Here is a 49,522-nt window from a genome sequence, read left to right as displayed (position 1 = left end):
TTGGCATACACCAATCGAGATCTTCCTGCTTAATCTACGTCATTAAATTCGTTCAAGTTATTTCTTGCAATCTGCCTTAATAAAATTACCCTAGTGGCGCCCTATTGACAAGCGTTTATCAGTAATTATTTATTTAAAAAAATCACGACCCCGTTTTTTGAACTGAGTCGTGATTTTAATATTAATAATTTAAGTTGCGGACTTTACCTATTTACGTCTGCTTTGGTAGGCCCGCCGCTTGGCCTTAGCCAACTTCCGCTTCCGTGCCTTTTCAGCCCGTTGCTTTTCCTCCCGTTCCTTACGAATCTTGAATGGGTTTTGGATCAACAGGGTTTGGACAACTTGGAAGGCGTTAGAAACTACCCAGTAAAGGGTAATGGCGGACGAGAAACCGAGGGCCATGAAGAATACCATGATTGGCATGAACCAGGTCATCATTGTTGTCATGCTGTTCTTCTCCGGCATGGAGGCCATCGACAACCAGGAACTAATGAAGGTGAAGATGGCCGCCAAAATTGGCATGATGAAGTAAGGGTCGGTGTGCCCTAACTGCAGCCAGAGGAAGGTCCCGTGCTTCAATTCAGGGGTCCGCCAGATTGCCTGGTACAGGGCCCACATGATTGGCAGCTGGATGATGAGTGGCAGCATTGAGGCCATCGGGTGGACACCCGCTTCCTTGTACAGTTTTTGGGTCTCTTCCTGCATCTTCATCATTGAGTCCCGGTCACGTGATGAATACTTCTTCTGGATGGCCTTTAACTTGGGCGTTAACTCCTGGGTCTTCATCATCGACTTGGTCTGGTAGAACATCAGTGGCAAGAGAAGGACCCGGATGATAATCGTGAAGATGATGATCCCCATCCCATAGCCACCGGTGTGGTTGGAAAGCCAGATGATAAACTGCGAGAAGTTATAAACGATGTAGTGGTCCCAGAACCCGGTGCTGTGACTCGTCACCGGCTTGTTAGAACACGCGGCCAGCAGCATTGTTAAGCCGGCAATGGCCGCTAAGCTCAGGGCTTTTTTCTTCTTTTTCACGCTATTGTTCCTCACTTTTCATTAATTAACTTGGCCAACTTCAACGCGTGGACCAGGTTTTTCTTTGTTTCTGCCATCTCCAAGCCATCAGCAGCCGGGCGGGCAATCACTAAGAAGTCAACGTCTGACCGCAATTGGGGTTTTACCTCTAAGAGGGTCTGACGAATGCGTCGCTTGACCCAGTTACGGTGAACCGCGTTACCGATCTTTTTCCCAACTGAAATTCCAACCCGGAAATGCTTTTGGCCTGGCTTAGCCATCTGATAGATGATGAATTTATGGTTCGCAACGGAATTGTGAGTCTCGAAAACCCGCTGAAACTCACTTTCCTTTTTTACTCGGTATGACTTTCTCATGATGTCTAATCTCCAGCCTCACTTGTTTCGGTACTAAAAAAGGGCCCGGCAAACAACAACGCCAACGATCGTTGTTCGCTGAATTGCTTGCCCGCCCCTATACAATAAAAAAAGCCACTATAAAAGTGGCCGTGGTTATGCAGATAATACTTTTCTGCCCTTTTGACGCCGACGTGCTAATACCTTACGGCCATTGCTGGTGCTCATGCGCTTACGGAAGCCATGGACACGTGCACGGTGACGCTTCTTTGGTTGAAACGTGCGCTTCATGCGATTGCACCTCCTATTTTATAAATGGGATTGTTTCTAATCTTTCTTCAAACATACTTTGGAAGTATAACATACTTTTCGCGATTAATAAACGGCCAAAATTTATTTAAATTTTTTAGTTATCCACAGAGAGTTAAAAAATATCCACAGCACTGTGTAAAAGCTCCCCCTGTGGATAATTTTTGCACAGGGAAATACACCGGTCATCCCCAAATTCACACCCTGTTATTAAGTTATCCACAGGCCTGTTGATTTCTGTTGAAAAGTCGTTGAATCGCTGCCATAACAGCAATAAGTTTTCCACAGCTCACTGTTAATAGTCATCATTTATTCGTCTCTTTCCACCATTTCCACATCCCTAAAAGGCGAATTACACACAGAGTTGTGTAAATTTTTTGCTCGTTCGATTACCCTGTGGAAAACTTTTTTAGAGAATGATAAAATACCGGTTGGAATTAAATATCTAGGAGGAATTATTTTGACTGAGCTCGATTCTCTGTGGGAAGCGATCCAAAATTCTTTTCGTCAATACACCGGTCAGGTGACATTTGACAATTTTATTGCTCCGGCAAAACCGATTTCTCTCTCGCAAAATCGTCTAGAAATTGAACTACCGACGCCAATGCACCGGGATTTCTGGAATAAGAACCTAACGGAAAAGCTCAAGGAGTACGTCCAGCGTGAACTGGGCCGCCCCGTTGAGCCTGTTTACGTTTTAACGGGAGAAAAAGCTAAATCACCAACCCCACAAAATGTTGCGGGATCAACATCAAATATCCCATTAAACCCGTACTATAACTTTGAGACCTTCGTTGTCGGTGACGGCAACAAAATTGCCCACGCTGCCGCCCTCAACGCCGCGGAACGTCCCGGCTACATGAACCCCCTTTTCATCTACGGGGGCGTTGGTCTCGGTAAAACCCACTTGATGGAAGCCATCGGTAACTACATGCTTAAGATCAATAAGAACGCCCGCGTTAAGTACGTTACCAGCGAAGAATTCACGAATGACTTCATTAATTCAATTCAAAAGCGGACCACCGAGCAGTTCCGGGAAGAGTACCGGAACCTCGACCTCCTACTAATCGACGATATCCAATTCCTCGCCGACAAGGAAGGGACCCAGATTGAATTCTTCAACACCTTCAATACCCTTTACGACCAGCAAAAGCAAATCGTCTTGACCAGTGACCGGATGCCACGGGAGATCCCCGAACTACAAGACCGGCTGGTTTCTCGCTTCATGTGGGGGATGCCCGTTGAAATTACGCCGCCCGACTTGGAAACCCGGATTGCCATCCTGCGGAGTAAGGTTGAAGAGGACCACATCGACATTGGCAATGACACCTTGAACTACATCGCCGGTCAGATTGATACGAACGTCCGGGAACTTGAAGGCGCCTTGACTAAGGTCCAGGTCTACGCGGACCTCAGCAATGAGATCATCACGCCCCACCTGGCATCCCGGGCCCTCAAGGACTTCCGCCACTCGACCAAGCACCAGATTACGGTCGACGAGATTCAAAAACAGGTGGCCTCCTTCTATAACATTACCCAGGCCGATATTATGGGTAAGAAGCGGGTCAAGCAAATCGTGATGCCCCGCCAGATTGCAATGTATCTGACGCGTGAGCTGACGGACTATTCCCTGCCTAAGATTGGGAAGGAATTCGGCGGTAAGGACCACACGACCGTTCTGCACGCCATTGATAAAATTGAGGCCACCGCTAAGGACGACTCCCAACTCCAAAAGGATATTCACAAGCTCAAAGACCAGCTCCAAGCTTAGCTGTGGATAAGTGCAGAAGTTATCCCAAGACTTATCCACAAGTTATCAACAAGTAGAAATGCTTGTTATAATAGTCTTAGCGGACTTTTCCACAGGATTAACAGGCCCTACTACGACTACTATTTTTAAACTATAAAATATATTTATATATAACAGCACAAAAGGAGTGTCATTCTATGAATTTCACAATCAACCGTCCCGCATTCATTAGCCAACTAAATAATGTTCTTCGGGCAATCTCATCTAAAACCACCATTCCGATTTTAACGGGCTTAAAGATGGTCGTTGATAATGACCGGATTGTCCTTACTGGTAGTAATTCAGACATCACCATTGAAAGTGTTATTGGCGCTAGCAATGAGGACTACGGTCTAACAGTTAAGGAACCAGGAGCCATTGTGTTACCTGCCCGCTTCTTCAGTGAAATCGTTAAAAAGTTGCCAGACAAACAAGTAACAATTGAAGTTACAAATGGCTTCCAGGCGGAAATCACTTCCGGGACGGCTAAGTTTCAAATTAATGGTCAGGACGCCGAAAACTTCCCTCACCTACCAGAAATCGAATCTGATAACACCATCACTGTCCCTAACGATGTTCTCCGTGAAGTGATTCGGCAAACGGTCATTGCCGTTTCTAAGCAGGAAAGTCGGCCGATCCTTGCTGGGGTCCACTTTACCTTAAAGGATGGGCTCCTCACGGCGGTCGCCACCGATAGTCACCGGCTAGCACAACGGAAAGTGGCCTTGGAAAACGTTGACAGCAGCATGAACTTTGACATCATTATTCCCGGGAAGAGCTTGGACGAGCTTTCGGGGATGGTCAGTGACGTTAAGGAAGACATCAAGCTGCAAGTCAGTGAAAACCAAGTTCTCTTTATTTTCGGCAATACCCACTTCTTCTCCCGCCTGCTTGAAGGTAACTACCCAGAAACTAGTCAGCTGATCCCAACCACCGCCGACACGACGATGGAAGTTGAAGCCGGTACCTTCCAGGCCTCGATTGAACGTGCTTCCCTGTTGTCTCACGAAAGCCGGAACGATGTTGTTAAGTTGACCATCCAACCGGGATCAAACCGTGTCCAGATCAGCAGTGACTCCCCTGATATCGGGACGGTTGAAGAAGAGGTCGCCACTACCGCCTTGGACGGTCAAGACCTGGAGATTTCCTTTAACCCGAACTACATGAAGGACGCTTTACGGTCATTTGGCCAGGCCACCATTAAGATTTCCTTCACTTCCCCACTGCGGCCATTTACCCTGGTGCCAACGGAAGATACGGAAAACTTTGTCCACCTGATTACCCCAGTACGGACGTTCTAACATACGATTAGTGAAATAATTTAAAATGCCCTTAGCCACATTTCGTGGTCAAGGGCATTTTACGTTAATGAATTTGGCCTCAAATGATTTTATTTGCAAATTGAGCCATTTTGACCCCATTTTGATAAAAAAGCCTCGAAAAAGTTCAATTGGCTGAGATGGGCTATGACGCCATTTTCGCTTGTGATTGTGGTATAATAGAGAGCGTAAAGTAGGTGAAATGTTTTGGAAGCTAAAAAAGTTGTAATCGACCGCCCCTACATCACCTTGGGCCAGGTCCTCAAAGAAGAGGGCGTCATTCCAACTGGTGGTGCTGCTAAGTGGTACTTAAAAAAAAACACGGTTTTAGTTAATAACGAAGCTGATGACCGGCGGGGCCGGAAGTTGTATCCTGACGACCTGGTTACCCTTCCTGACGGCCACCAGCTCCAGATTGAAAGTAAGTAGGAATCAGTAGATGATCCTGACAGAATTGCACCTGCGCCATTTCCGCAACTATGAGGACGAAACAGTCCACTTTGCGCCGGGGGTGAACGTCCTGATTGGGCGGAATGCACAGGGGAAGACGAATATGCTAGAGGCAATTTATGCGCTGTCATTGACCCGGAGCCACCGGACCAACAATGACCGGGAACTCATCAACTGGCAGGCTCAGGCCGCGACAATCAGCGGGGTCGTGCAGAAGGCAACCGGGAAGGTGCCCTTGGAACTGCAGTTTACCAAGGAGGGCAAGCGGGCCAAGGTGAACCACCTCGAGCAGGCGCGTTTATCCCAATATATTGGCAACCTGAACGCCATCCTGTTTGCACCGGAGGACTTATCACTGGTCAAGGGGGCCCCGTCCTTACGCCGCCGGTTTATGGACATGGAATTCAGTCAGATGAGCAGCAAGTACCTATACGATGCCAGCCAGTTTCGGACCCTCCTGCGGCAGCGCAATAAGTACCTCAAACAATTGAAGTATGGTCAACAGCATGACCAGGTCCTGTTGGACGTTTTATCAGACCAGTTGGCCGCGTATGGTGCCGAGGTGATCGTTGCCCGGCATCATTTTTTGCAGCAATTGGAGAAGTGGGCCGCTGACCTCCACCACCAGATTTCGCTGCACAAGGAGGAACTGCGGCTGGTCTACGCCACCCAGCTCAAGATCGGTGACGAGACGACGGTTGACCAGGCCTACCAGCAGCTGTTGACGATTTACAAGGAAAATAAGGCCAAGGAAATTGACCAGGGGAGCACGATGTATGGCCCCCAGCGTGACGACATCCGCTTCATGGTCAACGGGAAAAACGTTCATTCGTTTGGTTCCCAGGGCCAGCAGCGGACAACCGCGCTATCTGTCAAGCTGGCCGAGATTGACCTGATGAAGGCCCAGACGGGGGAATACCCGTTACTACTGTTGGACGATGTCTTGTCCGAACTGGACACGGTCCGACAGACCCACCTGTTAAAGGCAATTCAGAATAAAGTTCAGACATTTCTGACGACCACCAGCCTGAGTGATGTTGCCCGTCAGCTAATCAACGAACCGACGATTTTCAAAATAAAGGACGGTACATTAGTTAAGGAGGAAGCATAGTGAGCGACGAACAAAAAGAAACGAAAGCGCAACTAGCGAGTGAATACGATGCCAGCCAGATCCAGGTCTTAAAGGGACTGGATGCAGTCCGGAAGCGTCCCGGGATGTACATCGGGTCGACCTCAGCCCAGGGTCTCCACCACCTGGTATGGGAAATCGTTGATAACGGGATTGACGAAGCCTTGGCTGGTTTCTGTGACGAGATCAACGTTGAGGTTAACCCCGACAACAGTATCACGGTCAGAGATAACGGGCGTGGTATCCCAGTTGACATTCAGGAACAAACTGGTAAGCCCGCTTTGGAAACGGTCTTCACGGTCCTGCACGCCGGTGGTAAGTTCGGCGGTGGCGGATACAAGGTTTCCGGGGGGCTGCACGGGGTTGGGGCCTCAGTCGTTAACGCCCTGTCGACCGAACTGGACGTTAAGGTTGCCCGGCAAGGCAAGCGCTACTACATGGACTTTGACCACGGTCACGTTAAGACCGCGATGAAGGTGATTGACGACAACCTTCCGGAAAACGAACACGGGACCATCGTTCACTTCAAGCCGGACCCGGCAATCTTCCGGGAAACCACGACTTACAATATCAAGACCTTGACTACCCGGCTGCGGGAACTGGCCTTCTTGAACAAGGGCCTCAAGATCACCATTGAAGATAAGCGGGAAGAAAATCCTGAGCGGCAAGAATTCCACTACGAAGGTGGGATCCGTCACTATGTTGACTTCCTGAACGAAAATAAGACAACCCTCTTTGAGCCGCCAATCTACGTTGAAGGGAAGGAAAACGGGATTACGGTTGAAGTGTCTCTGCAATACACCGACTCTTACCGGAGCGAACTTTTGACCTTCACCAACAACATCCACACCTACGAAGGTGGGACCCACGAGACCGGCTTTAAGATGGCCCTGACGCGGGTAATCAACGACTACGGTCACAAGGCGGGGATCTTAAAGAGCAACGAGACCCTGTCTGGTGACGACGTCAGAGAAGGAATGACGGCGGTTGTCTCCATCAAGCACCCGGACCCGCAGTTTGAAGGTCAGACGAAGACTAAGCTGGGGAACTCCGATGCCCGGACCGCCACCGACCACGTCTTTGCGGCCACCTTTAACCGCTTCTTGCTCGAACACCCGGACGAGGCCCGGCAGATCATCGAAAAGGGGCAGCTGGCTTCTAAGGCCCGGGTTGCCGCTAAGCGGGCCCGGGAAGTTACCCGGAAGAAGAGTGGGCTGGAGATTTCCAACCTGCCTGGTAAGTTAGCCGATAACACCAGTAAGGACCCGAACATTTCGGAATTGTTTATCGTCGAAGGGGATTCCGCCGGTGGTTCTGCTAAGCAGGGACGGTCGCGGTTAACCCAGGCGATCCTGCCAATTCGGGGGAAAATTTTAAACGTTGAAAAGGCCACATTGGACCGGGTCCTGGCCAACGACGAAATTCGTTCCCTCTTCACGGCCCTGGGAACCGGTTTTGGGGATGACTTTGACATTACCAAGGCCAACTACCACAAGCTGATCATCATGACCGATGCCGATGTCGACGGGGCCCACATTCGGACCCTGCTCTTGACCTTGATCTACCGTTTCATGCGGCCAATGATCACCCACGGCTACGTTTACATTGCCCAGCCGCCGCTATACCAAGTCCGGCAGGGTAAGTTTGTTAAGTACATCGAAAGTGACGAGGAACTGCAGCAAGTCGTTAGCTCCCTGCAGCCGAGCCCGAAGCCGGTTATCCAACGGTACAAGGGGCTTGGTGAAATGGACGCCGAGCAACTGTGGGAAACCACGATGGACCCTGCTAACCGGCACCTGCTCCGGGTCCAACTAGACGACGCCGAACAAGCTAACCAGATTTTCCCAATGCTGATGGGAACCAAGGTTGGTCCACGGCGGGACTTTATCGAGCAGAACGCTAAGTTTGTTGAAAACCTTGACCTCTAGTCGGGGATAATACGGAAAAGGAGGAACGACATTGGCTGAAGACATGTCAAATAATCGAATTACGGACGTTAAACTGACGAGCCAGATGAAGAACTCATTCCTGGACTATGCCATGAGTGTTATCGTCTCCCGGGCCCTGCCAGACGTTCGTGATGGGCTGAAGCCGGTTCAGCGGCGGATCCTGTACGGGATGAACGAGCTGGGAGTTACCCCGGATAAGCCTTATAAGAAGTCTGCCCGGATTGTCGGGGATGTCATGGGGAAGTTCCACCCCCACGGTGACTCCTCGATTTATGAAGGGTTAGTCCGGATGGCCCAGGACTTTAGCTACCGTTACATGCTGGTTGACGGTCACGGTAACTTCGGTTCGGTCGACGGTGATAGTGCGGCCGCCATGCGGTACACCGAGGCACGGATGAGCAAGATCGCGGTGGAAATGCTGCGGGACATCAACAAGGATACCGTGGACTTCCAACCAAACTACGATGGGACCGAAAAGGAACCCGTTGTCCTGCCGGCCCGCTTCCCGAACCTCTTGGTCAACGGGGCTTCTGGGATTGCCGTCGGGATGGCGACGAACATCCCAACCCACAACCTCGGTGAAGTCATCAGTGCCATCCACATGCTGATGAAGAACCCGGACGTAACGATTCCTGAACTGATGAAGGCCCTCCCTGGTCCGGACTTCCCGACCGGTGGGGTAGTCATGGGCAAGGCTGGTATCCGGAAAGCCTATGAGACTGGCCGAGGCAGCATTATCGTGCGGGCCAAGGTTGATATTGAAGAGCAAAAGAACGGCAAGCAGCGGATCATTGTCCACGAAATTCCGTACATGGTCAACAAGGCCAACCTGATCAGCCGGATCGCTGAACTGGCTCGGAACAAGGAAATTGACGGGATCACCGACGTTAACGATGAAACCGACCGGGACGGGATGCGGATCGTGATCGATGTCCGGCGTGACGCCAGTGCGGAGGTCATCTTAAACAACCTTTACAAGATGACCTTGATGCAGACAACCTTCAACTTCAACATGCTGGCAATCGTCAACGGGGCGCCAAAGATCCTCAGTCTGAAGCAGATTCTGGAATACTACCTGGAACACCAGGAAAGCGTCGTTCGCCGGCGAACCCAGTTTGAGCTGAAGAAGGCCCAGAGTCGGGTGCACATTGTCGAAGGTTTGCGGATTGCCCTGGACCACATCGACGAAATCATCAACATTATCCGCCAGTCCCAGACCAGTGAAGTTGCCAAGAGCCAGTTGATGAACAACTATGGTCTGTCAGACCGGCAAGCCCAGGCCATCCTGGACATGCGGCTGGTCCGGCTGACTGGTTTGGAACGGGAAAAGATCGAGGCCGAGTACAAGAAGCTGATGGCTGCCATTGCCGACTACAAGGACATCCTGGCCCACAAGGAACGGATCAACCAGATCATTTATGATGAACTGATGGAAATCCAAAAGAAGTTTGGCGACAAGCGGCGGACCGAGTTGCAGGTTGGTGACATTACCAACATCGAAGACGAGGACCTGATTGAGGAACAAGACATCATTGTGACCCTGACCCACAACGGCTACATCAAGCGCCTGCCGGTGGACGAATTCAAGTCCCAGCACCGTGGTGGCCGGGGCGTCAAGGGGATGGGCGTTCATAACGACGACTTCATTGAGCAGCTGATTTCCAGCTCGACCCATGACCTTCTCCTCTTCTTCACCAACTCCGGGAAGGTTTACTCCATGAAGGGGTACGAGGTTCCCGAATACGGGCGTTCTGCCCAGGGGATTCCAATCATCAACCTCCTGAATATCGACAGCAAGGAAAAGATCAGTGCGGTTATCAACGTGTCCCACAAGACCAACGATGATGACAAGTACCTCTTCTTTACGACCAAGTACGGGACCGTCAAGCGGACAGCGGTACCAGAGTTCAAGAACATCCGGAGTAACGGTCTGAAGGCCATTAACCTCCACGATGGGGATGAGCTGATGGACGTTGCCGTGATTGAAGATGGTCAGCCGATGATTATCGGGACCCACCACGGTTATGCCCTGAGCTTCAACTCCGACGTTGTTCGGTCAATGGGCCGGAGCGCAGCCGGTGTCCGGGGAATTCGCCTTCGTGATGATGACTACGTAATTGGCGCGGCCCCACTAAACGCCGACTCCAACGTCCTGGTAATTAGTGAAAACGGCTTTGGAAAACAAACGCCGGCTAAGGATTACCCAATCAAGGGCCGGGGCGGTCTTGGTGTGAAGACCGTCAACGTGACGAAGAAGAATGGTCCACTGGTCGGGATGACGACCGTGGATGGGGACGAAGACATCATGCTGGTCACTGACCAGGGTGTCATCATCCGCTTCGGCATCGAAAGCGTATCGCAAACCGGGCGGGCAGCCGTTGGTGTCCACCTGATGAAGATGGACAACGGCGCCAAGGTTGCTACCATGGCCAAGGTAGAAAAGGAAACTGATGACGACAGTGACCAAGCTACCGCTGACCAGGAAGAAGCCGCCGACCAAGTAAGCGAAGAAAATCCTGAATAAAAAGATGTAAATCCTGAAAAATGCGTATTTAATAAGTGACCGCATTTTTCAGGATTTATCGTTATCGTCGCTTGTTTTATAGTTGTATTTATGCTATATTTTATATCTGTGAGTATACGTACAGACGTCTACTCTCCTTGTTCTTCTTTACTTTAAGGAGAACCAGAGTCCATAAGGAGGTGTAACATTCATGGAAACACGTAAATATGAAATTACTTACATCATTCGTCCTGACATCGAAGAATCAGCTAAGAGCGAACTGGTTGACCGGTTCGACAAGGTTCTGACGGACAATGGTGCAACCATCGCTGAATCAAAGGACTGGGACACTCGTCGCTTTGCTTACCCAATCAACAAGTACACTGAAGGTACTTACCACGTAGTTACTTTGACTACTGATTCTGACGAAGCATTGAACGAATTTGACCGTCTTTCTAAGTTCAGTGACGATATCCTACGTCACATGATCGTTAAGCTTGATGCTTAATTAGATTGTCATTTTAATAGAGAGGAGAACGATCTATGATTAATCGTGCAGTCTTAACTGGGCGTTTAACGCGAGATCCTGAGTTGCGGTACACTACAAGCGGGACGGCAGTGGTATCCTTTACCCTGGCCGTTGATCGTCAGTTCCGGAACCAAAATGGGGAACGGGATGCTGACTTTATCAATTGCGTCATCTGGCGTAAGTCCGCGGAAAACTTTAGCAACTTCACACACAAGGGTTCACTTGTTGGGATCGAAGGCCGGATTCAAACCCGGAACTACGAAAACCAGCAGGGTAACCGTGTCTACGTTACTGAAGTAGTGGTTGATAACTTCGCATTGCTTGAGCCTCGTCAAAATAACGGGATGAATCAGCAGGGTGGCCAGCAACCATTTAGTAATGGCAACAATCAACCGTTTGGTGGTCAATCCCAGCAATTCGGTGGTAATCAACCGCAAACTAATAATGCTCCTCAAGGAAACCCATCACCAAATAATGGTGGTTTTGGTGGCAACAACAATGCCCCAACCAGCAACGCGCCATTCTCACCCGACAGCAACAATGACGGGGAACAGAAGATTGACGTTTCCGATGATGAGTTACCATTCTAAATAAATTTTTTACCAGATAGGAGGGTAATTTCATGGCACAACAACGTCGGGGCGGTCGTCGTCGTCGCAAGGTCGACTTCATCGCCGCTAACCACATCGAATACATCGATTACAAAGATACTGACTTATTACGGCGGTTCATCTCCGAACGGGGTAAGATTTTACCACGTCGGGTTACTGGTACCAGTGCTAAGAACCAACGTAAGTTAACTATCGCTATCAAGCGTGCACGGATTATGGGTCTTTTGCCATTTGTTGCTGAAGATTAATTCGTGAATAAAAAGAGTGAAGCAAGAACCAACGATGGTTCCTGCTTCACTCTTTTTTGTGGGGTCCAAAAATGAAGAAGTGTCCAAAATGTAACACCATAAACAGTGACGACGCTCACTTTTGTCGCTATTGCGGGGCCAAGTTACCGGGGATGTTTGCCCTGGTCTGTCCTAAGTGCGGGAAGGTCTCCCCACTCGGTACCAGGATTTGTCCCGTTTGCCATACCTCCCTAAAACAGGCTGCCCACCAGCCCGTTGCCACTACGCCTTACGTGCGGCGGCGTTACCGGTGGACAACCAAGCTAGTGGTGGCGGCCATCACCGTATTATTGGCCCTGGGGACCATCTATTATGTCGTTAACACCCAGCAGCTGAGTTTGGACCAGCGGTCAGCGGGCTATGATGAGGTAGAGATGACCTATTACGACCAGCATAAGCACCGCCTGGGGGCCGACTACTATATTATTCGTGGGACGGCCAAGGAGCCGGATAATTCGCGCCTGCCAGTAGCGTATATTGGTCACAACCAGGCCGGCAAAGAGCAGGTTGATGGGGTTAGCGTTGACGCCATGCGCCGGGCCTACCGCCGTAGCAAGCAGCACGGTGAGCTGGTTATTAACGCCCACAACACCATCCTGACCGTTCCCCGGCGGGTAGAGATCACCATTTCGCGTAAGGAGGTGCGTGGCAGCAATGGCTACTTCGCACCAAGCTTGGATACCTACTACCCAGTTAAGGTCAGTGGTAATCCGGCGGCACGCTCTCTTAAGATATGGATAATCATTTCGACTGCGGGATAAATTATGAAAAACGGGCTCCGGCGTCCAGAAATTACTTTGGACGCCGGAGCCCGTTGCTGTTTACTTTCCTTGTGGGTGGATAATCAGTGCCTGTTCAACCCAGTGGTGATTGGACGAGGAATTGTGCTGGATGAAGGGGTACTTGGCGAGTAGGATCCGGAGGTTACGCAGCCCCAGTGAATGTCGGCTACTGGTGAGGCCGTTAAAGTTGCCGGCAAGCTTTTGCAGGTCGATCTGTGCCTGCTTGGTTGAGTTGCCGACGACGATGTATTGGGCGCCATCCTTGGTGAAGAAGCTGAAATTGACCTTCTTTTCTGCGGATAATAGGGCGGCATTGACGGCGTTGTCGAGGAGGATGGAGATCATCCGGAGGACGTCCACGGTGTCCACCTCGGCGGACAGTTTAATGGGGTCGACCACCTCCACGGTGACATCAATTTGCTTGTTGATGGCCGCCATTACCTTGCTGTAGACGAGGCTTTTAATTTCCAAGTCCTCGATATTGGCGATGTGCCCCAGGACCGCGGTTCGGATTTCGACGTTGTCATTGGTGGGCAGGACGATTTGGTCAAACATCTTCCGGACCTGGTCAATGGTGCCGTTCTTGATCGTATCCTGGAGACTCAACAGGATATTTTTGTAGTCATGGCGGAAGCGCCGGAGGTCATCACACATCGCCTCAATATGGCTAGTGTAAGTTTGGAGGTTCCTAAGCTCGACCGCCTGGTTAACCGTCAAGTCGTAGTAACTAAAGTAATTGGCACTGACCTTTACCGTCGCTAGTACCAGCAGGAAGTATCCCAGTGCAACAAGGACGTAAACGGGCGTCGGCAGTTTGATGACCTGGATGTGGTAGCCGAAGCGGATAAAGTGAAAGCTAGCGTAGACCACGTTTACCAGCCAAGCAAAGAGGGGGCGCTGGTGAATAACCACCTGGATGTACCGCCGGTAAGTGGGCACAAACCGCTTTAACAGGGCGTAGGCGACCAGGCCTTCAACGATAACGATAAAGTCACCACCCCAGTTACTGAAGATTACCGCTGTTTGGGGAGAAAAGTGGCCGTAAATGCCGATCACGGTTGGGCCAATAATTGCCATGGCGATAAAGAGGGTCATGGTTACAAAGATGTAGTTACTGGCGACAAACGTGTAGGACTGTTGCCGGTGGGTAACGAAGAAGTAGATGATTAAGGGGACGACTAGCAAAAGAAGGAAGATGAGGAGGAGCGACCGGAAGGTGATAAAGAGGAGGACGGCGTTAACCAGGTAGCTGCGGTGTACCCGGAAGAAGCGCTTGTCGGCCTTGCCGATTTCGTGGAGGTTCTGGTGGATTTCAATTGTTCGGTGGTCGATAGTGTAAATGGTCGCGGAATGCGTATTACCGTTGTTGGACTTGAAGTAGCAGATATCGTCAAGCAGGATTGTCTGCGTTTGGTTGTAGATGCGGTAACTAAAGACGTCTGTTTTGGCTTCCTGCTTCCGCTGGGCGATGAGGTGAAAATCCGTCAATAGTTCATGGGCGACGTTGTCATGATCCTTGGAGATAAAATCAAGGGCCTGTACACGGTACTTATAGGTGGTTGGCAGGAGTTCGTCGTGGACGGTGATGAAGATAATCGTTGCCAAGTGGTCGACCTGACGAATCAGCTGGCTGAGCTGGAGACCGGCCTGTTTGTTGTCGTTGATGCTCAGGTCCAGGATAAAGACGTTGTCCAAGCTGGGTTCCGGTAGGGCCTTGGTCAGGCGTGAAGTTGAACTAAAGGGAAACACCAGTGAATCCGTTATGTTTAGCTTGGCTAGCACCTGCTTGGTTATGGTTTGGAGCTCAGCCAATTGCTGTAAATTGTCCTCCAGAATGAATACTTTTAACATTAGATAATCCCCCTATGACTCTATTATTTACTATAAATTAGTAATATTAGGGGGTCCAGCACCATGTTGGCATCCCAAGCAAAAAATTAAAAAATACTGAAAAATAGGTGTCTGTTTTTCAGTTCTAGGTTACTCTTTTTCATTCAAGCACGGGGAAAATGCTTTTTCGGACCTAAAGGCGATCATCTTTGGCCCTTTAGAAGTATGCTAATAATTGTAAATCCTACTTTTCTATAATTTGGCAACCGGGAAATGGGAGTCTTGGTTGGCGAGTTATGGAAAAGATTGGGAAATCCATAAGCTATCTATCGTTTAGGAAGTAATTCTAGGGGGAGTATATATAATGGCGAAGTTAAATAAGTCTAAGGTTTTAAAATCCGTTGCATTAGTCGGGGGAGTGGCCGCAGTCGGTGCGGTTTCAACAAATGTTGCCCATGCGGATGCTGATGCACCACAAGTAGCAACCACCCAAAGTGCTAGTAATCAACAAAGCGCTGATGCCCAAATTGATCAACTGAATAATCAGTTACAAAATCAAAAGGCATCTCAAGCAAGTAGTGATCAAGCTGCAATTGCAACTGAGACTACTAAAGTTAATAAAACTGCCTCTGACGCGACTGCCAAGGAAAACGCAAGCTATTCTGATGCTGTAACTAAGCAAAAAGCTGCAAATGCGAAGACCTTAGCTGATGCTCAAGCACACATCACAACGCCAGCGCAACAACAGGAGCAACGTCAAGCTGCACAAAAACAGTTCGCCAAGGACCAGCAAAAGCTTAATGATTCTCACCAAGCAAATTTGAAGCAATTAAAGAGCAAGTATGATACTCAAACTGCTAAGATTAATGACCAAATCAAGAGTCATCAAACTGCAGCACAAAAAGAGCAGAGTCAAAAAGTAGCTAACGCGACGGCGAAAATTGATGGTGAAATTAACGATACTCAAACTAACGTTAATAACTTACAAGAAAAGGTTAACCAGGACCAAGTTGATGTTACTAATGCCCAAAGTGACGTTAAGAAGGAGCAAGGAAAATTAACCGCCGCCCAAGATGCACTTAAAGATGCACAGAAATTAGCTGATTTAAAGCAGCAGCAGGCAACTGCTCAGGACGCATTGAAAAAGGCACAAACAGAATTAGCAGCAGCCCAAGCGGCGCACAAGGACTCTATTAAGCAACTATCGGCCTTACAAGATAAGGTCAAAGAAGCTCAGCAACAAGCCGATTTGGCTGACCAAGCTTACAGTACTGCTCAACAAAACTTACAAAAAGCTCAAGCTACACTGCAAAGTCAACAAGCCCAGTTAAAAGCTTTACAAGAACGTAACGTTATTACCGTACCAGCGGGCTATATCGATACCTGGAAGGAATACTTGAGCCAAAAGAAGAGTACTGACTATGTATTGTCTAAAAACGATTACCCAGAACTGTGGAATAAGATGAGCAAGCTTGACAAGGAAGCTCAAGAACTAAACGTTTACCATGACAATGAAGCCGCTAAGCAAGTTAAGGTTGTTCTGAATGCCAACGGTACTTTATCCCGGGACGACATTATTAAGGCTACTCAATTTGCCGCTCAATTAATCAATCCACTACGTAAACAACTTGGCATTGTGCCATTCTCCATTACTAATGCATCTATTGATATTGCTCAAGATGTTGAAAATGGCTATCGTAACGACAAATGGAATATGTGGACTAGCGCTGGCCATGACACCGCTCTGTTAGGCAAAATTGCTAATAACTGGGGCGTTGATAACGTCAGTGAATCATGGGCAGGAGACATTTCCTTCTCCAAACCAGAATGGCAACAAGATGATGGATTATTTGTTCACTATTATGACAACTTAACACTCAACGATCTTTATCGAGGAGTATATGATGCTCTCGTTAGCTTATTGTTCGAGGATGCTGAACAAGATTATGGCCACACTACTGACATCCTTGGTCTACGGACTCCTAACACAGAACGACTTGGGGTCGGTTTTGATTATGGTAAAGGTGACAAAGGCTGGGGCCAAGTTAATGTTGGTGGTTTCCACTTCGACTCGATTGCTGATAAGACTTCCCAACAATTGCAAAATATGGCTAATCAAGGATATATTTGGAAGGGAATAGATCCTAACTCTAAAGCTAACTTACCAGAAAACATTAAGGAAATTGCTATTCCAACCGATAACATCGCCCAACAAATCAGTGCCCTGCAAAGCCAGATTGCTAAGAGTCAAACAGCTGTTCAAAACGCCCAAGCAAAGGACAATCAAGCTAAGAGCGATAATGATCAAGCAAAAGCTTCATTAAAGACTGCTCAAAACAACTTGAATAAAGCCAAAGCTGATGCTCAAAACAGTACCTTAGTTAAGGACCAAAAAGCTGTTGACGCTGCTCAACAGAAGGTCGATCAATTAACAAAACAAGTTGAAGACTTACAATCAAAAGTCGATACTAAGACTGACACCAAGCAGGTACTTTCTGATGCCCAAAAGGCACTGAAGCAAGCACAGAATAAGTTAGATAGTGCAAAGCAAACCTATCAAAAAGATACTGATGCCTTGAAAGCAGCGCAAAACAAGTTAACTTCCTTAAAGGCAACCCGTGATAATGACATTAAGAACTTGGCTGGAGTTTCAACCGGCGTTGACTCACCAGAAGTTACCAAGCTCAAGAATCAATTAAAGAATGTTAATGATGGCTATACCGCAGAGGTAAATAAAGAAAACGCTGATTATCAAGCTAAATTCAAGGCCGCTAAGGAAGCCTACGACAGTCAAATCCATGATATTGATGCTAAGCCAACCTCAGTTGCTGAATTACGTAAGCAACTGGATGCTAAGTTAGATCAGCTAAAGGCATATCACGAAGCAAAATTAGCTAAAATTAAGTCTGATGCCCAAGCACAAATCAATGCTTACAAGCGGCAACTCCAAGCTCAACACGCTAAGGAAAATCAACCAATTTTAGATAAAATTGCTCAAATTAAGGCCGAAGAAGCTGCTACGACTGCACAAAACAGTCATAGTAACGCCACAACAAGTGTAATTACTGGTAACAGTAATAGCTATTCGTCAAAGAACGGAATTACAGTTCTTTTGCCAAGTGAAAGCGGTACTATGGACAATCATGTTAAGGTTGCCCCTGCTTCAGAAGAAAACGCTCAGCAAGGTAAATTGCCACAAACCGGCAGTCAAAGCGCCTTGGCTGCAATTATCCTTGGTGCAGCTTCTGCGATGTTTGGCTTTGGCCTTGCTGCTAAGAAGCAGTACTAAAGACAAGCTGTGTTGGTAAATTATTAAATAAGTTAACCGCATTATTTCTCATGTGACGGTATGAAAAAGTAACCCTCGAGTTTTTCTTGAGGGTTGCTTTTTTCACTATTATTAATAGAAATCTCGGGAGACAATAGGAGTGACTGCGTTGCAATTTTCATCACCGCCGCTTAACCCGCGCCAATGCGAAGGTCAGGATGGTGGCGACCAGGCAGTAGGCCAGCGAGTTCCAGCCCAGGGCGGTCAGTCCCCAGTGGCGGTAAACCTGACCGGCACTCATAGCCGCCAGGGCGATCCCAACATTGTAAAAAATTGCACTGAGGGTCGAGGCTAACATCACGGCTGACGGGTACCGCGTGGTGGCGAGGTCTAAGAAGAACACTTGAATTGGGGACCCAAAGATGGCAACGGTGAAGCCCAGCAAGATTAAGAGCAGGACCCCGGTCCACTGGTTTCCCATCAGCGTGCTGAAGAGGGTCAGTAAGACCAGGTTGATAATGTAGACCGGGCGGAGGGTCCGAAAGCCACCCCGTGAGGCAATCCTTCCCGATGCCTGGTTAGCAAAGATATCAACGACCCCGAGGATGAGAAGGATCAGGCTGAGCTGGTTGGCGCTGAAGTGGAGGGTTTGCCGAATCAGGGGCCGGATATAGGTGTAGTAGCCGTAGAGAGTCGCCGCCGCGCAAATGACGAAGCAGATGCCCCACCATATCTGGTAGTCTTTCAGTAGGACTAGCTGGTCACGGAAATTCCCCTTCTCCCCGGGCAGGTTGCGCGGGAGGACCATAAAGGCCAGCAGGGTGGCAACCGCCGTGACCACCGCTACCATCACAAAGGCGTCCTGCCAGCGCCAGTGGTTGGCAATGATGGTCCCCAGCGGAACCCCGACCACGGAGGCCAGGCTAAAGCCGGTGTAAATATAGGCGACCGCCATCGACCGCTGTTTGGGGTCCTTAGCCAGCTGGTAAACGATGACGGAAAGGACCGACTCAATCATCCCCGCGACCGACGCGGTAATGACCCGGGAAAGCAGGAAAATATTTAGGGTGGGTGAGCAGGCACTCAGGATCGTCCCCACCAAAAAGACCAGCAGCATCCCGACCAACAGGTAGTACTTATTACAGTGGTTGGTGCCCAGGGCAACCAGCGGGGTCACGATGGCGTAGGTCCACGCAAAGACCGCCACCAGCCAGGAAATTTGGCTTAGTGATTCGTGATAAGTGCCCGCAATTAGGGACAGGTTACCGACAACCATAAATTCGTTACAGCCCAGCATGAATGAGATCAAAACGAACATGACGATGAGAATATTAAATTGGTGATGACTAAGCTTCTGGGTCATTTTTCCTCCATACTATGTGTCTGAGCGTCTCCTTAATAATTTTACTCTAGTTAGTAATATACTAATAGTAGAGGGACTAGTCGACCAGTCGATTTTTAAGCCAAGACGAGTCCCCGGTTGATGTGATATGATAGGATTATCCAAGAAAAAAATGGGCTAACTGGGCCCTTTTTGGGAGGATTACTATGCAAAAGTTTTTCAGTCGTGAAACCTGGCTGTTTTATTTTAAACACCCAGCGGTCCGCTGGAATGTCTGCTATTTGCTATTATTAACCATTATTAGTTTATGTTTTGCCTTTATCTTTAACTGGCTAGTTGGGGTAGTTGTGCTGGTAATCGCCCTCGTCGGCGGCCTGACCAGTGTGAAGCAGCTGCGCCGGCTCGTCATTGACGCTAATGAGTACCTGAATCACTTGCTATACCAGATTAAGCAGGGCCAGCAAGAGGCCCTCTTAGAGATGCCGATGGGGATGATCATTCTTAACCGCCAGCACGCGGTGGAATGGATCAACCCTTACATGGCGCGGTATTTCAGCCTGAAGCGGGTAGTTGGCAAGCCACTCGCCGAGGTCGATCAGGAGCTCGCGCAGTTGGTTCAGCAGCATGCGGATGACCAGAAAGCGCAGGTCGTATCGTGGCAGGGACGACAATTTGAGTTTCTCGTCCAGAACAAGAACCACGTGGTCTACCTGATGGACGTCACGAAGTATGAACAGATCAGTAAGCAGTTTAAACGGGAACAGATTTTCCTCGGGAATATCTACCTCGATAACTACGATGAGTTGATCCAGGGGATGAGTGATTCCGCGGTCTCCAACCTCCATAATTACGTTACCTCGGAGATTAACAAGTGGGCGACCGCCAACCACCTTTTGATGAAAATCATTGATGATGATAACTACCTGATTATCGGGCACGAGGCTTCACTACAGGCCCTGGAAAAGAAAAAGTTTAAGATCCTGGACGTGATTCGGGAAAACACGTCCCAACGCAACTCGCCGGTGACCCTGAGTGTCGGGATTGCCTACGGGGAAAGCGACCTGGTCAAGCTGGCCGACACGGCTCAGAATAATCTGGACCTTGCCCTCGGCCGGGGTGGCGACCAGGTAGTTGTCCGTTCTAAGGATAAGCCGGCCCGCTTCTACGGTGGGAAGACCAACCCGATGGAGAAACGGACCCGGGTGCGGGCACGGATGATTAGTCAGGCCCTCAAGGAATTAATCAGCCAGGCTGACCAGCTCTTTGTCATGGGGCATAAGAACCCCGACATGGACTCACTGGGTGCCTGCCTGGGGATCCGCCGGATTGCTGAGATGAACGGCAAGGAATGCTGGATCGTAGTCGATGATGAGCACCAGCACTCCGACATTCGCCGGCTGATGCGGGAAATCGACAACTACCAGGGAATCAAGGACCACGTGATTTCCCCCGAGGCGGCCATCAACAAGTCGACCAGCAACAGTCTGCTGGTAATGGTGGACCACGCCAAGGAAAGTATCACGATCTCGCCGGCCCTCTTTGAGAAGCTGCAAAACCGCCTCGTGATCATTGACCACCACCGGCGGGGCGAGGAGTTCCCCGAGAACCCACTGCTGGTCTACATCGAGCCGTACGCTTCCTCAACCTGTGAGCTGATCACCGAGATGTTCGAGTACCAGCCACGTGAAGGGAAGGGGCTGAACAAGCTCGAGGCCACCACGATGCTGACGGGGATCCAGATCGATACGAAGTCGTTTACCAAGAGCGCCGGGACGCGGACGTTTGATGCCGCCTCCTACCTGCGTTCGGCGGGGGCCGACGGGATGATGATCCAGGCCTTTATGAAGGAGGACTCGCACAGCTTCATGGAGCGTAACCACCTCCTGGCGCGGGCGGAGATCAGCAACTCGGTGGCCATCTGTGCCGGCGAAGAGGACCGTTACTACGACTCGGTAACGGCGGCCCAGGCGGCTGACATGCTCCTGCAGATTGCGGGGGTGGACGCTTCGTTTGTAATTACCCTCCGGTCGGGCAATATGATTGGCGTTTCGGCCCGGTCAATGGGCGACTTTAACGTCCAGGTAATTATGGAGAAGATGGGCGGCGGTGGCCACCTCGCCAACGCGGCGACCCAGATTAGTGGCCAGACGATTGCCCAAGTTAAGGAAACACTGCTGGGCCTGTTGAAGCAGGACCCGGTTAATGAAACAGAAGAAACAGAGGAGTGACAGACATGAAGGTTATTTTTACACAAGATGTTCGTGGACGCGGTAAGCGGGGCCAAGTCAAGGAAGTTCCAGACGGCTACGCCCAAAACTACCTGATCAAGCGGGGCCTGGCTAAGCAGGCTACCAAGGCTGCAATGAGCCAGTTAGCCGGCCAAAAGCGGGCCGAAGAAAAGCACGCGGCCGAAGAACTTGCCGAGGCCAAGAAGGTTAAGAAGGTCCTGGAAAATGACAAGACGGTTGTTGAACTGAGCGGGAAGGCCGGGACCGATGGCCGGATGTTTGGCTCGATTTCCACTAAGCAGATTGCCACGGCCCTCGAAAAGCAGTACAAGGTTAAGATTGACAAGCGGAAGATTGAACTGGCCGCCCCAATCAAGGCCCTTGGTTACGTTAACGTGCCAATCAAGCTGCACCCAGAAGTAACTGCTGAAATTCGGGTTCACATTGCCGAAAAGTAGTTGGTAAATTGTTAAGACAAAAGAGGTATCGCCATGGATAATGCACCAATGCAAGAAGAACCGCGCGATATTGAAGCAGAAAAAGCAGTTCTTGGAGCTGCTTTTTTAAGTAAAAACGCGCTGGCGGATGCAATGGAATACTTGGAGCCGCATGACTTCTACAAGCGTGCCCACCAGTTGATTTTTGAAAAAATGGTTGACCTCTATGAGGATGACCAGCCGATCGACCCGATCATGATGAACAGTGCCCTGGCTAAGGACAACCAGACGGAAAACGTTGGCGGCCCGGCCTACATTGCGGAACTGGCCTCCTCCGTCCCCTCCGCTAGAGACGTCAGCTACTATGCCAAGATTGTCCATGATAAGGCGACCCGGCGGCGGTTGATCAACACCGCCACGAAGATCATCAACAAGGGTTACGCCGACGATGAACGAATTGAAGACCTGCTCGACTCCGCCGAACAGGACATCATGCGGGTCTCGGAGGGCAATAACCAGTCGGACTTTAAGAAGATCAACACGGTCCTTGATGAGTCCTTAAACCACATCGATGAGCTTTCCCAGCAAAAGACCGACGTGACGGGGCTCAAGACCGGCTATAAGCAGTTAGATGAGATGACCACGGGGCTTCATAAGGACGAACTAGTCATCATCGCGGCCCGGCCCGCGGTGGGGAAGACGGCCTTTGCCCTAAACATCGCCCAGAACGTCGCCACCCGGACGGACGACGAGGGTAAACGGACCTCGGTGGCCATCTTCAGCCTGGAAATGGGGGCCGAGTCCCTGGTCAACCGGATGCTGTGTGCGGAAGGCAACATCAATGCGAACCACCTACGGACCGGGCAGCTGACGCCCGAGGAGTGGGAAAGCATGTACATGGCCATGGGGACCCTGTCGAATGCCCAAATCTTCATCGATGACACGCCGGGGATCAAGGTGGCCGAAATCCGGGCCCGCTGCCGGCGACTGGCTAAGGAACAGGGTAACCTGGGCCTGATCGTGATTGACTACCTCCAGCTGATTGAAGGGAGCAACCCCGACAACCGGCAACAGGAAGTTTCGGAAATTTCGCGGCAACTCAAGAAGCTGGCCAAGGAACTAGAGGTCCCAGTGATCGCCCTTTCCCAGCTGTCACGGGGAGTGGAACAGCGACAAGATAAGCGGCCGGTCCTGTCCGATATCCGGGAATCCGGATCGATCGAACAGGATGCCGATATCGTTAGTTTCCTCTACCGGGACGACTACTACGAGCACGATGAAGACGATGATGAGGACCAGGGTGGTGGCCCTGGTCAACAGGATGACGATGATGCTGCTAACGTCAGTGAAGTCGAAGTCATTATTGAAAAGAACCGGTCCGGTCCGCGGGGCACGGTCAAGCTGCTGTTTGCCAAGTCGTACAACAAGTTTGCGTCGGTGGCCTACGTTCCGGAAGACCACCAATGATAACTATTTGTCCAGCATGAATATACGGAGAAAGTAGGGCTAGAGAAAAGGTGTTTTTTCCAGCCTTTTCTTTGCAATCGGGAGGAGATGTCACGGATGCAAAAAGAGAACGGGGTTCAACTGAAGTGGCTGCTGGTTGGAATCTTCATCAGTAGCATTGGCAACAGCTTTGTCTGGCCCCTCACCACTATCTATATGCATGAGCAGTTGCACGAGTCGCTGACCGTTTCCGGGATTATCCTGCTCTTCTACTCGGGGGCAAACGTGGTTGGGAGTTACATCAGTGGGCTCTTATTTGACCGCTATAACCCCCGCCACCTGTTGCTCAACGGTTCCATCGTGGCAACCATCGTGATCGCGTTGATGATCTTCTTTAACGGTTGGCCAATCTACGCCTTCCTGTTGACTGCCATTGGTTTTTTCAACGGCTGGATTATGACGATGATCAACTCCTACGCCACCCGGACGGGCCAGGATGGGCGCTACGTCTTCAACATGCTTTACTTTGCCAATAACCTGGGGATGGTGATTGGGACCACGATTGTCGGGCCCCTCTACCAGTACGCGCACGGTAACATTGCGCCCCTCTTTACGATTACTACCGTCCTCTACCTCATCTTCATCCTGATCGTCTTTGTCCACTTTAAGGATGGGGACGACAAGACTAGTGGGGAGACGCCGACGGTCGACATTACGGGGGACCAGCGGGCAGCCAAGATGCCCAAGGCCAACCTGTGGGTCTGCTGGACCTTCTTCATTAGTCTCTGCGTAATCTGGATGATGTACGAGCAGTGGTCCAGTAACCTCTCCGTCTTCATGACCGAACGGGGGATTTCGATGACCAAGTACAGCCTCCTGTGGACCATCAACGGGATCTTGATTGTCCTGGCCCAGCTGGCCCTTTCCTGGATCAACCGCTGGTACAACAACCCCTACATGCTGGTCTACATCGGGACGTTCACCATTGCCCTGTCCTTTGTCCTCCTCTTGGTTGCCAAGACCTACGCCTGGTTTATCCTGGCGATGGTGGTCCTGACGATTGGGGAGGCCACGGCCATCCCGACGATGCCGGCAATTGTAAACAGCCTTTCGCCCGTCGCGGTGAAGGGGAAGTACCAGGGAATTTTGAATGCCTACTCCTCGCTCGGTAAGGCGTTCGGGCCCCTCTTTGGTGGCTTGGTGATCGGCGCGGCTTCTTACCACGTCCTCTTTGTGATCTGTGCGGCGTCAATTCTTGTTGTTGAACTTATTATCCTCCTGGTTGCCAAGCTGAAACGGCAGGCGACTAAAGAATTCTAGGAAGTGATCGTGGTGTTTTATAACAACTTCGATAATGTTCACGGTGAGGACCGCTTCGGCCTGGTCGGGAAAACCGGGGACGGCTTTCGTGAGGACCGGCAGTTGGCCCTGCCCTGTTATAAGTGTCAGCAGGGGCCACTAGTGATTGCGGAGCGGAACTGGGTCGCCACCAACAATGATGACTCCCAGCGCTACCAAATCGTGGTTCGCTGCGTCCACTGTGGGGCGGTTGACGAGTTCATCGTCAACAACGGTCGTGAATACCAGATTGGTAAGCTCAAACATGCTTACCAAACGCCCAGTGAACAAGATTTAAAATAAAATAAAGCAGGTAAGGAAATAATATTCTTTACCTGCTTTTTTTGTCTTATATTTATAACTTTTCCGACAATCGTATGAAAACCTTTTCATTCGACAAGTAAAAAGTTTCACAAGTTTAGGTTGCCCTAACCCATACTATGAGTAGGCGTGTAACAATAAATAATAAAACTCTCATTTTTGAAAAACTAAAAATTATCAAACTTTGTGATAGTGTAAACATTGTAAAGCGATTGGATATATCTAAGGAGATGTATTGTTATGAAAATCAAAGCTGCTGTTGTAGATAAGAAAGGTGCAAAGTTTGATATTCGTGACGACGTTGAATTGGCTGATATGCAAGCTGACGACCTGCAAATTCACATGGTCGCAACTGGTATTTGCCACTCCGATGAAGCCCTTCGTAAGGGTGATGCCGAAATTGGTTACCCAATTATCTTAGGACACGAAGGTTCTGGGATTGTTGAAAAGGTTGGTCCTGAAGTTAAGGACTTCAAGCCTGGCGATCACGTTATCCTGTCATTCTATGGCTGTGGTAACTGTATCAACTGTTTGAAGGGTAAGCCAACGAAGTGCTTGAACTACGCTGCTAACAACCTGTCAGGTGTTCGTCCTGACGGCAGTGCCCACTTTACTGAAGATGGCCACCAAGTTGATGACATGTTTGACCAATCATCATTCACTACCACCACTGTTGTTCGTGAGCGGAACGCTGTTAAGGTACCTAAGGACCTTGACCTGCGGAAGCTTGGACCTCTGGGCTGTGGTTACGTAACTGGTTCTGGGACCGTCTTCAACACATTGAAGCCTGAACCAGGTTCCACCATTGCCGTAACTGGTACTGGTGCCGTTGGTTTGGCTGCTATGATGGCTGGTAAGATTTCTGGCTGCACGAAGGTTATCGCAATTGACCGTGTTCCAGAACGGCTGAACCTCGCCAAGGAATTGGGTGCTACTGACGCTATCAACACTAACGACGAAGACATGGTTAAGGCTATCCAAAAGCTGACCGATGGCAAGGGTGTTGACTACATCGTTGATACCACTGGTGTTACTAAGGTTATGCAAGACGCTATCCAAGCCTTAGCACAAGGTGGTGTTCTGGCTGCCATTGCCGTTACTGCTCAACACATCGACGTTAACACTTGGAACGACCTTTGCCCAGCTGACCGGACAATCGTTGGTGTTAACATGGGTGACTCAATTCCACAAGTTGACATTCCACGTCTGATTGAATTCTACAAGCTCGGCATGTTCGACTTCGACAAGACCGAAAAGTTCTACGACTTCGACCAAATCAACGAAGCCAACGCTGACTCTGTATCTGGCAAGACCATCAAGCCAGTTCTGATCATCGACAAGGACTACAAGCCAGGCGAATAATTTGCCCAGTAAAGTTGGTTTAAGGCATTAGATAGTACGCTTGAAAGGAAGCAATAAAATGGCTACACCACACTACAAGATGTACATTAATGGTAAATTTGTTGACACAGATTCAGGCAAGAAGATTACTGTAATCAGCCCAAACGATGAATCTGTTTTAGGGACCGTTCCTAGTGCCACGGTTGAAGAAACCCGTGAAGCAATTGACGCCGCTACGGAAGCTGAAAAGACTTGGCACCGGGTACCTGCACCAACCCGTGGAACCTACCTCCACAAGCTGGCCGAAGAAATTCGGAAGGACCCAGAACCATGGATCAAGAATCTGCAAGTTGAACAAGGTAAGATTCGTTCACTTGCTGAAACTGAAGTAAACTTCACTGCCGACTACTTTGACTACATGGCAGCAGCTGGCCGGACTTACAAGGGTGAAGTTATCCAATCCGACAACAAGGATGAGACAATTCTGCTGAAGCGGATGCCAATTGGTGTCATCGCCGGAATCCTGCCTTGGAACTTCCCATTCTTCCTGATTGCCCGGAAGATGGCTCCAGCTTTGGTAACTGGTAACACCATCGTATTGAAGCCAAGTTCTGACACCCCAATTGGTGCCCTTGAATTTGCTAAGCTCTGTGACAAGGTTGGTATCCCAGCCGGGGTTGTAAACTTTGTTACTGGACCAGGCTCGGTTGTTGGGAACGAACTTTCCAAGAACCCTAAGATCGGCATGGCCAGCTTGACTGGTTCTGTTGGCGCTGGTAAGCGGATCATGGCTGCCGCAGCTGACCACGTTGGTGAAGTTTCCCTTGAATTAGGTGGGAACGCTCCAGCTGTTGTTTGTGACGATGCTGATTTAGACGAAGCCGTTAACGACATCATCAACTCACGGTTCGACAACAACGGTGAACTTTGCAACAACGTTCAACGGGTATACGTCCAAGAAAACGTTGCTGACGAATTCATGGAAAAGCTGACTGCTGCTGTTAAGAAGATCACTGTTGGCGACACGGTTAAGAACCCTAAGATTGGCATGGGTCCACTGATCAACAAGGCCGCCCTTGAGAAGGTTGACAGCCAAGTAAAGCAAGCTGTTAAGGAAGGTGCCAAGGTTGTTACCGGTGGTAAGCCAGTTGACGGCAAGGGCTTCTTCTACGAACCAACAATCTTGACCAATGTCAAGCAGGATGGTTCTGCTATCCAAGACGAAATCTTCGGTCCAGTTCTGCCAGTTATGACCTTCAAGACCCTTGAAGAAGCCGTTGACATGTGCAACGACAGCACGATGGGCCTGACCTCTGGTATCTTTACCAAGAGCCTTGACCGGGCAGCCTACGCTGTTAACGAAATTCAAGCCGGTGAAACCTACGTCAACCGGAACTACTTCGAAGCTATGCAAGGTTACCACGCTGGTGTTAAGGAATCTGGTATCGGTGGTTCTGATGGTATGCACGGTATCCTTGAATGCACTGACACGAAGGTTGTTTACATCCAACGTCACCCAGAAAACATTTAATACTTCTCCTTTTATAAACTAAGTATCTCCTGAAAAAGGGGCACGACAATCAGCCGTGCCTCTTTTTTGGGTGCAATATTTGGAAATATTTCCCGGGAAATTATAGTTCATTAGCGACAATCTTGGACTGGTCAGCCAGCTTGTCGTGGTCCAGCTCACCCATGTTCTTGGCAGTTACGACCCCGGCAAGGATGGAATCGTTGACGTTCAGGGCGGTCCGGGCCATATCGATGATTGGATCAATGGCAATTAAGACTCCCATGATGGCAACGGGCAGGTTCAACGTCCCGAGGACCATCAGGGTCGTAAAGGTGGCCCCACCACCGACGCCAGCAACCCCAAAGGAAGCGATGACGTCAATGGCAATCAAGGTCAGGATAAACTGCCAGGAGAAGACGTTAATTCCGGCAGTTGGGGCGATAATTGCGGCAACCATTGATGGGTAAATTCCGGCACAGCCGTTCTGACCAATCGTCAGCCCAAAGCTGGCCGCAAAGTTAGCAATGGAAGAACTAACCCCCAGCGAGTCCCGTTGAATCTTGACGTTTAACGGCAGGGTACCGGCACTGGTCCTTGACGTAAAGGCAAAGATGAGGGCGGGCCAAGCCTTCTTGTAGTAGGCAACCGGGTTGATGCGGTTGACCAGCAGGATGATGGTGTGGACGATAAACATTACGGCAATGGCCACGTAGGCAGCGACGATGAAGGTGCCCAGCTTGGCGATGGAGGCAAAACTACTGGTTGCGGTGGCCTTGACCATCAGGGCGAAAATACCGTATGGGGTTAACTCAAGGACCATCTTTACCAGGCGGCTGACGATTGCCTGCAGGGCGGCGATTCCCTTGGCAAAGATCCGGGCCTCATCCGGCTGGTTATCGCGGAGCCACAGGAAGGCCACCCCGACCATCAGGGAGAAGATTACGACGGCAATGGTACTGGAAGACCGGGTGCCGGCAAAGTCAGCGAAGATGTTGGTGGGTAAAAGGTTGGTGATCTGTTGGGGAAGGGTCAAACCCTTTAATGTTGCCTGGTGGGTCTTAATGGCGTCAATGGCCGTCGAGTTGGCCGCCATCCCCTTGATGAAACTAGCTCCCTGGAGGTTGAAGGCCAGGACACTCATGATCCCGATGAAGGAGGCCACGGCGGTGGTGGAAAGGAGGATTCCCAAGACATTGGTGGTCATCTTCTTCAGGTTCGTTTGCTTCTTTAGCTTAGTGAAGGCGCCCACGAGGGAAACGAAGACCAGGGGGATCACCAGCATTTGTAGCAGGGCAATGTAGCCGTTGCCGACGATGTTGATCCAATCGATGGCCGTCGTGGCGGTTTTACTGGTGGGACCATAGATTAGTTGAATGGCCGCGCCACCGATGATTCCCAAGACCAGGGCCAAGAAGACGAGCTTGTTAAAGCCCCAGTGGCGACGGTGGAGGTAAATCATGCCGGCCATAATGGCGGCGGCGATGATGATAATAAGTAGTGCTTGCATTTTTAATGCTCTCTTTCTTTAATTTACATAATTCCGCAATTCGTTTAGCAACAAAAAAAGAGTTCCCAGTGCGCGCACTCTGAGAACTCTTACTTGGAAAATATTTAAAACGGAAAAGCTACTTGTTGTTAACTTTGCCGTCTTCCCGCTGAGTAATCATAGGGTAACGCAAATAGCATGTTGGCGTTCGCACAACATGCACAACAAGTAGCAGCCTTGGCAAAAATTGCGTTAGTCATAATGATTACTCCCTTCGTTTCTAAACTTGGCTATACTATACCGAGTTAGTTACTTTTTGTCAACAAAAAAATATAATTACCCGGGTGACGGCTATTTGGTATATGATTGAGGAAGACGGAAAAGGAGGAATTGCGATGGACACAAAACAGTATCGGTATACCAGTAATGATTTTAAGATTAAGAAGGCGCCGACCTTTGTTACGGACTCAAGTGATGAGCTGAAGAAGATCAAGAAGCAGGTTAAGAAGAATCTGAAGCGGATCCGGGAGGCCCAAAAGAAGATGTACGCCCGGCGGCACTACAGCGTCCTGGTCGTTTTCCAAGCGATGGATGCCGCGGGGAAGGACAGTATGATTGCCCACATCTTCTCGGGAGTTAACCCGGTTGGCTTTAAGGTCGCCAACTTTAAGCAGCCCACTTCTAAGGAACTGCGCCATGACTACCTCTGGCGGATTACCCGGGAGCTGCCCCTTCGTGGGGACATCGGGGTCTTCAACCGGTCTTACTACGAGGATGTCTTAGTGTCCCGGGTCCACCCTGAAATTATCCTGAATAGCAACCTCCCTGGCATTTACTCCTTAAAGGACGTGGATGACCACTTCTTTGAGAAACGCTACCAGGATATCCGTGAGTACGAGAAGTACCTGACCCGTAACGGCTATGTTGTTTTGAAATTCTTCCTGCACGTTTCTAAGGATGAACAGAAGAAGCGGTTCTTGTCCCGGATTGACCGGCCGGAAAAGAACTGGAAGTTCTCGGCGGCGGATATTCGGGAACGCCAGTACTGGGACCAGTACCAGGCGGCCTACGAGAAGGCAATTAACGCCACCGCCACGAAGGAGAACCCATGGTACGTTATCCCGGCGGACGACAAGTGGTATTCCCGCCTGATTGTTTCAGACATTATCACCAAGCGGATTGAAAAGTTGCCCCTCTCGTACCCAGAACTGAACGAACAGGAGGCAGCGGAGCTCAAGGAAGCCCGGCAGCGCTTGTTGGATGAAAAATAATAGTGATATGGTGCTAGTATTCGGCCTTGCCGAGGACTGGCACCTTTTTTGGTGACAAAAAAAGCACCCGCCGAAACGAGTGCTTAGTGATGGGCAGTCAGGGGATCGAACCCTGGACCCACGGATTAAGAGTCCGTTGCTCTGCCAGCTGAGCTAACTGCCCATGTCATATTGACAACACAAATTATAATATCAACTTTTCCCCTTTTTTGCAAGGCCTTTTTAAAATTATTTCGTATTTTACTTAGGTATCTAACTGTTATAAGCTAATAGTAAGGATAAATTCTAAAGTAAGGGGTAATTTTATGACCAGCAAAAAAGAGCGTTTTGAGCTGATGAACCGCCTGTTGCGGACCTACATGATTAACATGCAACACTTCTACATTAGCCTTTCGCCACAACTAGACCTAACACCGCAACAGGCCCGGACCCTCTTGTACATCCAAAAAAAGCCTGGCCTGATTCAACGGGAAATCGGTGACTATTTCCACCTCCGCAACGCCAGCGTCACCAGCATGTTGAAGAATCTTGAACGGGCCGGTTATATTGTCCGGAAAAACGACCAGGAATCAGCCCGCATCAAGCGGATTTTCTTGACAGATGCCGGCGTCGCCAAAACGGCGAAAATCAAGACGGTCTTTGACCAGGCCTACTCACAGATTGTGGATCATCTGCGAGAAGAAGATATCGACGCAATGGTGACGGCGATGAAGAAAATTAACCGGGACCTAGAAAAGTAAATTATCTTGTTGACAGTTAGATGCCTATGTGTTTTAATGTAAGTCGTTTAAAACAGTTAGATACTTAATTGTTAGGAGGCTTACAAAATGCCAAGGAAAAAGTTCAATTTTCGTGAGTTCTTTGGACTGATCAACCACCTCCACCCGAAATACGGGCGGCTCGTGGTCGGGGTCCTGCTGGGCTTTATTTCGACAGCGGCCAACCTGTTTGTGCCGCAACTGGCCCAGCGGCTGATCAATAATTTCCGTAGTATTAGCCCAACTTTGGCAATCTTAACGGTGGTTATCTTTATTGCTGGACTGATTACCAGTGCCGTTTCAGGAGTCCTGCTCGGGATCTTTGGTGAGAACGTAGTGGCCAAGCTGCGGAAACAGTTGTGGCAGAAGCTGCTTAAGATGCCGGTAAAGTACTTTGACAATGTCAAGACCGGGGAAATCAGCTCCCGGCTGGTCAACGATACCTCACAGGTGAAGGAACTCCTTGCGTCGACCTTCCCCAACGCGATGACCTCAATCCTCCAGTTTGTCGGCGCCCTGGTCATCATGCTGGCGATGGACTGGAGGATGACCATCCTGATGTTCGTCACCGTCCCGCTGATTATCCTGGTGATGATGCCAATTATGAATTGGTCCCGCCGAATCGGTCGGATCCGCCAGGATAAGCTGGCTAAGTTCGCCAGCGACTCCACCGACGTGCTCGGAGAGGTGCGATTGGTCAAGTCCTCAAATGGTGAGCAGCACGAGCTTACCCGGGGAAACCAGCGCATTCGCAACCTCTACAGGATTGGGGCCAAGGAAGCCATCGTCAATTCCGTCACCTTGCCGGTTACTAACATGATGATGATGGTAATGTTCCTTTTGGTCCTCGGTTATGGGGCCATTCGGGTAATGAACAACCAGATTACCATGGGGGCACTGGTATCGTTTCTGATGTACCTGTTCCAGATTTTCAGTCCGGTAATCATCGTCAGCCAGCTCTTTACCGACATGGCCAAGACAAGTGGGGCCACCGAACGAATCCAGCAGATGCTGGCCGAACCCGAGGAATTTGTTAGCGACAAGACCGAACAGGAAATCGCGGCAAAGCCACTGAAGTTTGACCACGTTGACTTTGCCTACGAGCCCGGTAAGCCGATTCTCAAGGACATCAGTTTTGCGACGAAACCCAACGCGGTGATCGCCTTTGCGGGCCCGTCTGGTGGTGGGAAAACGACCATCTTCTCCCTGATTGAACGTTTCTACCAGCCGACTGCCGGTAAGGTCCTGCTGGGCGATGAAGACATTGATCAGTTCGACTTGGCCAAGTGGCGGGAACAAATCGGTCTGGTCAGCCAGGATGCCGCGGTAATGCCGGGCACCATCCGGGATAACCTGACATACGGACTCCGCCGGTCGGTGAGTGATGATGAACTCTGGTGGGCCCTCAAGATGGCGTACGCCGATGGCTTTGTCTCTCAAATGGCCGACCAGCTGGAAACAGAAATTGGGGAGCGGGGAATCAAGCTTTCCGGGGGCCAGCGGCAGCGAATTGCGATTGCCCGGGCCTTCCTCCGTGACCCCAAGATCTTAATGCTCGACGAGGCCACGGCCAGCCTGGATGCTGAATCCGAGGCAATGGTTCAAAAAGCCCTTGGCGACTTGATGCAGGGGCGGACCACCCTGGTGATTGCCCACCAGCTGAGTACGATTGTCGATGCTGACAAGATTTACTTTATCGAACACGGGACGGTATCGGGCGTCGGCACCCACCAGGAATTGCTGGAGAGCACGCCACTCTATGCCCAGTATGTTCACGATCAATTTAAATAGTAATAAGGCCACCGGCGGTTTTCCTGCGGTGGCCTTAATTATTATGCGGTTATTGTTGACTGGCGAGCACTTGGTCAATGGCGGCCAGCTCGTCAGCGGTGAATTTGAGGTTATTGAGGGCCTTAACGTTGTCAACCAGTTGACTTGGCCGACTAGCGCCCACCAGGACGCATGCCATCACTGGTTGGCGGAGGTCCCAGGCCAGAGCCATCTCGGCCAGGGTCTGGTGCCGCTGCTTGGCGATTTCGTTCAACTGCCGGACGGTATCGATGGTTTGCTCAACCTGATCCGGGTGGAGGAAGGGACTGGTCGACTTGGCAGCCCTTGAGTCAGCCGGGATGCCGTTGAGGTAGCGGTTGGTTAATAACCCCTGGGCCAGGGGACTAAAGCAGACCGCGCCCTTACCTTCCTTCTCCAGCACCGGTAACAAGTCACCCTCGATGTGGCGGTCAAACATGTTATAGCGGGGCTGGTGGATGATAAATGGCGTGTGGAGGTCCTTAAAGACCTTGGTGATCGCGGCGGTCTGGGCACCATCATAGTTGGAGATTCCAATGTAGAGGGCCTTGCCTTCCCGGACCAGCTGGTCGAGAGCCTCAGCAGTCTCTTCAATTGGCGTCGCCGGGTCTGGCCGGTGGGAATAGAAGATGTCTACGTAGTCCAGTTGGAGCCGTTTGAGGCTCTGGTTGGCACTGGCGATGATACTCTTGCGCGATCCCCAGTTGCCGTATGGGCCGTCCCACATTTCGTAGCCGGCCTTACTGGTGATGATCATCTCGTCTCTGTAGGGCTTCATATCGGTGGCCATGATCCGGCCAAAGTTTTCCTCCGCACTGCCGGGGACCGGGCCGTAGTTGTTGGCGAGATCGTAGTAAGTGATTCCGAGGTCAAACGCCTGGTGGACGATGGCCTTCTGATTTTCGTAGGGGTCAACGCTACCGAAGTTGTGCCAGAAGCCCAGACCAATGGCGGAGAGCTTGAGGCCACTCTTGCCAACCCGGTTATAGGTCATCTGTTGGTAGCGGTGGGGGTTAGCTTGATACATTATGACTCCTCCTCAATTAAGGCAGTTGGTGTCCGGCAGCCAGGTAGAGGTCGTACCACTCCTGGTTAGTCAGGTCGACGTCGGCGCCCTTGGCACTGTCGGCGATGTGGGCCGGGTTCATGGTCCCCATGATCAACTGGATCTGGGCCGGGTGCTTGAGGACCCAGGCGGCAGCGATGGCGTTTTTACCAACCCCGTACTTGGTGGCCAGTTCACCAAGCTTCTTATTCAGTTCTGGGTAGTCCGGGTTGTCGATGAAGGTGCCCTCAAAATTCCCGTACTGGAATGGCGACCAGGCCTGGATGGTGATGTGGTGGTGCCGGCAGTAGTCGAGGAGGCCGCCGTCGTGGTCGGTTCCATCGGCATTAGCAATGTTAGTATTGATCCCGAAGTCGATCATCCCCGTGTGCTTCAGGCCAAACTGCAGTTGGTTAAACATCAGGTGTTGGGTGATGCTGTCCTGGACCATCGCAAATTGTTGGGGGTTGAAGTTGGAGACCCCGAAGAAGCGGACTTTACCGCTGGCCTGGAGGATGTCAAAGGCTTCCTTGATGCCGTCCAGGTCCATCAGCGGGTCTGGCCGGTGGAGGAGGAGGCCATCCAAGTAGTCGGTCCCCATCCGCTTCAGGACCCCATCAACAGCCTCCAGGATGTGCTGCTTGGTGAATTCGTAGCGGCTGCCGAAGACAAAGCTACCGTTGCTCCGGGCCGGGTCAACGATGATGCCGACCTTAGATTGGATGAAAAGGTCCGTCCGTTTAGCATTTGACAGCTTGAGGGCCTGGCCCAGCACTTCTTCCGACTTGCCCTGACCGTAAATATCAGCCGAGTCGATGAAGTTGATGCCGTTATCAAAAGCAGTGTCGACCGCCTTGGCCGCTTCGGCCGGGGTCTTAGCTTCCATCCGCATGATCCCCAGTCCCATTGCCGGGATCTTCAGACTGGTTGCACCGAGGTTAATTTGTTTCATAAGAAAAGCCGTCCTTTCGAATCTGACTAGTTAAACTACACTTTTCATGATAGTTAACCAGTGCTGAGTCGACAAGACGGCACTTTTTATTTCCCAGGTTACTTTGAAGTACCCTGGTTGGTGGGGTGGTGGTCAGCGGCGTAGAGCTGGTTGAGCTTGCGCAGCCGTTCCTCTTTAACCTGCTTAGTAGCCTCACTATATTCACAGGTGCGGTGCTTAATACCGTAGCCTTTTCCGTTGATATAGCCCCAAGAGCACATGACATCGAGGATGGGAAAGAGGGTTTGGCCGTGTGCGGTCACGGCGTATTCAACTTGGACGGGGACGGTGGGGATGACGTTGCGGCTAATAATTCCGGCCGCTTCCAACTCCCTTAGCTGTGCGGTCAAGGTCTTCTTTGGCGCCGTTTCCAGGTAATGAAGGATCTCGCTGTAGCGCCTGGTCCCGTTGGTTTCCAGGTAGTGGAGAATCAACGGCTTCCACTTGCCACCAATTACGTCGAGAGTAACCTGAATTTCACTAAGGACCGTCTTTTGTGCCATCATCAATACCTCCCGGAAAACAAAAAAAGAGATTGAGGAAACCTCAATCTCTGTAAACCTCTGATGGGCAGTCAGGGGATCGAACCCTGGACCCACGGATTAAGAGTCCGTTGCTCTGCCAGCTGAGCTAACTGCCCATGACCTCTTAACAAGGTACTTTATTAATCTACCATCAATACTATGAATTGTCAACGGCTTTTGCTAAAAAAGTTTTCGGGACCTGTGCTATAATTGAGCTAGCTTAATAATGAAGGTTTTAAATTTTTGATCAATTATACCCAACGGAGGGACTATTGATATGGCGAAGAAAATTCTTGTTGTTGATGATGAAAAGCCAATTTCAGATATCATAAAATTTAATTTGGAAAAGGAAGGCTACGAGGTCGTCGTTGCCTTTGACGGCGAGGAAGCCCTGGAAAAGGTTGAGTCTGAGGACCCCGACCTGATTATCTTGGACCTAATGCTACCAAAGATTGACGGCCTGGAAGTTGCCAAGCGGGTGCGGGCCAAGCACACAATGCCAATCATCATGGTCACCGCGAAGGACTCGGAACTGGACAAGGTCCTCGGCCTGGAACTCGGTGCCGACGACTATGTCACCAAGCCGTTCTCTAACCGGGAATTGGTTGCCCGGGTTAAGGCTAACCTGCGGCGGCAGGCCACGCTGAAGGCCCCGGCGGAAGAGGATAAGAACAGCGACATCAAGGTCGGCGACTTGACTATCCACCCCGAAGCCTACACCGTTACTAAACGGGGCGAAAATATCAACCTGACCCACCGGGAGTTCGAGTTGCTCCACTACCTGGCCCAACACATTGGTCAGGTCATCAACCGGGAGCACCTCCTGCAGACCGTCTGGGGGTACGACTACTTCGGTGATGTCCGGACGGTAGACGTTACTGTCCGGCGGCTTCGTGAAAAGATTGAGGATAATCCAAGTCAGCCACAATGGTTGATTACCCGGCGGGGTGTTGGTTACTACTTAGCAAATCCTGATCAAAATTAGAGGCTGAACGGTTGTGAATAGCAAGCTAAAATTTTATCAATCGATTCGGGTAAAAATCGCCCTCGTGTTTGCGTTAATGCTGATGTTAACGTTGGAATGCGTCGGGGCGGTTTTTGTGCGTCAATTGGAGCATCAAAACCTGAATACGTTTAAACAAACCATTGAACTGCCGTCGTACGTTGATAATTCTTTGAGCGAACAGCTTTCCCGGCCCAACAAGAAGAAGGCCAACCAGCAGATGCGGCAGATCCTGTCAGAAGTCAATAACAACAACATCTCGGAGATCCGGGTAATTGACAGTAAGGGGATTATCCGGAGTACCAGCACGAGCGATACCCGGGGAATCGTGGGCCAGAAGACTACCGATGGTACGGTCAAGGCGACCCTGGTTAATAACCGGACCCACTCCGAAAATATTTATGATAGTTCCAACCATAACCGCTACTACGTTAACGTTATTCCCCTAAACGATAGTAATAATAACGTTGTCGGGGCGGTATACCTGCGGGCCAGCCTGGAAGGGGTATACTCCAACATCAACAGTATTACCCTGATTTACCTGTCGGCGGCTCTGATTACCATTGCCCTGAGTCTCTTCTTGGCTATTCTTATTTCCCAGGAAATAACGCGGCCAATTGAAGAAATGCGGAAGCAAACGCTGCGGATCGCCCGTGGGGACTTCTCCGGGCAGGTCCGGGTCATGGGAAATGATGAACTGGGCCAACTGGCCGGGGCGGTTAACAACCTCTCCGTGCGGGTCGAGGAGGCCCAGGAGTCGTCGGATTCAGAACGGCGGCGGCTTGACAGCGTCCTGTCCCACATGTCCGACGGGGTCCTGGCGACCGACCGGCGGGGCAACGTAACCATCGTCAATAACATGGCCCTCCAGTTGCTCGGCGTTGACCATGAGGACGATTTGATTGGGAAGTCAATCATTGACGTCTTAGACATCCGCCACGACTACACCGTCCGCCAGTTGATCAACACGGACCAGGAAGAAATGATCATTGACATGTCTAACGAGGGAACTGACCTGATCTTAAATGCCTACTTCTCGCCAATTCAGCGGGAATCGGGCTTCGTCAGCGGGCTGGTTTGTGTCCTCCATGACGTCACCAGCCAGCAAAAGGAAGAGCGGGAACGGAAGCAGTTCGTTTCCAACGTTTCCCACGAGCTCCGGACCCCCCTGACCAGTGTCCACAGCTACGTCGAGGCCTTGAGCGACGGGGCCTGGCAGGATAAGGAGATTGCCCCGAAGTTCTTGACGGTGATTCAAAACGAGACTGACCGGATGATCCGGATGATCAACGACCTCTTGAGTCTGTCGCGGATGGATTCCGGGACCACCAAGTTGAACCTGGAATACGTCAATATTAAGGAGCTCTTCAACTACATCCTGAACCGCTTCGACATGATCATTAAGAAGAACGAGAATGACGAGAACAGCAAGAAGTACACGATTGAGCGTTACTTCACCAGTAAGGACCTCTGGGTGGAAATCGATACCGATAAATTCACCCAGGTAATTGACAACATCATGAATAACGCGATCAAGTATTCGCCAGACGGTGGTGTGATCACAACCCGCCTGCTGGAGACGCATAATCACGTTATCCTGAGTATCTCAGACCAAGGTCTAGGAATTCCGCGGAAGGACCTGGGCCGGATCTTTGACCGCTTCTTCCGGGTTGATAAAGCACGGAGTCGGAAGCAGGGTGGTACCGGGCTCGGCCTGGCAATTTCCAAGGAGGTTGTCAACATGCTCGGTGGCCAAATTTGGGTCGATAGTGTCGAGGGCAAAGGTTCGACCTTCTATATTTCACTGCCATACGTACCTTATGAAGAGGAGGATGACTGGGATGATCAAGAAACTAAGGACTAACTGGTTATCATTTGCCTTAGCGCTCGTCGTAATCATCAGCCTGCTGATTTCCGGACTGGTCTGGACGAATCCTTTTCAATACGAGGGCGCCCGGCATGACAACTTAATTCACTCGAACCAACAATTTACGACCCAATCAATGGGGGATGTCTACCTGCCGACCAACCTGGTTCAGACTGACCGGCGGGGCAGTCAGGCGATTTTGTACAACCCCCAGGTCAACCTGATTCGCAAGCTCAAGGAGAACATCCGTAGTTGGCAGTTTGGCCGGGTTTCGACCGTCAAAAGCAATAACAGTGATGTCTACCTGAGTTACTTGCGGCGGCGCAACTCACTGATGATGAGCTACCCGGATGGGGTGCCAACGGTAGTCTTCAACGAGACCTTCTCCCAGTCGATCAATAGCGACCAGGTCAACCAGATTAACCACATCGTGATCCCCCTCGGTGGGCCGCGGGAAATCTACCTGCTGAGTGACCACCACTACGGGGTTTACCGCTTGCGGCTCAGCAAGGGTAACTTTAACAAGGTTCAAAACATTGCTAAGGATGCTAACCGGATCCCCGTTGACCATAAAATCGTTAACGGGCAGACGGTAATGACCTACCCACGGGGCTTTAGCCTGCCGACCTTTGCCTTCCAGGTAACCAACCAGAATATTGATACCCTGTCGACGAACCTGATGAGCAGCACCCAGCACGGCAACATTACGACCAACCATAATGGTGACAACATCGTCTACTCAAACGGGACCAACCGACGGATGACCTTTAACCAGGACCGGGGAACGGTCAACTACAAGGCCTTCTTGAACAACGACGATAAGCGGACCAATGAACAACTGTACTCGTACTTCTACAACCGCCTTGTTAAGACGGGGGTCCAGCTGGGGAACATCCGCTTTGACGGGGTCAACGACCACCAGCGGCAGTTAACCTACCGCAGCTACGTCGATGACTTCCCAATCTTTAACAGCGACGGTTACGGGACAATCAAGTTACGCCTGACCCGTGGTGGGACCGAGCGCTGCCAGATGAGTATTTACTCCGTCCAGGTGCCACTGCCAATCGACCAGCAGCAAGTCCGCCTGCCGTCCAGCACGGTCGTCTTGGACCAGCTGCATGCCAGTCCCCACTTTAGGGAAGTTAAGGGCTTGCGGGTCGGTTACCTGTGGAAGACCGACAGCAAGAATAAGAAGGTCGTTAAGTTAACACCATCTTACTTTGTGAAGTACCATGGTAACTGGATCAACTACACGGAATTGATTAAGTGAGGAGGGCACGAAAATGAATTTTAAACGTATTCAATGGATTTTCCTGTTTGCCTTCCTTGCCTTTGATATCATCGTGGGCTGTGAGCTCCTTTTTCAGGGGAGCCGGTTCACCATTTCAAATAGTCAGCAAGGCCACCAGACCGCGGTCTTGAAGGAAATGCGGGCGGATTCAATTACCTATACGTCCCTTTCCAAGCACCAGCCTTCCGGTTACTACATTTCGGGAACCCGGTCCGGGGATGGGGGCCAACTGGAGCAGCAGATGACCAAGCTGCGGAACCAGACCGCCCGCTTCTCGGATAGCGAGCTCAACAGTGAGTTTGACTCACCAATCAAGGTTAGCCACATCCACCCGAACTACCGGCTCAACCAGGTAATCAAGTCGGCCCGGCAAGTGCCGCTGGGGACCAATTACCGCTACAACGCCCAGCTTTCTGACAAGAAGACGGTTGTCTACACGCAGATGGTTAAGGGCCAGCCAATCTTAGATAATGATGGGCAGGTCCGTTTCCACCTCAATAATGGCAACCAGGTAACGGGCTACACGCAGGGCTACGTTGAGAACCCGACGACGCTCCAGCAGCGGGCCACGGCGATTAGCCAACAGCACGCGGTTATCTGGCTATACCGGCACAACCAGATTCCCAACGATTCACAGATTCGCTGGGCAATCCTGGGCTACACCAAGCTGCTGACGACGAATAACCACGACCGGGCAGTGTACGTCCCGACCTGGGTAGTGCAAATCAAGACGAAGACGTCTGATACGACCCAGCGGTTGAACGTCAACGCCTTTAATAGCACGGTGATGAAGACCTCACCGGATACCGTTAACATGGATAGTATTAAATAATTGCAAAAAGGGGAAATTTTTGGTGACAGATACCGATTCATTACGTTATAGCATTCTGGCAAGCGGGAGCACCGGCAACGTTACTTACCTGGAGACCAACCACCACCGGATCCTGATTGACGCGGGTCTCAGTGGGAAGAAGATTGAGGGGTTGATGAATAAAATTAACCGCTCACTGGCCGATGTCGAGGCCATCTTTGTAACGCACGAGCACAGCGACCACTGCCACGGTGTCGGGGTCCTCGCCCGGCGGTACGGGATGGCCGTCTACGCCAACCAGGGGACCTGGGACGCGATGGCCAGCAAGGTCGGCAAGATTCCGGCAGACCAGAAGTTTATCTTTGCGCCCAACAGCGTCAAGGAATTCGGTGACATGGATATCGAAAGCTTTGCGGTTTCCCATGACGCAGCGGAACCCCAATTCTACCAGGTTCACCACGACAACAAGACCTTCTGCATCCTGACCGATACTGGCTACGTCTCCAGTCAGGTTGCGGGAACCATCAAGGACGCGGACGCCTACCTGATGGAATGTAACCACGATACGGAAATGCTCCGGATGGGCCCGTACTCCTGGCCACTCAAGCAGCGGATCTTGGGGGATGAGGGCCACCTGTCCAACGAGGAGGGGGCCGATGCCTTGATGAGCGTTGTCGGCCGGCGGACCAAGGAGATTTTCCTCGGCCACCGCAGCCAACATAACAACATGCGGTCCCTGGCCCACCTCACCGTTGCCAGTATGATGGAGCAGCATGATTTTGGCGTGGGTCACGACTTCCGCCTCGACGATGCTGAGCCGGAGCAGCCAAGCAAATTAATGGTCCTGTAACGGTTTATTCAAAGAAATTTCATAACTTTCCGGTAAGGTAAAAGTGAGATTTACTGATGGAGGAATGAGTAATGAAGGATGATAAACCAGTTAGTCGCCGTTTCTGGGCGAAAGTTGCCGGGGTCGGCTTGTTAGCCGGCTTAATCGGTGGCGGGGTGACGCTCGGCATTAACGGTGCCATCCAGCACCATGAGGCGGCCGTTAGCACCCGGGTACCGATGGGGTCAAACAAGACCGGCGGGACCAAGGTGAACGGCAATAAGGCCAACCTGAACACCCAGTCGACGAAGGCCTATGATTCCGTCCAGTCGACGGTGGTCAGCGTCCTTAACAAGCAGAAGGTCCAACAGGGCAACGGCGCGCTGGGAATCTTCGGAACTATCCAGGGCGGGGAAGGCTCGTCGTCAAGTGATAGTAACAAGCTGGAGACCGCCAGTGAGGGCTCCGGGGTTATCTACAAGAAGTCCGGCAACACGGCGTACATCGTTACTAATAACCACGTCGTTTCGGGGTCCAACGCCCTCCAAGTCATTCTGAGCAACGGCAAGAAGGTTGACGCCCAACTAGTGGGGGCGGATTCCGCTACGGACCTGGCCGTTCTGAAAATCAACGCGGCGAACGTGAAGGAAGTCGCTTCCTTTGGGAACTCAAATTCAATCAAGGCCGGGCAGGATGTCCTGGCAATCGGGTCCCCAATGGGTAGTGAGTACGCCAACACCGTCACGAAGGGGATTGTGTCCGCCAAAAACCGGACCCTTAAGGCAGGGACCGATGGCACGCTGACGTCCGTTATCCAGACCGATGCGGCAATTAACTCCGGGAATTCTGGTGGCCCCCTGATTAACATGGCCGGCCAGGTAATCGGGATTAATTCAATGAAGCTCTCCTCTGACAATGATGGTTCCTCAGTTGAAGGGATTGGTTTTGCCATCCCAAGTAACGAGGTGGTCAGCATCATCAACCAGCTGGTCAAGAAGGGGAAGATTTCCCGGCCAGCACTTGGGCTGGGGATGGCCGACTTAAGCAGCGTTACCACCGACCAGCAGCAGTCCGTCCTTAAGCTGCCAAGCAACGTCAATAAGGGGGTTGTGATCCTCCAGGTTGCGAACGGCTCGGTTGCTGATAACGCGGGCTTGAAGAAGTACGACGTGATTACCCAGTTGGGTGACAAGAAGATCAACAACACGAACGAATTACGGGCGGCCCTGTACAAGTACAAGGTTGGTGACACCACGAAGGTAACCTTCTACCGGGATGGCCACCAGCAAACGGCCACCCTCCACCTGACTAAGGAAGCCGCCAATACCGACGACAACCAGCAGGAAGATGATGGTGAATAGATAAGAAAAGCAATCTTCTTAGTTCCATGTTCAGAAGATTGCTTTTTCTTTTTTCTGTAAGAAGCATTAAACCATTCTTTCCGTACTAATAGTGGTAGAATGGCTAATAACTTAATTTCGAAATAGGACGGTGAAATGAATGAACAATCGTAAATTTAAATACCCGGACACGAAGGCCTACGAATTTGTCGTTAACCGCTTGAAGGAGCGGGGGGTTAACTTGGATGACTTGATTGACATTATTTACGAGTCGCAAATCGAATTTGAGCCCCAGCTAACCAAGGAACGGTGCACTGAATACCTGCAAGACGCCCTCCACAAGCGGGAGCTCCTTAATAATGCAATGGTCATGCTGGAACTGGACCGCCTAACTGAGAAGGGTGAGGTTGCAGAGCCGCTGTCGAGCATCATCGTCAATGACGCCGGTGTCTTCGGGGTTGATGAAACCCTGGCCCTCCAGATTGCCAACATCTACGGGACGATTGGGACAACCAACTTCGGTTACTTCGACCGGGTCAAGAAGGGGATTATTGCGAAGTACGACCACGACGGTCAACACGTCAATACCTTTATTGACGACCTCTTAGCAGCGATTGTCTCTGCGGTCGCCGGTAAGATTGCCCACAGTTACGCCTAACTAAAATGACTTCCTGCCTGTGTAAAAGTCAGCAGGAGGTCTTTTTTATTTTACCTACCTTGTCGATAACCAGGACGGATTTTATCCGCAAATGCATCTTTAAAACCGAATATTAACCTTTTATTTAAAGGTCAACATTCGCTTAACCACGGTAAGTTGCTTAAATGCCACAAGCCGTGTTATTTTAGGGGAGAAATATGAAAGAAAAGCTGTTGATATTTTCTGTGGATAAGTAGGTGGATAACTAGTGGAAAATTTTTAGTCCGGTAAACAATGCCGTAAAATCGGCACATTAGCGGTTAAAAAAGTTATCCACAGGCAGTGGGATTGATAGTGGATAAGTGGAAAACTTTTCCGTTTTGTCCCCACTGAATGCCTTTATATCAATGATTATAGTTATCAACAGCGAACGATTGTTTTTGTGGATAACTGTGGATAAGTCCATTCTCAGAAAACGTTTTATTTGTGAATTAAGAAGCGAACATTCGGAGATATATTTCTTCCCCAAATCGGCCTGTGGATAACTTTGTGGAAAACATGTGGAAAGTGGTGGATATCTTGAATATTAAAATAATTGGTGTTGGTAAGTTAAAGGAGAAGTACTTCAAGGCGGGAATTGCGGAGTACGGCAAGCGCCTGGGCCGCTTTTGTAAGTTCCAGGTTGTTGAGGTGCCTGACGAAAAAGCGCCCGAGTCCCTGAGCCAGGCCGAGATGGATGAGGTAATGGCCAAGGAGGGGGAACGGATCCTCAACAAGATTAAGGACCGGGAGTACGTTTACGCCCTGGCAATCAAGGGCAAGGAACGGACATCTGAGGAGTTTGCCAAGGAGATCAACCAGCTGGCAACTTACGGCCACAGCGACATTACCTTTGTCATTGGCGGATCGCTGGGATTGAGCCCGGCAGTGCTGAAGCGGGCTGACACCCAGATTTCCTTCGGCCGCTTTACCTTACCCCACCAATTGATGCGGCTGGTATTGAGTGAGCAGATTTACCGGGCCTTCACGATTATCAACGGCCTGCCTTACCACAAGTAGTAAGCGTAAGGTGTGACGGTCCCTTTGTGGTGAACTATACTAGAGCTGAGGTGATTGTAATATGAAGAAAGTGGCAATTCTGATTGGCAGTGTTCGGCCCAACCGGCGGAGTAAGCAGGTAGCCGACTGGCTGCGGGTCCAGTTGATGAAGAGTAAGCAGGTTCACTTCGACGTGGTTGATCTGAAGAAGGTTAACCTGCCGATGATGGATGAGCCGCACATCCCCTTCACCGGCCTTTACACTCACGCCAAGACCCGGAAGTGGAGCAAGCTAGTTCAGTCGTATGACGGCTTCATCTTTCTCTTCCCCCAGTACAACTGGGGTTATCCAGCGGCACTGAAGAACGCGATTGACTACCTAGCCAAAGAATGGCAGGGTAAGCCGGTCAGCCTGGTCACCTTTGGCGGTCACGGGGGCAGTCAGGCCCAGGCGGCAATGCGCCTAGTGGTCACTGGTCTCAAGATGAAGCAGCTGGCGGTTAACCCGCAGATCAGCTTGATGCCGGGTGACTCTTTGGCCACGGCTGATTATCGCCTGCATACTCATGATGATGAGGCAGCCCTGCTTCGTCAGGAATTTGAAAATGTCTTATAAACAAAAAGCAGCTGGCGGTGTTAAAATCCGCCGGCTGCTTTTTACGCAACACTTGTGATAAAAATCGAGATTTACTACGTTACTACGTTCTGAAACCGCATTAGAATGCGATAAATCAAAGAAAATGGTTCGTGAAAATTGTTGCAAAGATTCCTGAAATGTGTAATTATTAGAACGTAAAAAATTAAAGAGAGAAGTTGTTATTTAATGGAACGTCAATTTGATTTTCTGATGCCAAGTGTTAACTTCTTTGGCCCCGGTGTTATCAAGAAGATTGGTGATCGGGCAAAGATGCTCAACATGCACAAGGTTCTGGTCGTAACTGGTGGCCACATCGTTAACTTGGAAAATGGTCCGGTTGCCCAAACCCTGGACTCCCTGAAGGCTGCGGGCGTTGAATACGTTGTCTTCGATGGTGCGGAAGAAAACCCAAAGATTCGCGACATCAAGAAGGGTAAGCAAATCTACCTGGACAATGGCTGTGACAGTATCATCACCGTTGGTGGGGGCTCTGCTCACGACTGTGGTAAGGGGATTGGTATTATCCTGACGAACGGTGACGACATTACTAAGCTTGCCGGTATCGAAACCCTGGAAAAGCCACTGCCACCACTGATGGCGGTTAACACGACTGCCGGGACTGGTTCCGAACTGACCCGTCACGCCGTTATCACCAACGAAGAAACCCACCTGAAGTTCGTCGTGGTTTCATGGCGGAACATCCCACTGGTTTCCTTCAACGACCCAATGCTGATGCTGGACATCCCACAAGCAACCACTGCCGCTACCGGTTTGGATGCTTACGTCCAAGCGGTGGAACCATTTGTTTCCGTTGACCACAACGACATCACCGATAGCCAATGTGAAAAGGCCATCAAGATCATCCAAAAGTACCTGCCAGAAGCAGTTGCTAATGGTCACAACGTGGAAGCCCGGACCAAGATGGTTGAAGGGGAAATGCTTGCCGGCATGGCCTTCAACAACGCCAACCTGGGTTACGTCCACGCCATGGCACACCAACTGGGTGGTCAATACGACGCTCCTCACGGTGTCTGCTGTGCACTGATGCTGCCAGTTGTTGAAGAATGGAACATCATCGCCTGCCCAGACCGCTTTGCTAAGTTGGCTGAAATCATGGGCTACGACACCACTGGCATGACCACGATGGAAGCCGCTCACAAGTCCATCGACGGGATGCGTGAACTGGCTAAGGCCATTGGTATTCCGGACTCCATCAAGGCCATTGGCGCAAAGCCAGAAGACTTCGAATTGATGGCTGAAAATGCCCTCAAGGACGGGAATGCCTTCTCCAACCCTCGCAAGGGGACCAAGGAAGACGTCATCAAGCTCTTCCAAAAGGCTTACGATGGAATTTACTAAATAAATTAATCACTATACCTGCTAGTTGTTAAGTAATAAAGCAATTAGTTGGTTTTGCGTACAAAAATAGCTGTGACAAAAAGTCTTTTTAATTAGAAGCTCCATTCGGAATTTGATAAAGATTTCGAATGGAGCTTTTTTGATTATGGTATATTAATTGTTATTTGACATCTCTTCAATTTCTTTTAGTTGTAAACCAATTCGCTTAATAATAGTTGTAACCAATGCATTTCCCATAAAAAACATCCGCATCCTATCGGATACTTCTTTGACTTCACCATCAACTTTTTTGTATTTAGTCCAGTTATCAGGGAAATCTTGTAGTCTTTCTGCTTCAACTGGTGTTAATAAGCGATACTTACCATTGATTTTTAACCAATGAGTTGAGCGGTTAACAGAGCCTTCTGAAGTTAACATCGTTCGACTAGGTAAATTTAAGTCCTCATAAGGTGACATACCACCTTCACTGTAAATATATTTATGGCCATCACGACTAGTACGATTGATTCGCTTAGGTCCCCTAAGGTAGGCGAACTTCTTGATTTTTTGTTTATCGGTAACGTAATATTTATCAGGCACATCTTTTTCTTTCTGAAGAGTGTCCTTTAATGGAATTGGTTTTTCTTTACCAGTAGCTTTAGTATCAATTGTAAAATAACGACCATGTCGCATTATACCGGTATTAAATACTTTACCTGTAAACTTATCTGAGACCTCTACAATATCTTTTGGTAACTCATAGTAAGCTTTCCGACCCTTATATGCCCTTTTTTGGATAGGAAATTGTTTGGCAAAAAGGCCATCAGTATAAATGTATTTATCATACCGTGACTCATTTAATAAGTCTTCAAGACTATTATTGTGCTCATATTTATCATCTAGCATCTTTGCATATGGCAAGTCATTACGAAAAACAAAAAAGTAAACTCTACGACGACGTTGCCGTCGACCATAATCAGCGGCATTAATAACACGCCACTCTACAGAATATCCAAGCTGGTTGAAAGCGGACAACATAATTGAAAAATCACGTCCACGTTGTTTAGCCGGTGCCTTAAGTAATCGATCAACATTTTCTAAGATTAAGTATTTAGGCTTAATGATGCGAGAAACTCTAATAATTTCCCAAAATAAAACTCCTTTTTTACCTTGAATCCCCATCTCATTACTTAATGAACGAGCTACTGAGTAATCTTGGCAAGGAAATCCACCAACAATCATGTCCGCATCCATTTTAGCAAATGTTTCATTAGGAATCTTTTGAATATCAATATTGATATTATCAGTATCTGGCCAATGATAATCATAAACTTCAAATGCATCTTGGCTTTTTCGTGCTGGCTCATATTGGTTAGACCATAGTGTCTTATACATCTTTGAATCTGCATTCTCAAGACCAATCCTAAATCCGCCAACACCAGCAAATAATTCTAGTACTTTCATTTTTTGAATTATCCTCTCTACTTTTGCACTCATATGTATTATATGATTATATAATACCGTAAGTGCGGAAATTGATCAACTTATACACACTCTGATGGGAGCAACAAGTAATGAAAAAATATGAATCAAAAGAAGAGGTACATAACCTGGCTAGAAAAATAATCAATGTACCTTTTGGTGAACTTGCTGATAAGTATGGCATTAACTTAAAAAATACCAAAAATAGTATTGGAGATTTATTTGAAGCTTATTTTGGAAAAGAAAAAGATTCGGCTAGTGAACCTGACTTAGGAGTAGCAGAGCTAAAGGCTACGCCATATAAGAAATTAAAAAGAGGAAGTAAATATAGCGCTAAAGAAAGACTGGTGCTTAATATAATTAATTACGATGAGTTAGTTAATGAGACATTTGAAGACAGCCATTTTTTGCACAAGAATAAAGTTATTGAATTAGCATTCTATGAATACTTTAAGAATAAGCCTCGTGATAAATGGTTTTTTAGTAATGTTGCGTTATTTGAAATGAGTAAGAATCCTGTTGATTATAAAATCATTAAGCATGATTGGGAAGTGATTTATAATTATGTTAATGAAGGTAAAGCTGATAAATTAAGTGAAAGTTTAACAAACTACTTATCAGCGTGCACAAAAGGAAAAAATAAAAAGAGTACTCGTCCACAACCTCATTCTAATATTCCCGCAAAGCAGCGTGCTTTCTCTTTTAAGACAGGGTATATGACGCAAATCCTGCGCAAGAATATCCTTGGTGATGAAGATAACGATGCCATCATAAAAAATCCTATTGAAATAAAAAATAAAAGTCTACGCGAGCTAATAATTGAAAGATTTGAACCATATATTGGTAAGGACGTTATTAGTATAGCTAATGAATTAGGGATTCAGCTTAAAACTGGTGAGAAGTTTTCTAAGAACTTAAATAATATGGTTGCGCGTCGCATGCTTGGCTTGAGTAAGGGGAATAAATTAGATAATATTTCTGAACTGGATAAAGGTTCATTTATTATGAAAACGATTCAATTTAATGCCCGGGGAATTAATAAGGAAAGTATGTCTTTTCCAAAATTTAATTATCAGGATTTAGTCTCACAAACCTGGGAAAATAAAGATGGGGAGCCTAAAGCAGAATTAAATATTATGTTTCGCGAATCAACTTTTATATTTTTAGTCTTCCAATATAATGAAAAGGGTTTTAATATTTGGCAGATTGTAAAATTTAAGTTGAACATTTAAGTGGACAGAAAAAACCATCAAGGTCTTTAATGGTGTTACCAC

The 49,522-nt window shown here is 49.6% G+C and carries 42 protein-coding genes and 2 tRNA genes; 32 read left to right on the top strand and 12 right to left on the bottom strand.

Features of this window, described 5'->3' with window-relative positions; translation table 11 throughout:
* Positions 1–207: 207 nt before the first annotated feature.
* The 3 genes from yidC to rpmH all read right to left on the bottom strand — a co-directional run bounded on the left by yidC (position 208) and on the right by rpmH (position 1,664).
* Entirely contained in the window at positions 208–987 is a 780-nt protein-coding gene (yidC, locus tag QOS01_RS05985) for a YidC/Oxa1 family membrane protein insertase (RefSeq protein WP_283621526.1), read from the bottom strand.
* 62 nt (positions 988–1,049) lie between these two features.
* Positions 1,050–1,394, bottom strand: a complete 345-nt coding sequence (gene rnpA, locus QOS01_RS05980; protein WP_047768356.1) for a ribonuclease P protein component — start codon at positions 1,392–1,394, stop codon at positions 1,050–1,052.
* A gap of 135 nt (positions 1,395–1,529) precedes the next feature.
* Entirely contained in the window at positions 1,530–1,664 is a 135-nt protein-coding gene (gene rpmH, locus QOS01_RS05975; RefSeq protein WP_003665227.1) for a 50S ribosomal protein L34, read from the bottom strand.
* A gap of 478 nt (positions 1,665–2,142) precedes the next feature.
* On the opposite strand from rpmH, the gene dnaA reads away from it, so the two are divergent.
* The 10 genes from dnaA to QOS01_RS05925 all read left to right on the top strand — a co-directional run bounded on the left by dnaA (position 2,143) and on the right by QOS01_RS05925 (position 13,009).
* Positions 2,143–3,453, top strand: coding sequence for a chromosomal replication initiator protein DnaA (gene dnaA, locus QOS01_RS05970; protein WP_283621523.1), 1,311 nt, complete (start codon positions 2,143–2,145; stop codon positions 3,451–3,453).
* A 176-nt stretch (positions 3,454–3,629) separates the two neighbouring features.
* On the top strand, positions 3,630–4,772 hold the full coding sequence (dnaN, locus tag QOS01_RS05965; protein ID WP_283621522.1) for a DNA polymerase III subunit beta: 1,143 nt from the start codon (positions 3,630–3,632) through the stop codon (positions 4,770–4,772).
* A 225-nt stretch (positions 4,773–4,997) separates the two neighbouring features.
* Positions 4,998–5,219, top strand: a complete 222-nt coding sequence (gene yaaA / locus QOS01_RS05960) for a S4 domain-containing protein YaaA (RefSeq protein WP_283621521.1) — start codon at positions 4,998–5,000, stop codon at positions 5,217–5,219.
* Between the two features lie 10 nt (positions 5,220–5,229).
* A complete protein-coding gene (gene recF, locus QOS01_RS05955; protein ID WP_283621520.1) occupies positions 5,230–6,351 on the top strand; it encodes a DNA replication/repair protein RecF in 1,122 nt (373 codons plus the stop codon).
* Positions 6,351–8,297, top strand: a complete 1,947-nt coding sequence (gene gyrB / locus QOS01_RS05950; RefSeq protein ID WP_408612465.1) for a DNA topoisomerase (ATP-hydrolyzing) subunit B — start codon at positions 6,351–6,353, stop codon at positions 8,295–8,297. The genes recF and gyrB overlap by 1 nt, the downstream gene beginning before the upstream one ends.
* 43 nt (positions 8,298–8,340) lie before the next feature.
* Entirely contained in the window at positions 8,341–10,842 is a 2,502-nt protein-coding gene (gene gyrA, locus QOS01_RS05945; protein ID WP_283621524.1) for a DNA gyrase subunit A, read from the top strand.
* 190 nt (positions 10,843–11,032) lie between these two features.
* Complete coding sequence (gene rpsF, locus QOS01_RS05940) at positions 11,033–11,329, top strand: 30S ribosomal protein S6 (RefSeq protein WP_283621519.1); 297 nt, start codon at positions 11,033–11,035, stop codon at positions 11,327–11,329.
* 35 nt (positions 11,330–11,364) lie between these two features.
* Positions 11,365–11,940, top strand: coding sequence for a single-stranded DNA-binding protein (ssb, locus tag QOS01_RS05935; protein WP_283621518.1), 576 nt, complete (start codon positions 11,365–11,367; stop codon positions 11,938–11,940).
* A 32-nt stretch (positions 11,941–11,972) separates the two neighbouring features.
* A complete protein-coding gene (gene rpsR / locus QOS01_RS05930; RefSeq protein ID WP_003665240.1) occupies positions 11,973–12,209 on the top strand; it encodes a 30S ribosomal protein S18 in 237 nt (78 codons plus the stop codon).
* 71 nt (positions 12,210–12,280) lie between these two features.
* Positions 12,281–13,009 carry a zinc ribbon domain-containing protein gene (locus QOS01_RS05925; RefSeq protein ID WP_283621517.1) on the top strand — a complete coding sequence of 243 codons (729 nt, stop codon included), beginning with the start codon at positions 12,281–12,283 and terminating at the stop codon, positions 13,007–13,009.
* 60 nt (positions 13,010–13,069) lie between these two features.
* Here the strand turns inward: QOS01_RS05925 and QOS01_RS05920 are convergent, their stop codons facing one another.
* The gene (locus tag QOS01_RS05920) at positions 13,070–14,881 is read right to left on the bottom strand and encodes a LytTR family transcriptional regulator DNA-binding domain-containing protein (RefSeq protein WP_283621516.1); all 1,812 of its coding nucleotides are present in this window, start codon (positions 14,879–14,881) and stop codon (positions 13,070–13,072) included.
* Positions 14,882–15,224: 343 nt separating this feature from the next.
* On the opposite strand from QOS01_RS05920, the gene QOS01_RS05915 reads away from it, so the two are divergent.
* On the top strand, positions 15,225–18,149 hold the full coding sequence (locus QOS01_RS05915) for an SEC10/PgrA surface exclusion domain-containing protein (RefSeq protein ID WP_283621515.1): 2,925 nt from the start codon (positions 15,225–15,227) through the stop codon (positions 18,147–18,149).
* 160 nt (positions 18,150–18,309) lie between these two features.
* On the opposite strand, the gene QOS01_RS05910 is transcribed toward QOS01_RS05915, so the two are convergent.
* Entirely contained in the window at positions 18,310–19,491 is a 1,182-nt protein-coding gene (locus QOS01_RS05910) for an MFS transporter (protein ID WP_283621514.1), read from the bottom strand.
* 185 nt (positions 19,492–19,676) lie between these two features.
* Between QOS01_RS05910 and QOS01_RS05905 the strand changes: the two genes are divergently transcribed.
* The 7 genes from QOS01_RS05905 (at position 19,677) to aldA (ending at position 28,112) form a co-directional block, all read left to right on the top strand.
* Positions 19,677–21,698: a DHH family phosphoesterase gene (locus tag QOS01_RS05905; protein ID WP_283621513.1), complete on the top strand. Its 2,022-nt coding sequence runs from the start codon at positions 19,677–19,679 to the stop codon at positions 21,696–21,698.
* 5 nt (positions 21,699–21,703) lie between these two features.
* The gene (rplI, locus tag QOS01_RS05900; RefSeq protein ID WP_222258337.1) at positions 21,704–22,156 is read left to right on the top strand and encodes a 50S ribosomal protein L9; all 453 of its coding nucleotides are present in this window, start codon (positions 21,704–21,706) and stop codon (positions 22,154–22,156) included.
* Positions 22,157–22,189: 33 nt separating this feature from the next.
* On the top strand, positions 22,190–23,602 hold the full coding sequence (dnaB, locus tag QOS01_RS05895) for a replicative DNA helicase (protein WP_283621512.1): 1,413 nt from the start codon (positions 22,190–22,192) through the stop codon (positions 23,600–23,602).
* Between the two features lie 96 nt (positions 23,603–23,698).
* Entirely contained in the window at positions 23,699–24,901 is a 1,203-nt protein-coding gene (locus tag QOS01_RS05890) for an MDR family MFS transporter (RefSeq protein WP_283621511.1), read from the top strand.
* Between the two features lie 12 nt (positions 24,902–24,913).
* Positions 24,914–25,222, top strand: coding sequence for a hypothetical protein (locus QOS01_RS05885; RefSeq protein ID WP_283621510.1), 309 nt, complete (start codon positions 24,914–24,916; stop codon positions 25,220–25,222).
* Positions 25,223–25,480: 258 nt separating this feature from the next.
* The gene (locus QOS01_RS05880) at positions 25,481–26,602 is read left to right on the top strand and encodes an NAD(P)-dependent alcohol dehydrogenase (RefSeq protein WP_283621509.1); all 1,122 of its coding nucleotides are present in this window, start codon (positions 25,481–25,483) and stop codon (positions 26,600–26,602) included.
* 58 nt (positions 26,603–26,660) lie between these two features.
* Positions 26,661–28,112, top strand: a complete 1,452-nt coding sequence (gene aldA, locus QOS01_RS05875; RefSeq protein WP_047769613.1) for an aldehyde dehydrogenase — start codon at positions 26,661–26,663, stop codon at positions 28,110–28,112.
* Positions 28,113–28,212: 100 nt separating this feature from the next.
* On the opposite strand, the gene QOS01_RS05870 is transcribed toward aldA, so the two are convergent.
* Positions 28,213–29,598, bottom strand: coding sequence for an L-cystine transporter (locus tag QOS01_RS05870; RefSeq protein WP_283621508.1), 1,386 nt, complete (start codon positions 29,596–29,598; stop codon positions 28,213–28,215).
* A 374-nt stretch (positions 29,599–29,972) separates the two neighbouring features.
* Here QOS01_RS05870 and QOS01_RS05865 point away from each other — a divergent pair, with 374 nt between their 5' ends.
* Positions 29,973–30,848 (top strand): PPK2 family polyphosphate kinase, encoded by an 876-nt coding sequence (locus QOS01_RS05865; RefSeq protein ID WP_222258342.1) that lies wholly within the window; start codon positions 29,973–29,975, stop codon positions 30,846–30,848.
* Between the two features lie 90 nt (positions 30,849–30,938).
* Here the strand turns inward: QOS01_RS05865 and QOS01_RS05860 are convergent.
* Positions 30,939–31,011, bottom strand: a tRNA-Lys gene (locus QOS01_RS05860).
* Positions 31,012–31,153: 142 nt separating this feature from the next.
* Between QOS01_RS05860 and QOS01_RS05855 the strand changes: the two genes are divergently transcribed.
* Together QOS01_RS05855 and QOS01_RS05850 are read left to right on the top strand one after the other, a co-directional pair.
* On the top strand, positions 31,154–31,588 hold the full coding sequence (locus tag QOS01_RS05855) for a MarR family winged helix-turn-helix transcriptional regulator (protein ID WP_222258343.1): 435 nt from the start codon (positions 31,154–31,156) through the stop codon (positions 31,586–31,588).
* Positions 31,589–31,675: 87 nt separating this feature from the next.
* Positions 31,676–33,397 carry an ABC transporter ATP-binding protein gene (locus QOS01_RS05850; RefSeq protein ID WP_283621507.1) on the top strand — a complete coding sequence of 574 codons (1,722 nt, stop codon included), beginning with the start codon at positions 31,676–31,678 and terminating at the stop codon, positions 33,395–33,397.
* Between the two features lie 49 nt (positions 33,398–33,446).
* Here the strand turns inward: QOS01_RS05850 and QOS01_RS05845 are convergent, their stop codons facing one another.
* The 4 genes from QOS01_RS05845 to QOS01_RS05830 form a co-directional block, all read right to left on the bottom strand.
* Positions 33,447–34,442, bottom strand: a complete 996-nt coding sequence (locus QOS01_RS05845; RefSeq protein ID WP_222258345.1) for an aldo/keto reductase — start codon at positions 34,440–34,442, stop codon at positions 33,447–33,449.
* Positions 34,443–34,458: 16 nt separating this feature from the next.
* On the bottom strand, positions 34,459–35,412 hold the full coding sequence (locus tag QOS01_RS05840; protein WP_222258346.1) for an aldo/keto reductase: 954 nt from the start codon (positions 35,410–35,412) through the stop codon (positions 34,459–34,461).
* Between the two features lie 98 nt (positions 35,413–35,510).
* Entirely contained in the window at positions 35,511–35,957 is a 447-nt protein-coding gene (locus QOS01_RS05835) for a winged helix-turn-helix transcriptional regulator (RefSeq protein ID WP_283621506.1), read from the bottom strand.
* Between the two features lie 61 nt (positions 35,958–36,018).
* A tRNA-Lys gene (locus QOS01_RS05830) sits at positions 36,019–36,091 on the bottom strand.
* A gap of 161 nt (positions 36,092–36,252) precedes the next feature.
* Between QOS01_RS05830 and yycF the strand changes: the two genes are divergently transcribed.
* From yycF to QOS01_RS05780, 10 genes are all read left to right on the top strand, one after another.
* Positions 36,253–36,960 carry a response regulator YycF gene (gene yycF, locus QOS01_RS05825; RefSeq protein ID WP_283621505.1) on the top strand — a complete coding sequence of 236 codons (708 nt, stop codon included), beginning with the start codon at positions 36,253–36,255 and terminating at the stop codon, positions 36,958–36,960.
* 13 nt (positions 36,961–36,973) lie between these two features.
* Positions 36,974–38,842, top strand: coding sequence for a cell wall metabolism sensor histidine kinase WalK (gene walK / locus QOS01_RS05820; protein WP_283621504.1), 1,869 nt, complete (start codon positions 36,974–36,976; stop codon positions 38,840–38,842).
* On the top strand, positions 38,820–40,115 hold the full coding sequence (locus QOS01_RS05815; RefSeq protein WP_283621503.1) for a YycH family regulatory protein: 1,296 nt from the start codon (positions 38,820–38,822) through the stop codon (positions 40,113–40,115). The genes walK and QOS01_RS05815 overlap by 23 nt, the downstream gene beginning before the upstream one ends.
* Before the next feature lie 13 nt (positions 40,116–40,128).
* A complete protein-coding gene (locus QOS01_RS05810; protein ID WP_283621502.1) occupies positions 40,129–40,968 on the top strand; it encodes a two-component system regulatory protein YycI in 840 nt (279 codons plus the stop codon).
* Positions 40,969–40,990: 22 nt separating this feature from the next.
* Positions 40,991–41,797, top strand: coding sequence for an MBL fold metallo-hydrolase (locus QOS01_RS05805; RefSeq protein ID WP_283621501.1), 807 nt, complete (start codon positions 40,991–40,993; stop codon positions 41,795–41,797).
* A 71-nt stretch (positions 41,798–41,868) separates the two neighbouring features.
* On the top strand, positions 41,869–43,137 hold the full coding sequence (locus QOS01_RS05800; RefSeq protein ID WP_283621500.1) for a S1C family serine protease: 1,269 nt from the start codon (positions 41,869–41,871) through the stop codon (positions 43,135–43,137).
* A 139-nt stretch (positions 43,138–43,276) separates the two neighbouring features.
* A complete protein-coding gene (locus tag QOS01_RS05795) occupies positions 43,277–43,774 on the top strand; it encodes a phosphatidylglycerophosphatase A family protein (protein WP_283621499.1) in 498 nt (165 codons plus the stop codon).
* A gap of 558 nt (positions 43,775–44,332) precedes the next feature.
* Complete coding sequence (gene rlmH, locus QOS01_RS05790) at positions 44,333–44,812, top strand: 23S rRNA (pseudouridine(1915)-N(3))-methyltransferase RlmH (RefSeq protein WP_283621498.1); 480 nt, start codon at positions 44,333–44,335, stop codon at positions 44,810–44,812.
* A 61-nt stretch (positions 44,813–44,873) separates the two neighbouring features.
* On the top strand, positions 44,874–45,407 hold the full coding sequence (locus QOS01_RS05785; protein ID WP_283621497.1) for an NADPH-dependent FMN reductase: 534 nt from the start codon (positions 44,874–44,876) through the stop codon (positions 45,405–45,407).
* Between the two features lie 207 nt (positions 45,408–45,614).
* A complete protein-coding gene (locus QOS01_RS05780; protein ID WP_283621496.1) occupies positions 45,615–46,787 on the top strand; it encodes an iron-containing alcohol dehydrogenase in 1,173 nt (390 codons plus the stop codon).
* A 153-nt stretch (positions 46,788–46,940) separates the two neighbouring features.
* Here QOS01_RS05780 and dcm read toward each other — a convergent pair whose 3' ends face one another.
* Positions 46,941–48,230 carry a DNA (cytosine-5-)-methyltransferase gene (gene dcm, locus QOS01_RS05775; RefSeq protein WP_283621495.1) on the bottom strand — a complete coding sequence of 430 codons (1,290 nt, stop codon included), beginning with the start codon at positions 48,228–48,230 and terminating at the stop codon, positions 46,941–46,943.
* Positions 48,231–48,340: 110 nt separating this feature from the next.
* Between dcm and QOS01_RS05770 the strand changes: the two genes are divergently transcribed.
* Positions 48,341–49,480, top strand: a complete 1,140-nt coding sequence (locus tag QOS01_RS05770) for a Sau3AI family type II restriction endonuclease (protein ID WP_283621494.1) — start codon at positions 48,341–48,343, stop codon at positions 49,478–49,480.
* Positions 49,481–49,522 lie beyond the last annotated feature (42 nt).

The sequence above is a fragment of the Limosilactobacillus avium genome, assembly GCF_947381485.1.
GTDB classification, from domain to species: Bacteria; Bacillota; Bacilli; order Lactobacillales; family Lactobacillaceae; genus Limosilactobacillus; species Limosilactobacillus avium.
Note: the sequence above shows the minus strand (reverse complement) of the source record. Positions and strands in the feature narration are given on the sequence as shown.

Bases quoted from the DNA above. Each gene is read 5' to 3' on its own strand.
- QOS01_RS05850 (WP_283621507.1), top strand. From the start codon at position 31,676: ATGCCAAGGAAAAAGTTCAATTTTCGTGAGTTCTTTGGACTGATCAAC.
- QOS01_RS05785 (WP_283621497.1), top strand. From the start codon at position 44,874: ATGAAGAAAGTGGCAATTCTGATTGGCAGTGTTCGGCCCAACCGGCGG.
- QOS01_RS05890 (WP_283621511.1), top strand. From the start codon at position 23,699: ATGCAAAAAGAGAACGGGGTTCAACTGAAGTGGCTGCTGGTTGGAATC.
- QOS01_RS05795 (WP_283621499.1), top strand. From the start codon at position 43,277: ATGAACAATCGTAAATTTAAATACCCGGACACGAAGGCCTACGAATTT.
- yycF (WP_283621505.1), top strand. From the start codon at position 36,253: ATGGCGAAGAAAATTCTTGTTGTTGATGATGAAAAGCCAATTTCAGAT.
- QOS01_RS05915 (WP_283621515.1), top strand. From the start codon at position 15,225: ATGGCGAAGTTAAATAAGTCTAAGGTTTTAAAATCCGTTGCATTAGTC.
- QOS01_RS05800 (WP_283621500.1), top strand. From the start codon at position 41,869: ATGAAGGATGATAAACCAGTTAGTCGCCGTTTCTGGGCGAAAGTTGCC.
- QOS01_RS05810 (WP_283621502.1), top strand. From the start codon at position 40,129: ATGAATTTTAAACGTATTCAATGGATTTTCCTGTTTGCCTTCCTTGCC.
- rpmH (WP_003665227.1), bottom strand. From the start codon at position 1,664: ATGAAGCGCACGTTTCAACCAAAGAAGCGTCACCGTGCACGTGTCCAT.
- QOS01_RS05925 (WP_283621517.1), top strand. From the start codon at position 12,281: ATGAAGAAGTGTCCAAAATGTAACACCATAAACAGTGACGACGCTCAC.
- QOS01_RS05780 (WP_283621496.1), top strand. From the start codon at position 45,615: ATGGAACGTCAATTTGATTTTCTGATGCCAAGTGTTAACTTCTTTGGC.
- QOS01_RS05920 (WP_283621516.1), bottom strand. From the start codon at position 14,881: ATGTTAAAAGTATTCATTCTGGAGGACAATTTACAGCAATTGGCTGAG.
- rpsF (WP_283621519.1), top strand. From the start codon at position 11,033: ATGGAAACACGTAAATATGAAATTACTTACATCATTCGTCCTGACATC.
- aldA (WP_047769613.1), top strand. From the start codon at position 26,661: ATGGCTACACCACACTACAAGATGTACATTAATGGTAAATTTGTTGAC.
- rnpA (WP_047768356.1), bottom strand. From the start codon at position 1,394: ATGAGAAAGTCATACCGAGTAAAAAAGGAAAGTGAGTTTCAGCGGGTT.
- QOS01_RS05870 (WP_283621508.1), bottom strand. From the start codon at position 29,598: ATGCAAGCACTACTTATTATCATCATCGCCGCCGCCATTATGGCCGGC.
- dnaB (WP_283621512.1), top strand. From the start codon at position 22,190: ATGGATAATGCACCAATGCAAGAAGAACCGCGCGATATTGAAGCAGAA.
- QOS01_RS05835 (WP_283621506.1), bottom strand. From the start codon at position 35,957: ATGATGGCACAAAAGACGGTCCTTAGTGAAATTCAGGTTACTCTCGAC.
- yidC (WP_283621526.1), bottom strand. From the start codon at position 987: ATGCTGCTGGCCGCGTGTTCTAACAAGCCGGTGACGAGTCACAGCACC.
- rpsR (WP_003665240.1), top strand. From the start codon at position 11,973: ATGGCACAACAACGTCGGGGCGGTCGTCGTCGTCGCAAGGTCGACTTC.
- dcm (WP_283621495.1), bottom strand. From the start codon at position 48,230: ATGAAAGTACTAGAATTATTTGCTGGTGTTGGCGGATTTAGGATTGGT.
- QOS01_RS05770 (WP_283621494.1), top strand. From the start codon at position 48,341: ATGAAAAAATATGAATCAAAAGAAGAGGTACATAACCTGGCTAGAAAA.
- QOS01_RS05880 (WP_283621509.1), top strand. From the start codon at position 25,481: ATGAAAATCAAAGCTGCTGTTGTAGATAAGAAAGGTGCAAAGTTTGAT.
- QOS01_RS05845 (WP_222258345.1), bottom strand. From the start codon at position 34,442: ATGTATCAAGCTAACCCCCACCGCTACCAACAGATGACCTATAACCGG.
- ssb (WP_283621518.1), top strand. From the start codon at position 11,365: ATGATTAATCGTGCAGTCTTAACTGGGCGTTTAACGCGAGATCCTGAG.
- QOS01_RS05865 (WP_222258342.1), top strand. From the start codon at position 29,973: ATGGACACAAAACAGTATCGGTATACCAGTAATGATTTTAAGATTAAG.
- QOS01_RS05905 (WP_283621513.1), top strand. From the start codon at position 19,677: ATGCAAAAGTTTTTCAGTCGTGAAACCTGGCTGTTTTATTTTAAACAC.
- recF (WP_283621520.1), top strand. From the start codon at position 5,230: ATGATCCTGACAGAATTGCACCTGCGCCATTTCCGCAACTATGAGGAC.
- QOS01_RS05910 (WP_283621514.1), bottom strand. From the start codon at position 19,491: ATGACCCAGAAGCTTAGTCATCACCAATTTAATATTCTCATCGTCATG.
- QOS01_RS05855 (WP_222258343.1), top strand. From the start codon at position 31,154: ATGACCAGCAAAAAAGAGCGTTTTGAGCTGATGAACCGCCTGTTGCGG.
- gyrA (WP_283621524.1), top strand. From the start codon at position 8,341: ATGTCAAATAATCGAATTACGGACGTTAAACTGACGAGCCAGATGAAG.
- rplI (WP_222258337.1), top strand. From the start codon at position 21,704: ATGAAGGTTATTTTTACACAAGATGTTCGTGGACGCGGTAAGCGGGGC.
- dnaN (WP_283621522.1), top strand. From the start codon at position 3,630: ATGAATTTCACAATCAACCGTCCCGCATTCATTAGCCAACTAAATAAT.
- QOS01_RS05815 (WP_283621503.1), top strand. From the start codon at position 38,820: ATGATCAAGAAACTAAGGACTAACTGGTTATCATTTGCCTTAGCGCTC.
- QOS01_RS05840 (WP_222258346.1), bottom strand. From the start codon at position 35,412: ATGAAACAAATTAACCTCGGTGCAACCAGTCTGAAGATCCCGGCAATG.